The sequence below is a fragment of the Marinobacter sediminum genome, from assembly GCF_016820575.1.
Classification (GTDB): domain Bacteria; phylum Pseudomonadota; class Gammaproteobacteria; order Pseudomonadales; family Oleiphilaceae; genus Marinobacter; species Marinobacter sediminum.
On the sequence record NZ_JAEMQH010000001.1, the window covers coordinates 688,770 to 745,898 of the forward strand.

General features: G+C 59.5%; 49 protein-coding genes and 2 pseudogenes (2 of these 51 running past the window's edge). 28 read left to right on the forward strand and 23 right to left on the reverse strand.

Translation table 11 applies throughout. The features are described 5' to 3' along the window. The 3 genes and pseudogenes from FGO67_RS17330 to FGO67_RS17340 all read right to left on the reverse strand — a co-directional run. On the reverse strand, positions 1-930 hold the 5' portion of the coding sequence (locus tag FGO67_RS17330; protein WP_420844495.1) for an EAL domain-containing protein. Its footprint begins 147 nt before the window's first position; 930 of the gene's 1,077 nt are visible here — the first part of the coding sequence; the start codon lies at positions 928-930; the stop codon falls past the left edge of the window. A gap of 252 nt (positions 931-1,182) precedes the next feature. Next, a pseudogene (locus tag FGO67_RS17335) lies at positions 1,183-1,878 on the reverse strand (response regulator); the annotation flags it as partial. Positions 1,879-1,980: 102 nt separating this feature from the next. After that, positions 1,981-2,277 (reverse strand): annotated as a pseudogene (locus FGO67_RS17340) (Hpt domain-containing protein); the annotation flags it as partial. 299 nt (positions 2,278-2,576) lie between these two features. On the opposite strand from FGO67_RS17340, the gene FGO67_RS03055 reads away from it, so the two are divergent. Both FGO67_RS03055 and FGO67_RS03060 read left to right on the forward strand, forming a co-directional pair. Further along, positions 2,577-3,131 carry a YqhA family protein gene (locus tag FGO67_RS03055; protein WP_203299242.1) on the forward strand — a complete coding sequence of 185 codons (555 nt, stop codon included), beginning with the start codon at positions 2,577-2,579 and terminating at the stop codon, positions 3,129-3,131. Between the two features lie 41 nt (positions 3,132-3,172). After that, positions 3,173-4,261: a calcium/sodium antiporter gene (locus FGO67_RS03060; RefSeq protein WP_203299243.1), complete on the forward strand. Its 1,089-nt coding sequence runs from the start codon at positions 3,173-3,175 to the stop codon at positions 4,259-4,261. Between the two features lie 9 nt (positions 4,262-4,270). Here FGO67_RS03060 and FGO67_RS03065 read toward each other — a convergent pair whose 3' ends face one another. From FGO67_RS03065 to FGO67_RS03080, 4 genes are all read right to left on the reverse strand, one after another. Next, a complete protein-coding gene (locus tag FGO67_RS03065) occupies positions 4,271-6,373 on the reverse strand; it encodes a molybdopterin-dependent oxidoreductase (protein ID WP_203299244.1) in 2,103 nt (700 codons plus the stop codon). A gap of 323 nt (positions 6,374-6,696) precedes the next feature. After that, entirely contained in the window at positions 6,697-7,791 is a 1,095-nt protein-coding gene (locus FGO67_RS03070; RefSeq protein WP_203299245.1) for a DUF2855 family protein, read from the reverse strand. A 78-nt stretch (positions 7,792-7,869) separates the two neighbouring features. Beyond that, complete coding sequence (locus tag FGO67_RS03075; RefSeq protein ID WP_203299246.1) at positions 7,870-8,046, reverse strand: DUF2897 family protein; 177 nt, start codon at positions 8,044-8,046, stop codon at positions 7,870-7,872. Positions 8,047-8,189: 143 nt separating this feature from the next. Then, positions 8,190-9,305: a hypothetical protein gene (locus FGO67_RS03080; RefSeq protein WP_203299247.1), complete on the reverse strand. Its 1,116-nt coding sequence runs from the start codon at positions 9,303-9,305 to the stop codon at positions 8,190-8,192. 233 nt (positions 9,306-9,538) lie between these two features. Between FGO67_RS03080 and FGO67_RS03085 the strand changes: the two genes are divergently transcribed. From FGO67_RS03085 to FGO67_RS03100, 4 genes are all read left to right on the forward strand, one after another. After that, a complete protein-coding gene (locus FGO67_RS03085) occupies positions 9,539-10,672 on the forward strand; it encodes a GGDEF domain-containing protein (RefSeq protein ID WP_203299248.1) in 1,134 nt (377 codons plus the stop codon). Then, positions 10,669-10,923 (forward strand): hypothetical protein, encoded by a 255-nt coding sequence (locus FGO67_RS03090; RefSeq protein ID WP_203299249.1) that lies wholly within the window; start codon positions 10,669-10,671, stop codon positions 10,921-10,923. Before FGO67_RS03085 ends, FGO67_RS03090 begins: the two co-directional genes overlap by 4 nt. 70 nt (positions 10,924-10,993) lie before the next feature. Then, a complete protein-coding gene (locus FGO67_RS03095) occupies positions 10,994-12,094 on the forward strand; it encodes a mandelate racemase/muconate lactonizing enzyme family protein (protein WP_203299250.1) in 1,101 nt (366 codons plus the stop codon). 84 nt (positions 12,095-12,178) lie between these two features. Next, complete coding sequence (locus FGO67_RS03100) at positions 12,179-13,666, forward strand: helicase HerA-like domain-containing protein (protein ID WP_203299251.1); 1,488 nt, start codon at positions 12,179-12,181, stop codon at positions 13,664-13,666. An 8-nt stretch (positions 13,667-13,674) separates the two neighbouring features. On the opposite strand, the gene FGO67_RS03105 is transcribed toward FGO67_RS03100, so the two are convergent. Together FGO67_RS03105 and FGO67_RS03110 are read right to left on the reverse strand one after the other, a co-directional pair. Beyond that, the gene (locus FGO67_RS03105; RefSeq protein WP_203299252.1) at positions 13,675-14,367 is read right to left on the reverse strand and encodes a glutathione S-transferase family protein; all 693 of its coding nucleotides are present in this window, start codon (positions 14,365-14,367) and stop codon (positions 13,675-13,677) included. Positions 14,368-14,382: 15 nt separating this feature from the next. Beyond that, complete coding sequence (locus tag FGO67_RS03110; RefSeq protein WP_203299253.1) at positions 14,383-14,661, reverse strand: hypothetical protein; 279 nt, start codon at positions 14,659-14,661, stop codon at positions 14,383-14,385. 121 nt (positions 14,662-14,782) lie between these two features. Here FGO67_RS03110 and FGO67_RS03115 point away from each other — a divergent pair, with 121 nt between their 5' ends. Next, entirely contained in the window at positions 14,783-15,694 is a 912-nt protein-coding gene (locus tag FGO67_RS03115; protein ID WP_203299254.1) for a LysR family transcriptional regulator, read from the forward strand. Positions 15,695-15,740: 46 nt separating this feature from the next. Here FGO67_RS03115 and FGO67_RS03120 read toward each other — a convergent pair whose 3' ends face one another. Both FGO67_RS03120 and FGO67_RS03125 read right to left on the reverse strand, forming a co-directional pair. Next, positions 15,741-17,732 carry a TRAP transporter permease gene (locus FGO67_RS03120; RefSeq protein ID WP_203299255.1) on the reverse strand — a complete coding sequence of 664 codons (1,992 nt, stop codon included), beginning with the start codon at positions 17,730-17,732 and terminating at the stop codon, positions 15,741-15,743. A gap of 89 nt (positions 17,733-17,821) precedes the next feature. Beyond that, the gene (locus FGO67_RS03125; RefSeq protein ID WP_203299256.1) at positions 17,822-18,979 is read right to left on the reverse strand and encodes a TAXI family TRAP transporter solute-binding subunit; all 1,158 of its coding nucleotides are present in this window, start codon (positions 18,977-18,979) and stop codon (positions 17,822-17,824) included. Positions 18,980-19,354: 375 nt separating this feature from the next. Here FGO67_RS03125 and FGO67_RS03130 point away from each other — a divergent pair, with 375 nt between their 5' ends. Then, on the forward strand, positions 19,355-20,695 hold the full coding sequence (locus FGO67_RS03130; RefSeq protein ID WP_338039528.1) for a hypothetical protein: 1,341 nt from the start codon (positions 19,355-19,357) through the stop codon (positions 20,693-20,695). Between the two features lie 94 nt (positions 20,696-20,789). Further along, positions 20,790-22,676, forward strand: a complete 1,887-nt coding sequence (locus tag FGO67_RS03135; RefSeq protein ID WP_203299257.1) for a monovalent cation:proton antiporter-2 (CPA2) family protein — start codon at positions 20,790-20,792, stop codon at positions 22,674-22,676. Positions 22,677-22,682: 6 nt separating this feature from the next. On the opposite strand, the gene FGO67_RS03140 is transcribed toward FGO67_RS03135, so the two are convergent. Next, the gene (locus FGO67_RS03140; RefSeq protein ID WP_420844496.1) at positions 22,683-23,462 is read right to left on the reverse strand and encodes a substrate-binding periplasmic protein; all 780 of its coding nucleotides are present in this window, start codon (positions 23,460-23,462) and stop codon (positions 22,683-22,685) included. On the opposite strand from FGO67_RS03140, the gene FGO67_RS17015 reads away from it, so the two are divergent. The 3 genes from FGO67_RS17015 to FGO67_RS03150 all read left to right on the forward strand — a co-directional run bounded on the left by FGO67_RS17015 (position 23,374) and on the right by FGO67_RS03150 (position 25,462). Continuing rightward, positions 23,374-23,748: a hypothetical protein gene (locus FGO67_RS17015; protein WP_238942294.1), complete on the forward strand. Its 375-nt coding sequence runs from the start codon at positions 23,374-23,376 to the stop codon at positions 23,746-23,748. The two genes, FGO67_RS03140 and FGO67_RS17015, sit on opposite strands and share 89 nt — an antisense overlap. A 3-nt stretch (positions 23,749-23,751) precedes the next feature. Then, entirely contained in the window at positions 23,752-24,444 is a 693-nt protein-coding gene (locus FGO67_RS03145) for a hypothetical protein (RefSeq protein WP_203299259.1), read from the forward strand. A gap of 70 nt (positions 24,445-24,514) precedes the next feature. After that, positions 24,515-25,462: a surface lipoprotein assembly modifier gene (locus FGO67_RS03150; RefSeq protein ID WP_203299260.1), complete on the forward strand. Its 948-nt coding sequence runs from the start codon at positions 24,515-24,517 to the stop codon at positions 25,460-25,462. 6 nt (positions 25,463-25,468) lie between these two features. Here FGO67_RS03150 and FGO67_RS03155 read toward each other — a convergent pair whose 3' ends face one another. Next, entirely contained in the window at positions 25,469-26,815 is a 1,347-nt protein-coding gene (locus FGO67_RS03155; RefSeq protein ID WP_203299261.1) for a S8 family serine peptidase, read from the reverse strand. 96 nt (positions 26,816-26,911) lie between these two features. Between FGO67_RS03155 and FGO67_RS03160 the strand changes: the two genes are divergently transcribed. The 4 genes from FGO67_RS03160 to FGO67_RS03175 all read left to right on the forward strand — a co-directional run bounded on the left by FGO67_RS03160 (position 26,912) and on the right by FGO67_RS03175 (position 29,637). After that, entirely contained in the window at positions 26,912-27,433 is a 522-nt protein-coding gene (locus tag FGO67_RS03160) for an RNA polymerase sigma factor (RefSeq protein ID WP_203299262.1), read from the forward strand. Then, complete coding sequence (locus FGO67_RS03165; RefSeq protein ID WP_203299263.1) at positions 27,430-28,158, forward strand: anti-sigma factor; 729 nt, start codon at positions 27,430-27,432, stop codon at positions 28,156-28,158. Before FGO67_RS03160 ends, FGO67_RS03165 begins: the two co-directional genes overlap by 4 nt. Positions 28,159-28,278: 120 nt before the next feature. Beyond that, positions 28,279-29,388, forward strand: a complete 1,110-nt coding sequence (locus FGO67_RS03170) for a histone deacetylase family protein (protein ID WP_203299264.1) — start codon at positions 28,279-28,281, stop codon at positions 29,386-29,388. Positions 29,389-29,424: 36 nt separating this feature from the next. Next, entirely contained in the window at positions 29,425-29,637 is a 213-nt protein-coding gene (locus FGO67_RS03175) for an acetyltransferase (RefSeq protein WP_203299265.1), read from the forward strand. Here FGO67_RS03175 and FGO67_RS03180 read toward each other — a convergent pair. Together FGO67_RS03180 and FGO67_RS03185 are read right to left on the reverse strand one after the other, a co-directional pair. Further along, on the reverse strand, positions 29,619-32,387 hold the full coding sequence (locus FGO67_RS03180) for an EAL domain-containing protein (RefSeq protein WP_203299266.1): 2,769 nt from the start codon (positions 32,385-32,387) through the stop codon (positions 29,619-29,621). The two genes, FGO67_RS03175 and FGO67_RS03180, sit on opposite strands and share 19 nt — an antisense overlap. 73 nt (positions 32,388-32,460) lie before the next feature. Continuing rightward, entirely contained in the window at positions 32,461-33,522 is a 1,062-nt protein-coding gene (locus FGO67_RS03185; protein WP_203299267.1) for a FecR domain-containing protein, read from the reverse strand. 222 nt (positions 33,523-33,744) lie between these two features. On the opposite strand from FGO67_RS03185, the gene FGO67_RS03190 reads away from it, so the two are divergent. After that, entirely contained in the window at positions 33,745-35,241 is a 1,497-nt protein-coding gene (locus FGO67_RS03190; RefSeq protein WP_203299268.1) for a ShlB/FhaC/HecB family hemolysin secretion/activation protein, read from the forward strand. A 31-nt stretch (positions 35,242-35,272) separates the two neighbouring features. On the opposite strand, the gene FGO67_RS03195 is transcribed toward FGO67_RS03190, so the two are convergent. Next, entirely contained in the window at positions 35,273-35,521 is a 249-nt protein-coding gene (locus tag FGO67_RS03195; protein ID WP_203299269.1) for a hypothetical protein, read from the reverse strand. Between the two features lie 415 nt (positions 35,522-35,936). On the opposite strand from FGO67_RS03195, the gene FGO67_RS03200 reads away from it, so the two are divergent. The 5 genes from FGO67_RS03200 to FGO67_RS03220 all read left to right on the forward strand — a co-directional run bounded on the left by FGO67_RS03200 (position 35,937) and on the right by FGO67_RS03220 (position 41,726). After that, positions 35,937-36,236, forward strand: coding sequence for a hypothetical protein (locus FGO67_RS03200; RefSeq protein WP_203299270.1), 300 nt, complete (start codon positions 35,937-35,939; stop codon positions 36,234-36,236). Positions 36,237-36,460: 224 nt separating this feature from the next. Further along, the gene (gene betI, locus FGO67_RS03205) at positions 36,461-37,096 is read left to right on the forward strand and encodes a transcriptional regulator BetI (protein WP_203299271.1); all 636 of its coding nucleotides are present in this window, start codon (positions 36,461-36,463) and stop codon (positions 37,094-37,096) included. Further along, on the forward strand, positions 37,089-38,558 hold the full coding sequence (gene betB / locus FGO67_RS03210; protein ID WP_203299272.1) for a betaine-aldehyde dehydrogenase: 1,470 nt from the start codon (positions 37,089-37,091) through the stop codon (positions 38,556-38,558). Before betI ends, betB begins: the two co-directional genes overlap by 8 nt. A gap of 27 nt (positions 38,559-38,585) precedes the next feature. Continuing rightward, positions 38,586-40,271, forward strand: a complete 1,686-nt coding sequence (betA, locus tag FGO67_RS03215; RefSeq protein WP_203299273.1) for a choline dehydrogenase — start codon at positions 38,586-38,588, stop codon at positions 40,269-40,271. A 237-nt stretch (positions 40,272-40,508) separates the two neighbouring features. Beyond that, on the forward strand, positions 40,509-41,726 hold the full coding sequence (locus tag FGO67_RS03220; RefSeq protein ID WP_203299274.1) for a BCCT family transporter: 1,218 nt from the start codon (positions 40,509-40,511) through the stop codon (positions 41,724-41,726). 97 nt (positions 41,727-41,823) lie between these two features. On the opposite strand, the gene FGO67_RS03225 is transcribed toward FGO67_RS03220, so the two are convergent. Beyond that, on the reverse strand, positions 41,824-43,926 hold the full coding sequence (locus FGO67_RS03225; protein WP_203299275.1) for a PQQ-dependent sugar dehydrogenase: 2,103 nt from the start codon (positions 43,924-43,926) through the stop codon (positions 41,824-41,826). A 274-nt stretch (positions 43,927-44,200) separates the two neighbouring features. Between FGO67_RS03225 and ahpC the strand changes: the two genes are divergently transcribed. Further along, positions 44,201-44,764, forward strand: coding sequence for an alkyl hydroperoxide reductase subunit C (gene ahpC / locus FGO67_RS03230; protein WP_203299276.1), 564 nt, complete (start codon positions 44,201-44,203; stop codon positions 44,762-44,764). A gap of 128 nt (positions 44,765-44,892) precedes the next feature. On the opposite strand, the gene FGO67_RS03235 is transcribed toward ahpC, so the two are convergent. Together FGO67_RS03235 and FGO67_RS03240 are read right to left on the reverse strand one after the other, a co-directional pair. Continuing rightward, positions 44,893-45,369: a peroxiredoxin gene (locus tag FGO67_RS03235; RefSeq protein WP_203299277.1), complete on the reverse strand. Its 477-nt coding sequence runs from the start codon at positions 45,367-45,369 to the stop codon at positions 44,893-44,895. A gap of 65 nt (positions 45,370-45,434) precedes the next feature. Further along, positions 45,435-46,157 (reverse strand): DUF3581 domain-containing protein, encoded by a 723-nt coding sequence (locus FGO67_RS03240; protein WP_203299278.1) that lies wholly within the window; start codon positions 46,155-46,157, stop codon positions 45,435-45,437. Positions 46,158-46,289: 132 nt separating this feature from the next. On the opposite strand from FGO67_RS03240, the gene FGO67_RS03245 reads away from it, so the two are divergent. The 4 genes from FGO67_RS03245 (at position 46,290) to FGO67_RS03260 (ending at position 52,583) form a co-directional block, all read left to right on the forward strand. Next, a complete protein-coding gene (locus FGO67_RS03245; RefSeq protein ID WP_203299279.1) occupies positions 46,290-49,010 on the forward strand; it encodes a cation-transporting P-type ATPase in 2,721 nt (906 codons plus the stop codon). Between the two features lie 179 nt (positions 49,011-49,189). Beyond that, a complete protein-coding gene (gene ahpF / locus FGO67_RS03250; protein WP_203299280.1) occupies positions 49,190-50,776 on the forward strand; it encodes an alkyl hydroperoxide reductase subunit F in 1,587 nt (528 codons plus the stop codon). Positions 50,777-50,928: 152 nt separating this feature from the next. Then, the gene (locus FGO67_RS03255; RefSeq protein ID WP_203299281.1) at positions 50,929-51,993 is read left to right on the forward strand and encodes a fatty acid desaturase family protein; all 1,065 of its coding nucleotides are present in this window, start codon (positions 50,929-50,931) and stop codon (positions 51,991-51,993) included. Positions 51,994-52,304: 311 nt separating this feature from the next. Next, positions 52,305-52,583: a hypothetical protein gene (locus tag FGO67_RS03260; RefSeq protein WP_203299282.1), complete on the forward strand. Its 279-nt coding sequence runs from the start codon at positions 52,305-52,307 to the stop codon at positions 52,581-52,583. 17 nt (positions 52,584-52,600) lie between these two features. On the opposite strand, the gene FGO67_RS03265 is transcribed toward FGO67_RS03260, so the two are convergent. Both FGO67_RS03265 and FGO67_RS03270 read right to left on the reverse strand, forming a co-directional pair. Continuing rightward, positions 52,601-53,266: a transglutaminase-like domain-containing protein gene (locus FGO67_RS03265; protein ID WP_203299283.1), complete on the reverse strand. Its 666-nt coding sequence runs from the start codon at positions 53,264-53,266 to the stop codon at positions 52,601-52,603. Between the two features lie 116 nt (positions 53,267-53,382). Then, complete coding sequence (locus FGO67_RS03270; RefSeq protein WP_203299284.1) at positions 53,383-54,126, reverse strand: TrmH family RNA methyltransferase; 744 nt, start codon at positions 54,124-54,126, stop codon at positions 53,383-53,385. 158 nt (positions 54,127-54,284) lie between these two features. Here FGO67_RS03270 and rlmE point away from each other — a divergent pair, with 158 nt between their 5' ends. Further along, positions 54,285-54,905, forward strand: coding sequence for a 23S rRNA (uridine(2552)-2'-O)-methyltransferase RlmE (gene rlmE, locus FGO67_RS03275; protein WP_203299285.1), 621 nt, complete (start codon positions 54,285-54,287; stop codon positions 54,903-54,905). Positions 54,906-55,086: 181 nt separating this feature from the next. Here rlmE and FGO67_RS03280 read toward each other — a convergent pair whose 3' ends face one another. After that, on the reverse strand, positions 55,087-56,244 hold the full coding sequence (locus FGO67_RS03280; RefSeq protein WP_203299286.1) for an iron-containing alcohol dehydrogenase: 1,158 nt from the start codon (positions 56,242-56,244) through the stop codon (positions 55,087-55,089). A 69-nt stretch (positions 56,245-56,313) separates the two neighbouring features. Beyond that, positions 56,314-57,129, reverse strand: the 3' portion of a protein-coding gene (locus FGO67_RS03285) for a histone deacetylase family protein (protein ID WP_203299287.1). 219 nt of this gene lie beyond the right edge of the window; only the last 816 of its 1,035 coding nucleotides appear in the window; its start codon lies off the right edge, out of view; it ends in the stop codon at positions 56,314-56,316.

The window sequence follows — 57,129 nt, forward strand, 5'->3', positions numbered from 1 at the left end:
CAGTTGACGCAGTAAGTCTTCCAGTTCAGGTGTCTGCTCGGTGCTGCCGCCATATTTTGCGGCCAGCTTCACAAAATCCACCGAGCCCAGCTCTTTTAGCAGATCAACCGAGGCCGAGCCGGTTTCGATGTGCTCGATGATCAGTCCGCATTCCATGTCCTGCATCACTTTCAGCACCTGTCTGGCCGTGCCAACGTCTTTCATTACGATGGGGCTTGAGAGCGCCAAGTAGACCCGGCGTTTACCTTTGATGCGAGCGTCGCGTATGCCGCTACTGATGAACGGCACCATCCTCGCTACATCCGCCATCGGTGACGACAGTTTGATGGCCACGGAATGACTGGCGGCAGCTTTGCCCCCTAGCTTGGACAGCCCCTCCACCGCGTGTTCGATCACCCAGCGATCCAGATCATGAAAGGTTCCGTGGCTGCCTTCGGCCAGTTGAGTCAGGAACTGGCCGGGCAGGTATACGGCGTCGTCTTCATCCACCAGGCGCACCAGGGCCTCGAACAGGGTGTCCCCGGAATCCATGTTAACGATAGGCTGGTAATGCAGGCGGTAAGCACGGGCTTCGAGCAATTCCCGGATCCGTTCATCCAGCTGGCTGTGATCGGACCGTTCCGGGGCCTGATGCCACACCACGGAGCCGCCATCGCCCTGCATGGCCTCAGCACAGGCTTTTTCAACTTCGAGCAGGGCTTTGTCTTCGTTCATGGCCTCATTCAGCGGCAGAACGCCCATGCTGAGCGTGACCGGCTTCGGCGGCTCGCCCAGGGTCCAGTTGGGGCTGTTCAGGCGCTGATGGAAGCTATCCAGAAAGGCATCGGCATCTTCGGTTACCGGAGCGTTCACCTGAAAGAGAAAGCTCCCGCCGCCTAGTGCGCAGCCGGAGTCATTGGCCCCCAGCTGATTGACGAAGTGGTTTTCCATCTGCGATGTCAGGGTGGCGAGGGCTCGGGCGCCGTGCTGGGCGCGTAAGTACTCTTCCCGGTCGATTCCCACTTGAACAAGGTAACGGGATTGGTTGTCGGGGGCTGCCTCCACGTAGGCGAGCAAAGTCGCCAGTTCGGTCAGGAAGTAGTCGTGGTTCTGCAGGCTCCGGCTTTCTTTGCGTTGGCTCACCAGATTGATGCGGGCAGTGAGCAGTTGAGCCTGCACCAAGTGATGGTGCAGCGCGGTCAGAAACCGCTGGTTGTCCAGCGGCTTGGTGAAGATCGGGTTGCCGGCCATGCTTTGCTGCTCCAGCTGCTCCGCCACTTGCTGAGAGGCAGACACAAACAGGATGGGGATGGTCATGTACCGGGCATCCTGACGGAGTACCTGGGCCAGCTCCAACCCTTGTATACCGGGCATTTCATGGTCGAGAACAAGAGCGTCCGGCTGGAACTGTTCGATGCGCTCGAGAATGCGAACCGGCTGGGACAGGCCCTCTACCTCATAGCCTTCGTCGGTCAGCATGGTCTTGTAGTAAGTGAGCAATTCGGTGTCGTCGTCGACCCAGAGCACGCGCGGCCTTGCGGTGAGGGTGTGCTCCAACAACTGGCCGATACGGTTTTCCAGAACCCCAAGGTCCAGAGGTTTGGTGAGATAGGTATCGGCGCCGGCGCGCAGGGCCCGCATGCGTGCGACCATGTCGCTCCTGGCCGACATCATAATCACCGGGGTGTTGGCATCTACCTGACATTTCAGCCGTTCCAGCCAGGCAATGCCTTCCAGTGCGCCCTGGGGAAAACTGATGTCGAGCAGAATCAGGTGGTGAAGGTGGTCGTCAGTACGCCGGTTGTAGGCCTCGGGGGTTTCGAAGGTCTCGGCGGTAAAGCCGCGCTGGTCCAGCCAGGTTTTCAGGAACGCGGCCTGACTGAGGTCATCTTCGATCACGGCAACGCGGTATTGGTTTTTCGCAGCCGCCGGTGCCGCCGCAGGAGTTATTTGTGACGGGGCAGTGTTAACCGCCTGATCTACGGCTCGCTCCAGTTTGCCAAGCGATGCTTCGATTTGATTGCGTTCTGCCGGAGTGGCGTCGGACTTGTTCAGCAGTTGCTTGAGCTGGCCTTCCAGTACCCGGGCGGCTTCGCTAATCTCCGGGAATTGGAAGGTGGCGCCGCTGCCCGTAAGCTTGTGGGCGCACTGCTCCATGAAGGTGAGGGCCTTGGCATCCCAGCTGACGTGCTGAAGCCGGCTCCAGGACGACTGCAGCTCATCCAGGCGGCTGGGTAAACCGAGCACGTACTGTTGCTTGAGCGCTTCGTATTTGTGTCCCAAGTCGACGCCTGCCATTACCTAACCTCGTGTGCTGCACATGGATGATGGACGTGCGTTAGGGGCGATGAATGAAAATGTGTAATCGCGCGCCACTTCGAACGTGTGATACAGGTCTCAAATTTACAGGTTTGCGGTATAGATCACGAGAGTTCAACTGAAAAAGTTTCCGATAACCGTCTTCAAAAACTCCATCAAAGACAGTGCTTTCCCCTACACTGGCGTGATGGACAGCGGCCAAGAACAGAGTATTCTTGCCAGCCAGATAGGTGTCCCCGTGTTCCCGAGTGTAGCAGTGGTATCAGGAGTAGTCGGATATGGAAGATAACAAGAAGCCCGGGCAGGCCGCCCCCGTACCGGGCGAGCGGCAGTTCGAATCCCTGCTGTGGGGATCGCGGTTGTTGGTGATGCTGGCGGTTATCCCCAGTTTGTTGGGCGCGACAGTGCTGTTTTTGATTGGCACCGCCGACATCATCAAGGTGATGGCGGATACCTTCGTCTATTATCTGGCCGGCGGCACCCAGGACATCCACGACACGGTGGTGCCCAATATCATCATGGCGGTGGATATCTACCTGATAGCGGTAGTGCTGCTGATTTTTGGCTCCGGCATCTACCGGCTGTTTGTGTCGCCTATCGATCAGGCCGAGTCCCAGGCGCCCAATCACCCGTTCAACGTGCATTCCTTTGATCAACTCAAGGATAAGATCGCCCGGGTGGTGATCCTGGCGGTGATCATTGAATTCTTTCGCGCGGTGGTCGACATCCGGTTTCAGACACCTCTGGAAGCGATATACCTGGCGGTGTCGGTACTGGCGCTGGCGGCAAGTCTCTACCTGATGAGTCATGCCCATCGGACCAATGACCACTGAATGGCTGTGACTACTGGCAATAAACCAGCACTGAGGTTGGTATGGCGTTAATCCTGTTTACAAGCGGACTGGTTTTCCTGGTTGTCGGTGCGGAACTTCTGGTGCGGGGAGCATCTCGCCTCGCCGCCGTGCTGGGCATTTCGCCCATCGTCATCGGCTTGACCGTGGTGGCCTTTGGCACCAGTGCACCGGAATTGGCGGTCAGTGTTAAATCAGCCTGGGCCGATCAGGCCGGGATTGCCGTTGGCAACGTGGTCGGTAGCAACATTTTCAACGTGCTGTTTATTCTAGGTATTACCGCCTTGATTGTTCCGCTTACCGTGTCCCAGCGACTGGTGCGTCTTGAGGTTCCGATCATGATCGCGTTGTCGATTGTGGTGCTGTTGTTCGCTTTGGATGGACGCATCAGTCAGTTCGATGGCGGGTTGCTGGTGGCCGCTCTGGTGGTCTACGTCGGTTATGCCATTTACCAGAGTCGTCGGGAAAGTGCTGAGGTGCGGGAGGAATATGCTGGCGAGTTCCCGGACAACCGTGCGTCGTCGCCGAGCTGGTTGAGCAATGCCGCGCTGGTGATTGGCGGGCTGGTCCTGTTGGTTCTGGGCGCCGGTTGGCTGGTCGATGGTGCCATCAGCTTCGCCCGTCACCTGGGCATCAGCGAACTGGTGATCGGGTTGACCGTGGTGGCGGCCGGCACCTCGTTACCGGAAGTGGTCACATCGATAATGGCGGCCATCCGCGGCGAGCGTGACATCGCCGTGGGCAATGTTGTGGGCAGCAATCTGTTCAACATCATGGGCGTGCTCGGCATTTCCGGGTTGATCGCACCCCACGGCATCGAGATTTCCGCCGCCGCGCTGCACTTCGACATGCCGGTGATGATCGCCGTGGCGTTTGCCTGTCTGCCCATTTTGTTCACCGGCGGTGTGGTCAGCCGGTGGGAAGCGGTGTTGCTGCTGGGTTACTACGTCGCCTACACGCTGTATCTGGTACTGGCGGCCAGCCAGCACGATTCTCTGGCGCCGTTCAGCAACGTTATGTTGTATTTCGTGATTCCGCTGACCGCCATCACCCTCGTTACCATCGCCGTGCGCGAGATGCATAGCAACAATCGCAAGCGGTCAGCGGGTTAGCAAGGCGGGTCAGGCCGCCTGGATCGCCACCTGGGTACCATTGAATGCGGCGTTGCCGGTCAGTGCGTCAACGCGCTGAGCATCGGTAATGTCGTTGATGCTGACCCCCGGTTGTGACTCCGCGATGGTCATTGCGGTGTCTTTGCGGTTGTGGCCCCAGCCTTGGGGAATGCTGACCACACCCTCAAACATGTCGTCGTTGATTTCTACCGGCAGTTGAATGCTGCCGGTGGCCGAGGAAACCTGGGCCAGCTGCCCGTCGTTAAGGCCGAGTCTGGCGGCATCGGCTGAATGCATCTGCACCGTGCAGGGGTTCTTGCCTTTCACTAGCCGGAGGGAATTCTGGGTCCAGGTGTTGTGGCTGCGCGGCAGGCGGCGACTGATCATGGCGAACGGGTAGTCCGGGTTGCGGGCCTGATCCAGAAGCCCGGAGGCGTCCAGCCGTTTCAGGTCGTCCAGGTACAGCTGGGGTGCGATGTGGATAAGTCCGTCCTCAGTCTGCAGCCGTTGTTGCAGGCAAGGCTGCAGGGGCCCCAAATCCACTCCATGCGGGTTGGCCTTCAGCTTGGCCAGGCTCATGCCCTGTTCGCCGTAGGCTCCGTGTTTCAGGCCGCTGTCCAGCATCATCTCTGGGGTTACGCCGTCGTCCTCGCGCCCGGTCAGGTGCAGGGCCAGATCCCTGAGAATCTCCCAATCGTGTTTCTGGTCCGGTGTTTTCTCGAACATTGGCTCAGAGAACTTGGCGGTGTTGCGCACGGCAAAGGAATTGAAGAACACATCGAAATGCGGCACTTCCAGGCCAGTGGTGGCCGGTAGGATGATGTCGGCGTGGCGGGTGGTCTCGTTCAGGTAGATGTCCACCGACACCATGAAGTCGAGGTTGTCGAGCGCCTGCTCCAGGCGCGCACCACCGGGGCTGGACAGCACTGGGTTGCCGGCGATGGTGATCATGCCCCGGATCTGGCCCTCGCCCGGGGTGAGAATCTCGTCCGCCAGGGTCGCCACTGGAAACTCGCTGTTGAAGTAGGGCAGTTTCCGCACCCGCGATTCGAACCGGCCGTAGGAGCTGGGTTTGCCTTTCTTGTCGCGCACCAGATCGAACGCCGGCTGCGGGAACATGGCGCCGCCGCGACGATCAAAATTTCCAGTCAGCAAGTTCAGCACGTTGTTCAACCACTGGCACAAGCCGCCAAACGACTGCGTCGAGGCGCCCATGCGGCTGTAGCAAACCGCACTCTTGGCCGCAGCCATATCCCGCGCCAGATTGCGGATCGTGGTAGCGTCGATGCCACAGGCGTCGGCGACTGCTTCGGGGGAATAGGGTTTTACCGCCTCGGCCAGCCGGTCCAGGCCGTCGATGATGGATTCCAGATGACCCAGATCCACCCGCTGTTCTTCAAACAGGGTGTGCACCAGGGCCAGCATCAGCAGGGCGTCGGTTTCCGGGCGGACGAACAGGTGCTGGTCGGCTTTTTTCGCGGTTTCGGTCCGGCGCGGATCGACCACCACCACGTTGCCGCCTCGGTCCTGGATGGCTTTCAGGCGCTTGCCTACGCCCGGTGCTGTCATCAAGCTGCCGTTGGAGACAATCGGGTTGGCACCGATGATCAGCATAAAGTCGGTGTGGTCGATGTCTGGAATCGGGATCAGCATGCCGGCGCCGAGCATATAGTTGGAGGCTACGTGATGCGGCAGCTGGTCGGCGGAAGCGGAGCTGTACCGGTTGTTGCTACCCAGCGCCTTGAAAAAGCGCGGCAGCATGATGGCGTTGCCAAAGTTGTGGGCGTTGGGGTTACCCAGATAGACCCCTACCGCGTCCTGGCCGTGCTCGGCCTGGAGGCCGCGGAAGCGGGTGGCAATCTCGTCGTAGGCCTGCTCCCAGCTGAGTTCCTGCCAACCATCGGTGGTGCGTTTAAGCGGCGTTTTCAGGCGGTCCTTATCGTTGTAAAAATCCTGCAGGGCAACGGCCTTGGGGCAGATATGGCCCTGGCTGAACGGGTCCTCCTTATCGCCCTTGATCGACAGGATGTTCCCGTCCTGATGCTTTATTTCGAGGCCGCACATGGCTTCGCAAATGTTGCAGGTTCGATAATGGGTCTTGAGGTCGCTCATAAATCAGGGCTCGGTCGTGATGTTGTTATTGGGTAACCCGAGTGTGGCACAAGCCCTGATAAAAGCAGACGGCCATAAATGACATAAACTTGGTCATTTCCGACAAGCGGGTAGATTATTTGTTGACGGTTTCTGCCTGAAAAACGCCCTGTATAGCCTCAGGGTCTTCCATCGCGGCGGTCTCTGTCAGTTCGAGGGTCAGGCGCTGGGTATGCATCCGGTACTGACTCAGCACCGATTCGATGTGGCCTTTCAGGCTGCGCGATGACAGATCCCGCGCTCAATGGCCCAGCGGGTGTCGACGATTTTCGTTCAGCTGCGCGTCAGAGTTCAATAATCAGTCCCTCATCGGCGGGAACCCGCCCTTCACAGACCTCCGGATACACCCTGGCGAGGTCGTGCAGCCCCGACACCTTCCTGAGCGTCAGCCATTGCCGGCTCTTTATTGCCGTGTTCTGGATAAAGGCCGAGGTCTTGCGAGCGAATTCGTCCGGGCCCCAGTCTTTCATTCGCTTCTGGATGTGGCTTGGGGCAAAAAAGAACTCACTGCGGTCCCGGTTTACGCCTGCGCCTGGTTGGATTTCGCTCCAGTGGGTAAGGCCGACGTTGATGCAGTGCATCATGTTATCGCCCAGGTGATGGTGAAGTTGGCCCAGGATCTCGCCGCTGCCGGACATATCAACCACCACCGTGGGTTTAGTGGCGTCGATGTCCACGAGCTCCGGGTAACTGAGGCACTGGTCGTATAGCCCCAGATCGCGCACCAGATTCAGGTTGCGCTCGGAGGTGAGGGCAAGGACCGGCGGTGCCGAATCGTCACCCTGCAGAGCGTAGGCTAGCCCGATGCTGGTCTTGCTGGAGGCGCTGAGCACCACCACCTGGCTGGCGCCATACCAGTCATGGTCTTGCAGCTGGTCCCATAGACAGTACGAGGTGATGTACAGCGGCCACAGCAGCATGCGTTCGTCATCGGTGGCGCGATCATAGCCCGGTTCCGCGCCCACTCGGGTGTAGCTGTTGTAGGCGATGGGTAGCTTGGCGCGGTGATCGGCACCGTCCAGCAGGCGTTGATCGCTGATACTCGTCGGTGTGATGGTCAGGTAGCTGGCGGTTGGGAAGTAGCCAAACAGCCGGTCACCGACCGGCACCTCCTCGACGTTCGAGGCGACCACCTCGGCAAAGCCCCACACCGGGATAACGCCCCACTCGTCGTTGGGGTCTTCGATGGCCGGGAAGAACTGCCAGTACCCAAGCTGGTCCCCGGCCGCAGCGTAAGTGATGTTGTTGGCGGTGAAAGAGAACCGTTCGATTCTGACCACGATCTCGCCTTCACCGGGGCTTGGCATGTCGTCGGTCGCCTGGCTGGTGATCAGCCGGTGTTTGGAAAAGTGGTTCCTCAATACCTGGAACTCGGCCATCTCGACTCTCCTGGCTGCGGTTTTGTCTTTAGCTCGCACCGAATCTTGGCAATGGCGAAACGGTCTAATTCGCCGCGTTTACTTCCAGTCGTCGTCGGCTTTTTCCTGAGCTTCGAGTTCGGCTTTGCGCTTGCGGATCTTGGCCATTTTTTCGTCGGAGATTTTCATGCTGTGGGCCGAATCGCGCAGGATCATGAGGCCGCCGACAATCAGGGCGAGGGCAGCGATAACAAATACCCATCCAATGACTGGCATATGCGGGGCTCTCCTTGGAGCTTGTCCGTGGGGTGAGACTTTATAGTGAACCAGAGGCCAAGGTTGGGCAACCGGTACTGCAGGCGGGGCTTAGCAAAGAAAAACCGCAGACCTTGGGCCTGCGGTTTTGGGAGGGCTACGACTCAGTAGTTCTTGATTTCGAACTGGTCATCAATCGGGTCCGCGGTATAACGTCCTTCCACCTGGTCCCAGTGATGTTCATCGCCCATCATGGCCTGAATCCGGCTATCGGGTGTGCTGGCACTGGCGGCGTCCTGCCCGGTCGGGGTTCGTTTGCCGCGCCAGTTGATGGTGACTTCTTCCGGCGCCGCGGAGGCCATGGAGCGGAAGTACCAGGGCACCACGTGATTGTGCTTGTTCACGTAGTCGCCGGAAGCCAGGTACCAGAACCGGTTGTGGATAAACGTGACAATGCCTTCCAGCGGCGTGTTCTTGTCGCCGATCCAGACATCCTGAATACCCGAGGACTTGTACCAGGTGACCGGTGTGTTGTGGCGCTGGATCAACTCCTCGATAGACCAGCGGGTGCGCTCACCGACCCAGTCATTGGCGCCGTCGTTGTTGGCATCACCCAGATAGCCCTTGCCGTCCTGTGACCAGAATGGGTCCAGCAGCTCAAGGCGATCCACCATCACGTTGGTGCCCACGTCACCAGCGTAGATGGCGTCACTGATTTTGCTGGCGACGATGGTGGCTAACTGGTTACCCAGTGAGTGGCCAGACAAACGCACGTTGGAGGAGGTATTGCCGGCCAATGCAGCGGTCACCTGTTCGAAGGCGATTTGACCCACCGATTTTGCAGGTGCGTGCTGGGTGCTGTAGGAGCCATCACTGAGGCGATAGCGCATGCCCCGGGGACCATTGGCACTCCACATTTTGGCCTCGGCATCTTTCACTTCCGATTCGTCGGCGAACTGGTCCCAGTAAAAGTAAGCGATGTTCCAGCCCTTGTTTTTCCAGCCGGTGGAGGTGATGACGTCTTCATTACCCCAGACGAAACGGAAATCTTCCCGGTCGTATCCGCCATTGCGGGTTGCTGAGCCGGGTTGCCAGCCGTGGAAGTGGATAATGGTGGGTTTGGAGGGGTCGTAAAAGGCCAGGGGCACGGTGTTTACGGTGCCGTCCTGCTCCACGGCTTTCACCGAGTTGTTATTGCCATCGAACCAGTACAGGCCGTAATCGAGGGTGTCGGAAGCGCCGTGGACTGAGACGGAAAATAGCAGAAAAAGCGCGATCATCGCGCATCGGATAGGTCTTATCATTGTTTTGGTATCCATTTCTTTTGTATTGATCGGGCTAAACCTTTTGGACGCTAGCAAAAGGTTGTCGCGAAAACTGTGAACTAATGTCAAGTTCTCAGCTCAAGGCCGGGTTTGAAAAATGGAAATGCTACAATAATGCTAACTATTTCCCGTCTACTCGCTGAGTCGAGAGTCTTGTCCCCAAGGCTCATTAATGGAACAGACAGCCTATGCCGAACTTCTCGGTGCATCGCGTAAAACCATCGTTGAGCGATCTTGTTCGGCTTCGGTTATTTATCCTGACGGGTGGCGTGCTGATCGCGCTGTTCATGATAGGTGACTTGGAGCTGCTACCGGCGGAGCTGGAGCGCAGTTATCTCGGCAATCGGCTGTTTGTGCAACTCCCGATCATCTTTGCTCTGCTGGCGTTCAGTTTTCATCCCCGGTTCCTGCGATTCAAACAGCCGGCGTTCTTGATGGTCACCGTGGCCGTGACCTACGCCAACTACTACCTTATTTACCGTTGCTGGCAACTGTCGGGCTTCAGCTTCCCCTACGAAGGCACCTTGCTGTATGCCTTCTTCGGTTTCTTCGTGCTGGGCATGAGTTTTCGCTATGCGCTGGCGCTTATGTTGCTGAGTTCGATGGGCTTTGTGGCCCTGATGCTGGTCCATCCGGTGTATGACGATCGAACGATGGTTAACGCCGGTTTTGTGCTGGCGTCCCTGTTCATTGGGGTTATCGGACGGTATCGGCTGGATCAATTCCTGGGGCAGCTTCAGGATGCGAACCGCAAGCTGGTGCGTCTGAGCACCACCGACGACCTCACGGGGCTGTTCAATCGGCGGGCGCTGATGACGGAATCTGAAAAACTGTTTTCCCTGCTGCAACGGTCCGGGCAGACAGTGACAGTGTTCATGATGGATCTCGACTTTTTCAAGCAGTTCAATGACCACTATGGCCACCAGGAAGGGGATAAGGCCATACGGAGCCAGGCCGACATCATGCGGCAAGTGTTCCGGCGTCAGACCGACGTGCTTGGTCGTTACGGCGGTGAGGAGTTTCTGGTGGTTACATCGGGGCTAAGCGCCGCGGAGTGCCAGGTCAAGGCCAAAGAGGTGCTGCTTGGCTGGCAGCAGCGTGCCTTGCCCAATGCAGGTAGCCCCGATCATGGGCGCTTGAGCTGTTCGATTGGTATTTGCCACGGCTCCGCGGCGAATCTTTCATCGTTGAACGAGGCCATTCAGTTGGCAGACGAGGCTCTTTACCAAGCCAAGAACAATGGCCGGGCCACCTTCGCGGTGGCTGCGTCCCGCGTCTCGGCTGCGGGTGCACCAATCGGGACCGTGGAGCATCGGTTATGAGCCCGGAAGAATGGCAGACCGTGCTTGATACTATCCCGGATGTGCGGGACGGCCTGACCCGCACCGAGCGGCTGATTCTCTACGTTATCCACGAAACCCAGCGTGAACTGAATGGACGCAACGTACCGACCGCTATGCTCTACGGTCGAGTGCTTGAGTACGTCGACCTGAGCGTGGCAGAGTTGCACGTCTATCTCGACCGGCTGGGTGTCAAAGGCGACGGCTACTCCAACCCCGTGAATCGCCGATAAAAGCAGCAACAGTGGCCTGACCGGACTATGCTCAGAGGAGTTGGCAACGACCCGGAGCGAGAGGCCTGTCATGCGTATCGAGAGCATCGCGGTATACACCGCCGATCTACCCTATGCCGGTAAGGCTTACGCATTTGCCGGGGGGCGGTCCCACCAGACTTTTCTGAGCACCGTTGTCGTGCTGACGACCGACACCGGGTTGATGGGCTACGGCGAAGTCTGCCCCTGTGGCCCGAACTATATGCCGGCCTTCGCCGAGGGCCTGCCTTCGTGCCTGTCGGTGCTTGCCTCCGCTGTCCTGGGTGAGGACCCGTGCCACATCACCCGCATCCACGAACTGATGGAGCAGGCGCTCAACGGCCAGGCCGTCGCCAAGGCCGCCATCGATATTGCCTGTTGGGATTTGCTGGGCAAGTCAGCCGGCATGCCGGTTTACGTCCTGCTCGGCGGACTGCTGAACCCATCCATGCCGTTGCATAGAATTGTACCGCTGGCGGAACCCGCGGAGATGGAGGAGTCACTGGGCCGTTATCGCGCCGAGGGGTTTCGTCATATCCAGATAAAGTTGGGTCACAGTGTCGAGGAAGACATTGAGCTGATGCTGACCCTGGGCCGAAAGAAACAGCCAGACGAAATCTGGGTTGGCGACATCAATTGCGGCTGGCGTCGGGACCAGGCCCTGAGGTTCTCCCGGGCGGTGGAAGGATTGGATCTGTACCTGGAACAACCGTGCCGCAGTTACGAGGAATGCTTGTCGATCCGGCGCCGGGCTCGGCATCCGCTTAAACTGGATGAAAGTCTCAATTCCCTGGCCGACGTTCGGCGCGCCATTCAGGACGACGCAATGGATGCCATGGCGCTAAAGGTCAGCAAGTTCGGTGGCCTGACCCCATCCCGGGTGATTCGTGACCTCTGTGTCGACGCCGGTATTGCCCTGACCATTGAGGATGCCTGGGGCAGTGGTATTGCCACCGCGGCCTTCGCCCATTTGGCCGCCAGTACACCGGCCCGGACTTTGCTGAACACCACCGATCTGCACAACTACAACACGGTTCAGCTGGCGGACGGGGCACCAGAGGTGTCCTCCGGCCGGATGACCCTGAGTGATCGGCCGGGGTTGGGAGTTACCCCGGACTTCAAGGCACTCACGCTGCATGACGTGTACGAGTAATCTGGCCGTTCTTTGCAAGCGTCTACCGCCAACTATACTTCTGGAACATGCTGCCTGCGCAGCGTATTCAGGGAGGACGGTCCAATGCACCAGATTCTGATCGGTAAGGGCGAACAGCCGGTGCATCTGCAAGGCCGGTATGGCAATCGTCACGGTTTGATAGCTGGCGCCACGGGGACGGGCAAAACCATCACCATGATGGTTTTGGCGGAGGGCTTCTCCCGCATGGGGGTGCCGGTATTTATCGCGGATGTGAAGGGTGATGTAGCGGGCCTCTCGCAGGCCGGGGAGCCCGGCGAAAAGCTCAAAACCCGTGCCGCTGAAATTGGCGTGGAGGGCTATGCGGGCGAAGCGAGCCCCGTCGTGTTCTGGGATTTGTACGGCAAGCTCGGGCACCCGGTTCGGACAACCATCAGTGAAATGGGGCCGAATCTGCTCGCGCGGGTGCTGGAGCTGAACGATACCCAAACGGGGGTGCTTGAGGTGGCATTCCGGGTGGCCGATGATCAGGGCCTTCTGCTGCTGGATCTGGAAGACCTCAGGGCCTTGCTGGGCCTGGTCACGGAGACTCGTAAAGAAATATCAAAAGTGTATGGCCTGGTAAGCCCGCAATCGGTTTCGGCGATCCAGCGAAGCCTGCTGGCACTGGAACGTGACGGCGGCGATTTGATGTTCGGCGAGCCGGCGTTGGATTTGAACGATTTTATGGGCGTTACGTTGAGTGGCCGGGGCGTGGTCAATATTTTTGGCGCTGACCAACTGGTGCTCAAGCCCCGCCTCTACTCCAGTTTTCTGCTCTGGCTGCTCTCCGAGTTGTTCGAAAATTTGCCCGAGGTCGGAGATCCCGAAAAGCCTCGTCTGGTGTTTTTCTTCGACGAAGCGCACCTGTTATTCGAGGATGCCCCTCGGGTTCTACAGAAACGGGTGGAACAAGTCGTGCGTCTTATTCGTTCAAAAGGGGTTGGTATCTATTTCTGTTCCCAGTTTCCGGACGATCTACCGGGCGAAGTGTTGGGTCAGCTGGGCAACCGGGTCCAGCATGCCCTCAGAGCATTCACCCCCCGTGATCAGAAAGCGGTGAAGACCGCCGCAGAAACCTTCGTGGCAAATCCCGGATTGGATGTTACTCGGGTGATCTCCGAGCTGGGGGTTGGGGAGGCACTGGTCTCCACCCTGCAGGATAAAGGCGTGCCCATGCCGGTGGAACGCACCCGCATTGCGCCACCGCGCTGTCGCATGGGGCCAATCACCGACGAGGAACGAGCTCTGGTGCGCAGTCGGAGTCCGGTGGGTGGGCGGTACGACACGGCGATCAATCGGGAGTCGGCCCACGAAATCCTGACCCGGCGTGCCGAGCAGGCGGTCAAGGCGGCGGAGGCTGAGGGCATTCCGGTCAAACCATCGGCGCCGGCTAGCAACCCGTTGAGCGAGGTACTCTGGGGCAAAGGCCGGCGACAGGGCGTGGTTGAGGCCATGGCGAAATCGGCAGCACGCTCGGTGGGCAGCCAGCTGGGGCGACAGATTCTGCGGGGCTTATTGGGAGGTATACTGGGCGGCTCCCGTCGCCGGTAAGCATCTCATCACTCCGGTTTGAGTCGACGGACATCCTCGATTACATCGCCAATTTGCACACAGTCCGCTTCGTGTCCCGGATCTACCCAAGGTTCCTCCAGCGCTTGGCTTGCCCAGGCCTGCATGCCCGATTGCGCCAGCATGTGCTGGATGTACTCCGCCATGGCTGGGCTGCGGTCCAGGCCATAGGTTTCAAAGCGGAACACCACCGGGGCGAAGAGGGCGTCTGCGGCGGTGAAACGGTCTCCGGCCAGAAACGGTCCGCCAAACCGGCTCAGGCCTTCCAGCCAGATGGCGGCAATGCGTTCGACATCTCGGGCCAGTTCTGCCGGCACGCTGTTCAGGCGTACTTTGACGCCGATATTCATGGAGCAAAGCTCCCGCAGGGCCGGAAAGCCGGAGTGCATTTCGGCACAGACACTGCGGGCCCAGGCCCGGGCGACTGGATCGGCGGGCCAGACTTCCGGGTGGCGCTCCGCCAGATGGTCAATAATGGCAAGGGAATCCCAGACGTGCAGGCTTCCATCCTGTAGCGCTGGCACCTTGCCGCTGCCACCCTCGGCTCGGAAGGCATTCCATGCCGCCGAGTCGCCGAACGGAATCAGCTTTTCCTCGAACGGCAGTCCCAACTCGGTCATCAACAACCAGGCCCGCAGGGACCATGAGGAATAGTTTTTGTTGGCGATGTAGAGGGTGGTCATAAACGGTCTCCGTAGTCAGTGTTTCCAGAAAGGTTTGTAGGCTTCCTCACCGAGAGTGCCTGCCGGCACGCCGATGTCCTTTTCGATCAGTGCAACGTCCATTTCCATCAGTTGCCGGCGCAGTGCCGCCCGTTGGCGAGCCCGCTTCCACCATTGACGCATTATAGCGACTAAGGCCCTCTGCATTTTCATCTGCCGTTCGATCTGCCGGTTCTGGCGCGCTCGCAAAGCATCGCAGGCGGCGTTCAATTGGCTGTCGGTAAGGCTGGTATTGAAGCTGCTGTGAGTGTTCATCTCATGCTTCCTCTCTTTGAATGCGTTGCGTTATGCTGAACGCCTACCCTATGGAAAACACTCTAGGTGGTATTGATTTATGGGGTCTATCAGTATTCTTTTGACGGAGCGTTCGTAAAATATGAATGCCATGAACCTGAAGCTGGATCGCCTGAAATCCTTTGTTCTGGTGGCGGAAGAGAGCAACCTCACCCGAGCGGCCCAGCGTCGCCACAGCACGCCCTCGGCCGTCAGTGAGCATCTGAAGCAGCTTGAATCGGCGCTCAGTGTTCGGCTGTTCGATCGCAACAGCCAGGGCATGGTGCTGACCCGAGAAGGTGAACTGCTATTGGGCCCGGCCCGCAAGGCCCTCGGTGGCGTTGAGGAAATGGCGGACCTGGCCCGTCAGCTTGGCCAGCACCAGTCAGTGTCCATTACTGTGGGCATCAATGCGCCGCCTGAGCATTTGCGGGTTGATCGTCTGATTCAGCTTTGTGCCCGGATGTTGCCGTCGGTGTCACTGGAGCTGCGCACCATTTCTTCCAGTGTCATTGTCGATAAGGTGGCCAGCGGCGAGCTCAACTGCGGCTTTGTATACGGCGAATGGCGCAGCCATCAGCTGGATTTCCAGTACCTGATGGACGTGCCGGTGTCGGTAGTCGGGCCGGCAGACACGCTGCTGCAGGCATTGCCAAGCGATCCGGATGAGGTCATGGCGTTACCCTGGATATGGCCCACCAGCGGCTGCCCGTTTTACGGCATGCTGCAGCAGCTGATGGGGCCGGAGTGGCAGCGTTCGAGGCGCGTTGCCACGTCCGAGGACGAGTACACCGCACTGGCCATGGTGTCGGCTGGACTGGGGTATGGTCTGGTGGAGCACTCGCTGGCCACCGAATGGGCCAGTCGTAACAAGGTGGTTGAATTCAAGGAGCCGGCTCTCAGTACCAGCTTGAGCTTTTGCAGCCATCGCCATCCCGAACGCAATGGCTCCATGGTGCGGGAGTTGGTGGCACTGGTGGTTGACCAGCTGTTCGCCGATGAGCTGGGCAGCTAGCGCTGGCCGTAGGCGACCAGCACTCGCTGCCCAGGATCCCCTGTCTTTATAAGTAAGCTGGCGCCCGGGGCTTTCGGGCCGCCAGCCAGGCTATGGCCACTGCCGGAACAATCAGCAGGGCGCTGATCAGCGACAGCTCCAGATTGCTCAGTGGCACCGGGCCGCCGCCGGGAATGGCCAGCAGCAGGCCACCGGTCAACAGCGCCAACCTCACCGGCCACTGCAGGTGTTTGCTGAGTGTCAGATTGCCCACGCCCAATAGGTAGCCCTGAATTGAGCCTGCAATCAGCAGCACACCCGCCATCGCCTGAGTAATCACTACCAGAATCTCATCCCAGCTGCCCTGGAAAATCAGCGCAGGGTTCAGCACGAACAGGAACGGAATAAAGTAGATCACACTGCCCAGGCGCATCGCCTGAACGCCGGTTTCCATCGGGCGCGAGCCGGCGACCGTGGCTGCGGCAAAGGCACCGAGGGCCACCGGTGGGGTAATGAAACTGAGCATGCCCCAGTACAGGATGAACAGATGCACCGCCAGCGGATCCATGCCGCCGCCGTTGATCAGGGCCGGCGCCAGTGCCACCGCAAGGAAGATATAGGCGGCGGTTACCGTCATGCCGATGCCGAGGATAAAACTGGTCAACGCGCCCATCATCAGCAGCACCAGGGTATTGCCGCCGGCGAGGAAGATCAGGTCGTTGGCGATGGTGCCGGACAGGCCGGTGACGGATAGGGCGCCGACAAGCAGACCGACCCCGGCCAGAATGGCGATGAGCTCGGCAAACAGCTTGCCAGAGCTGGAGAAGAAGTCTTTCACCTGCTGCCAGCCCCAGCGCTGGTAGGGCAGGATCTGGTTGATCACCAGTAGCAGCGCGGTGGCGTAGAAGGGCGCGGTGGCCTCCTGGCGCAGGAAGAACAGCAGCCAGATCAGCAGCGCGAACACGAAGATAAAATACCAGCCTTCCTTCAGCGTCTGTTTGATCGACGGAAGCTCTTCCGCAGGAAGGCCTTTCAGGTCATGGCGGGCCGCATAGGCATCAATCTGGATGAACAGACCGAGGAAATAAAGCACCGAGGGTACGGCCGCCGCCAGAGCGATGGTGCCGTAGGGAATGTTTAAGAACGCTGCCATGATAAAGGCGGTGGCGCCCATTACTGGCGGCATCAGCACCCCTCCGGTGGAGGCGCATGCCTCCACACCGGCGGCGTAGGATTTACTGAAGCCCACCTTGCGCATGGCCGGAATGGACAGCACCCCGGTGGTCAGCACGTTGGTGATCACGCTGCCGCTCATGGAGCCCATCAGGCCGCTGGAGAACACCGCGACCTTGGCGGGGCCGCCGCGAACGTGGCCGAGCAGGGCAAAGGCGAGGTTGATAAAGAACTTGCCGCCGCCGGTCTGTTGCAGCGCCACCCCGAACAGCAGAAAGCCAATCACCAGGTTGGCAAAGGCCTGCAGCGGAATGCCCATCACGCTCTCACGGCTCATGGCGTGGTAAATGGCGGTTTGTTCGGGCGAGGACGGAAAGCCCTGAATCGGGCCGGGCACCAGGTCGGCAAAGATCGGATAGATACTGGCGATCGCCACGATGGTGGCAATGGGCAGGCCGCCGGCGCGGCGCACGGCTTCAACGATCACACCCCAGAGCAGGAAACTCATCACCATGGCGTAATCCGGAGCGGCGTATTCCCAGCCCCGATCGAGAATCTGTTCGGCGTTAAACACGAAGAATCCGCAGATACCCGTGGTCGCCAGAAACAGCAGCACGTCGTACCAGGGCACCCGAGTGCGGGAAGAATGTCGGTTCATCGGCCAGAGCACGTAGACCAGGGGCAGCATCAGTGTTACCACGGTGTAGAAAAACTGGCTTTCAACTTGAGTAACAAAATTGATGAGCTGAAGGTTGAAGAGGTAGTCCAGGGTCAGCAGCGTCAGGATGACGGTGGCCAGCCGGGGAATCCAGAGCCAGAAGCCCGTAAGCTGGCGGATGCCGGATATGTTCTCCGGGGGTGACGGTTGTTCAGTTTCAGGATGCATGACGGGTAACTCCGAACACGTAATAGGCAGCCGGGCAGGCAATCAGGTGTTGGCCGAAGCAAACGGGTGGTTTGCCCCGGCCTTGGGGATTAGCGGAAAACCGGGTTCATGCCCGCCGCTTCCAGCGCCTTGGCGCGGGCGGCCATCCAGCCTTTACCGAAGGCGTCCTCATCGGAGGGAGGATTGCTGGCTGTGAAGTTGTCCCAGGTCTCCTTCAGGATCCGCTGGCGCTCTACCAGCATGTCCTGATGTGCCTGCATCTCATCGGTCCAGTGGCCGATCTCCTTGTAGTGGTCCACCACGGCATCGTGGAATGGAATAACCCACTGCATGTTCTGATTGTCCAGGCTGTAACCGGCGTTGCCCGGTGCGGCATCCTTGTACTTGTCGTAGTCCTCGATAAAGACGCGGATCAGGCTTTTCGCCAGTTCGTCATCGGTGGAGGCGTTCGCCACCAGGATCGGGTACGGGTAGCTGGCGCCAACCCAGGGCTTATCCTTGCCGTAATCACCGGCGGCCGAGGTGACCGTGTGCGGCTGGAAGTAGGGCGCCACTTTCTGCAGTCGGGCCCAGCCTTCTTTATCGGCCGGATCCAGCTTTGGCCAGACAATGCCTCGGGGGCTGGCCGCCAACTGCTGGGGAGGTGGTGCGACGCTCACGGTGAAGCCGGTGTCGGTCTGGTCGGCAATGATGCCCTCGAAAGAGCGGCCATAGCCCGGGAATTCCACCTTCTCGACATCGTCCCAAGTCAGTCCGCCGAAGGCCAGATAGGCCTCGGTGCCCAGGTTCAGGGCGTCGTCACCGCGAATCCAGGACACCCGCTTGCCGCGCAGATCTTCAGGTGATTCCACACCGATATCCCCCGCAACCGCAATACCCAGGCCGAAGCTGGCAATCGAGGTGGTGATGACCCGGATTGGCTGGGGGCCCCAGTTCTCGTCAGCGAACATCAGCACGCCTTCTGAGCCGTAGTAGCTTGCGATGCCGCAGGCGCACAGGGGTACCCGGCCCATTTTTAGCGGTGTCATTCTGGATACGTCGTTTTCGCCCGGCAGAATCCGCACCGAGGTGCCATATTCGTTTTGCAGCAGGTTGCCGATGGACACCATCTGGCTGTAGCCGGCAGAACCGGTGCCGTAGGCCGTCATCGCTAAGGTGTTCGGGAGTTTCACGTTGTCTGCGCTGAAAGCCAGCGCTGGCAGGGTGCTGAGGGTGAGGCCCATCAAGCCCCGGGTTAGGCGTGACATAAAAAATCCTCTTATCGTCGTTGTTGTGGTGTTTAGAGGTTTTGCACAGCGAAATATCATTTTGTTATTGATAACTCAACATAGTCGCTGGAATTATGGTTTGTCAATACAACTAATTCGACTGTTTATGACTAAAAGAGGGTCTTCAATCGGGCAAAGAGCCTAAAATGATGATTTCAAAATTGATGTTTTTCGACGCAGGGCAGAATATAGTTTTGTTTATGGTTGAAAGTTTGCTGGAAAGAGAGTTTTTAGACGCGGTTTTTAAGTGACGAGAACAGATGGGCGACATCAAATGAGCAACCTTCTTTCCCCGACTGAGCATTGTTTGGTCGCACGTATGCCTGTCATTGATACAACCAATGAGGACTCACTGTGAGTCGCATTTCGATGCTTAGCACCCGGTCGGGGCTCGCTTACGGCGCGCTCGGAGCCGGCATTCTGTCGTTCCTGCCGGGTGTGGGCGAGCTTGGCGCGGTGCTGGTGTTTGCCGCGATCCTGCTGGGTTGGCGGGACTTGCGCCTGGTGTCGCGGATGTTATTGGGTCTGGTGCTATTGACCCTGGCGCTGGCGGCCGTTGCCGAACCGTCGGCGCTGCCAGCGGCGGCCGCCAGCATGACCCGGCTGACCGCGCTGATTCTGACCGTCATGTTGCTGTCCTCCATGCTCGGCAAGTCTGCTGACCTCGGGGTCATCTCGCGGCAACTGTTCGCCGGTTCGCCAATAGTGCGTTACTACAGTGTCGCCTTTGGCACCGGTTTCCTGTCCATGCCCTTGAATTTTGGTTCGGTCGGCGTGATGGCCACGATGATTCGCGGCCAAATGGATGACCGGGGCGACAGCGCCACCACTCGGAACGCGTCCCGTGGCGTATTGCGGGGCTTTGGCGCGTCGCCCATTTTCTCGCCCCTGTCGATTTCCATCGTTCTGACCATCACCTTTGTTCCGGCCCTGAAAAGTTGGGAGCTGATTGCGGTAAGTCTGCCCCTGGCGGTGGTGTACTTGTTGGTTGGCGGGGTGTTTCGTGAACCGGAACCGCCGGAGCCAGCCAACAGCGTGGTGGCCGAACCCGCCTCCGGGCTGCAGCGGTTTGCACCCTGGTTGCGGTTTGCCGGCATCATTGGCGCCATCTGTATGGCCACCTTCAGCCTCAGCGGGCTCTTTGGCCTGAGTTATTCCCGCTCGGTCACCTTGAGCTGCTTTGGCGCCGTGTTGGTGGGGCTGGGGTATCGCAAGCTCAAAGGGGTTGAGGTTCAACTGCCATCCATGGCTCCGGTGAGCAATGAACTGGTGATTGTTGGCGGTTCGGCGTTCCTCGGCACTCTGATCAGCACCTTTGCCGCCCAGTGGCTGGGCACTGGCTTCAACCTGCCTGGCTGGGCCTACCCGGTGGCGGCGTTTAGTGTGCCCTGGGTGTTTTTCCTGGGCGGTATGATTGGCTTCAACCCCATCGTCACCGGCACCCTGACCGGCGGCATTCTGGGGCCTATCTGGCCAGTCGGAGCTGTGCTTGGATTAGGCACCGCCATGGTAGCTGGCTGGGGTCTAACCACCGCCGGAACACCCTACTCCGCCAATTCACTGCTGCTGGAGCGCCTGACCGGGTACAGCGCCCAGGAAGCTGCACTGCGCTGGAACATGTTGATGTCGGTGTGCTGCCTTCTGGTCTCCGGAGCCCTCGCGGGGACCATCACCTTGCTATTGTCGGATAACTGAGCAAAAGCTCCGTTCCTGTTTCAGGCCGGTTCGGGCTGAGCCCGATAACCGTTACGCTATACTCCCACCCCAACAGCATAGGGAGAGCCCCGCAATGACCGAGTATTTTGTCCAGGCGTTTATCTATCTTGTGGCCGCGGTGATTGCGGTGCCGCTGGCCAAGCGCCTGGGGCTGGGCTCAGTGCTGGGTTATCTGGTTGCCGGTGTGGTGATTGGGCCGGTGACGGGCCTGGTTGGTCAGGAAGCCACCACCATCCAGCATTTTGCCGAATTTGGCGTGGTCATGATGCTGTTCCTGGTGGGTATGGAGCTGGATCCCAAGGCGCTCTGGGCCATGCGGGTACGCCTGGTGGGCCTGGGTGGGCTGCAGGTGGTGCTGAGTATCGCCGCCGGCACGGCCGTGGCTTGGTGGCTGGGGTTGGTTTGGCAGACAGCCCTGACGGTCGGGCTCATTTTCGCCCTGTCCTCCACCGCCATTGTCCTGCAGACCCTGAATGAAAAGGGTCTGGCGAAGACTGAGGGTGGGCGCAGCGCGTTTTCGGTGTTGCTGTTTCAGGACATCGCCGTGATTCCCATGCTCGCACTGATTCCCCTGTTGGCGTTGCCCGAACTGATGGCAGAGTCCGGCACCGGGGCCGGCCATGACAGCGGTTTGAGTCTGGTTGCCGATCTGCCGGGCTGGGCCCACGCCCTGACCGTGGTTGCCGCCGTGGCTGCGGTCATTGTCGGTGGTTATTATCTGAGCCGGCCGCTGTTCCAGTACGTGGTCCAATCCGGCCTGCGTGAGGTGTTCACTGCCACCGCCCTGATGCTGGTGATCGGCATTGCCGCGCTGATGAGCCTGGTCAATCTGTCACCGGCTCTGGGTGCATTTCTGGCCGGGGTGGTGCTGGCCAACAGTGAATTTCGCCATGAGCTGGAAGCCAACATCGAGCCGTTCAAGGGGCTGCTGCTGGGTCTGTTCTTCATCACCGTGGGTGCCGGCATCAATTTTGAGGTGCTGGTCGCGGAGTGGGACACCATCCTGGCTCTGGCCTTTGCAGTGATCACAGTCAAGGCGCTGATCTTGCTGGGTTTGGCCGTGCTGTTTCGCATCCACGGCAGTAACGGCTGGCTGTTTACCCTGGGCCTGGCGCAGGCCGGTGAATTTGGCTTTGTGCTGCTCACCTACAGTGTCCAGAACTCGGTCATTCCAATCGAACTCTCCCAGGTATTGTCGCTGGTGGTGGCGTTGTCGATGTTCCTCACCCCGCTGCTGTTTATAGCCTACGATCGCGTGGTGCTGCCTCGCTACCGGCGCGCCAAGAACGACGAGCGTGAGGCTGACACCATCGATGACCGCGCCCCGGTGATTGTTGCTGGTGTCGGCCGGTTCGGACAGATCGTGTGCCGGCTGCTGCGTGCCAACGACATTCCCATCGTGGTGCTGGATCATGAGATCGAGCAGATCGAGAACGTCCGCCGGATCAACATCCAGAGCTACTTCGGCGACGCCAGTCGGCCGGAACTGCTGGAAACTGCGGGCATCGAGGATGCCCGGTTATTAGTAGTGGCGATCGATGACCGCGATCGCTCGGTCCGCATCGTCGAGCACGTGAAACAGTTCTATCCTGGGGTCTGGGTGCTGGCGCGGGCGTTCGACCGGGGCCACAGCTATCAGTTGCGCAAGGCCGGTGCCGACGACGTGGTGAGTGAAACCTACCATTCGGCGCTGGAACTGGGTGGTCACGCATTGACCGCTATGGGTGTGCACCCGCTGCGGGCCAAGCAGATGACCTGGACTTTTGTGGACAACGAAAAAGCCCACGAAGACGAGTTGTTCGAGGCCTGGCAGGAAATAGAAGAGGGCATCAGTTTCAGTCCCCGCTACGGTGAGCTGTTCATGAAACTCGAGGAAGCCCTGAGCAGTGCCATGGACAAGGACTGGGAAGAGCCCACTCGGGAAGACGTGCCGATCTGGACGCCACCGGATCAACGGTGACCCGTTCTATTGCTCGGCAATATAAAGAGCGGTGTATTGATCCAGCAGCTCATCGACCCGGCCCTGGGTCACCAGGGTGTAAAGCCGGTCAGCGATCTGTTCCCGCAGTGCAAAGGTGTTGCAAGTAGATTTCTTAGGGAAGGTAAAAAACAGTCCTTCGGTACTGATTGTTTTCTCAAGAGGCTCGAACTCGTCGCTCCGGCCCTCTCGTGCCAGCTTCACCTGGCCCTGCAATAACTCGTAGAGTACGTAATCAACCCGCCCGGCCTCCGCCATCAGAAACGATTGATCGATTGAACGCACCGGCTCGATGGTCAGGTTCTGTTGGGCGTAACGGTCGAAATTCTGGCCAAAACTGTTGCCGATCAGTGTGCTGCCGGTTTTGCCCTGCAGGTCCGGCCAGTGCCGATAGAGAAATGCCTGGCCTTTGGGGACCCAGATGGCCGTTGGCAGCTGGATGATAGGCGGTAGGATGTAATCCATGTACCCGAAACGTTCACGGGTCATGAAGGCTCCGGCCACCATGTCTATGTCGCCATCACGGGCCAGGCGCTGCACTCGGGCCCAGGAGCCGATGTCACGGATGTCGGCACTGAGCCCCAGTGGCTGCAGTATTTCTTGCAGCAACGCGGGAACCACTCCCGTTAATTGCTCAGGATTGTTCGGGTCTCGCCACAGCAGGGGCGGATATTCTGAGTTGCCGCTGACCGTGAGCTTGGTGCAGGGCGGAGTACTGGCTTGCGCTTGCGAACTCCCTACAAGCAATAAAACCAGAGAAACCAGCAAGGGCCTGAAGGCCAACGAAGACGTCCCTGTCCCGAGAAAGCGCGAAGGAAATGACAGCATTAATGCTTCCCAAGGTTTCGAAAGGACACAACTAGCAGAAATGTATCACCGTTACCTGCAAGGTGGTATTCGCTTGGGCAATAAATGTGAGCTGGGTTCTTCGGCGGCTCCCAGAGCTTCATTAAATATCCCTAATGGAACTTCTGGAAAAAAATGTCCGTGGGATGGAATAGATCCCATGCTGATTCGTTATCGGGGTGAATCCAACGGAAACACTGGAGGATAAACCATGATGAAACGGACACTGACTTTGGCAATCTGTTCAGTAATGGCGGTATCAGCTTTCGCCGCAGAGACCCAGGGCTCGGCCAGCGTGAATGCGAACGCCGAGATGCGCAGCAGCTCCGAGGCTTCCGGCCGCAGTGATGGTCGCGATGCCGGTGCCAGCGGGGCCACGCGCAACAGCGTACAAACCTCCGGCGGTGCCTCGGTCAGCGCCAATGGCCGCGAAGCCAATGCCAGCATGGCGTCTTCCCGGGAAGCCAATTCGGGCGCAGCCATGAGCACGGAAACTGCCAAGGCGACCGGTGCGGAGGCGGCCGCGAAGGCGCGCGCTACCGGTGACAGCGCCCGTAATGCCGCGGTTCGCACCGGTGAACAGGCCCGGGAGACCGGGCGCCAGGCGGTTGAGGCCGGGGTATCAGCTGGCCAGGGTGCCAAGGGCGAGGCCACTGCTAAGGCCCAGGCCACCGGTGACAAGGCCGGGCAGATGCGAGAGCAAACCAGCGGCAGCGTGCAGGGTAGCGTTGATGCTGCAACCAGGAAGCAAGTAGACGGCTCGGTCTCTGGCAGCGTTGACTCCAGCGTTCGCAACAGTGTCAGTGGCTCGGTGAAGAACTCCGTGTCAGACAGTGTGAAGTCGAATGTTCGGAGCAGCGTGCACCAATCCGTCAAGAACTCCACCCAGCAAGGCCTGTTGTAAGCCTTGAATAACGGGAACCTGATTAACCGGGCCGTCTAGCGGCCCGGTTTTTTTGTGAAGGAGCAGCCCTATGCAACGATTTTTCCGAGTCCTGCCTCCGGTTTTGTTGACCGCTGGCCTGTCGATGACCACTCAGGCGGCCACCGTTGGCGGCCACGTTCTCACCGGTTATGAGTACGACAGCAACCTGAACGTTGACGAATTGAACCAATCGTCCGGGGAGAGTGGTAATGCGTGGGTTCTGGGCGCCGGTGCGGAGGCCGAGGGCCAGCCGCTGCAGAACCTGACGATTACCGGAACCTATGACTTCACATCGCGCGATTACCGGGACAGCGAGGACTTTGACCGAGCCCTGCACCTGGCGTCACTGGACCTCAGCTACGATTTCGACGCCGTAACCGTTGGCGCCAGCCATCACTATTCCCATGCCACCCTGGCCTCCGACCCCTTCCTGGATTACAACCGTAGCAGCGTGTATGTCGGCAAACTCGTGGGCGATGACGTCTATCTTCGGGCCAGCCTGCTGGACAAGCGCAAGGACTTCGAAGACAACGAGGCCCGGGACGCCCGCACCCGGGGCGTGAGTCTCGACAGCTTCTTTTTCTTTAACCAAACCCGGACGGTTTTCATCCTGGGTGCCGATGGTGACGACGAGAACGCCGAGTCCGATGCCTACGATTACCGGATGCTGGCGGTGAAAACCCGGCTTAAGCATCGGTTCCCGGTAGCCGGCCATGACCACGAGCTGAAGCTGGGCTGGCGCTACGAGGCCCGGGACTACGACGAGCCGGTGTCATCGGTGGAAAACCCGCTGACGTCGCCCTTGCTGGGGTCTGGCGCGATCAGCTCGGAGCCCCGGGACGACCGCATTGCGACCGTTGACGCCAGTTATGGCATTGGACTGACCGAATGGCTGATGACCGAGGCCCGGATTGAGTACATTGATTATCGCTCGAGCCTCGATTCCGCCGCGTACGATGAAACGGTGGCGTCGCTGAACCTGCGGGCTGAATTCTGATTGGTGTCAGTGGATGTCGGGCAGCAGACCGTGGCCGAACACCGGGTCACGGCCCTCGTCGCCGAGATCGTCGGCGCGGCGGGTGAGTTGCGCCAAGGCGTTGTCGAGAGAAGTGCTCGCCAGCGCACAGGCCAGGTGTGCGCTGACTATCGGCGCGGCGAGCGACGTTCCACTCTGGCTGCCGTAGCGGCCATCGGTCAGCGCCACGGCAACGTCCACACCCGGCGCGGCATAATCAACCTGCTCGCCCCGGTTCGCCCAGCGGTAAACCTGTCGGTCCTGATCCACCGCGGTTACCCCAATCACCCCGGGGTAGCCGGCCGGGTAGAGTGCCGGCGCGGCCGGACCTTCGTTGCCAACGGCGGCCACCACGGGCGTGCCGCGGTCGATCAGCCGCTTAATGACGGTGGCCAGTACCCGGTTGTCCGGACCGGCCATGCTGACATTAATCAGCGCCACGTCATTGGATTCCAGCCAGGCCAGTCCTTCCACCAGATGCAGCAGAGTGGCGCCGGACACCGAGGCCGGCCGGCCATAAAAAACCGAGGCACTGAACAGGGTTGCCGAGGGCAGGCGGGTGGCAGCGTTGGCGCTGGTTTTCCCGGTCAACCGGCTGGCGACCGCAGTGCCGTGGTCGGTCGGGGCGTGGTAGGAATCGGCCAGTTGGAGATCCTGCAGGAAATCCCGCTGCACGACGGCGGTTCCGGCAAAGGCCGGATGGTCGGTTTCGACCGCGGTATCCACCATGCCAATGCTGATCGGCACCGGGCAAGACGGCGGCTCATCGATATTGGAGGGGCCTTGATGTTTGCTGGCACCGGTCTGAGACCGGTAGATGTGGTTGCGATCAAGGCGCTGGACGAGGGCTTCCGGCAGTAATTTCTGCAACTGGTCGCGTGAGTCCAGGCCTGGGTCGACCCGGAACCGCAGCACGGTTAGCCCCAGCCCGGCCATCTGGGTCTGGTCGATAACGGTGATGCCAGGCTGATTGAAGTGGTGGATGTCGCTAACGTCGACGGTGATCAGCCATTGCCGTTCCACCGCCCGCCAGCCGTCCTCCACCTCGACATCGGTAAAGAGCTCACGTCCGGTGTCCGATTGGATGACAAGCCGGGCTGGGAGTTCGGCCAGGGGAGCCGGCGCATCAGGCCGAACCAGTGCCGGCAGGCGTTCGGTCGCGGCCTCCAGTTGGCGTTCGATCTGGCGGTCGACTGCGCGTTCCACCTGCTGATCGATGCGCTTGAGAGCAGCACCGGTCAGGTTCTCAGCGCCTAATGCCGGCAACGAGACGGTCAGCCCAACGCCGAACAGGCAAGTGAGTGTGCGTTGGGAGAAAAAGCAGTTGGTTTTCATACCCAGCTAACGTTTCCAGACGAAAAAAATTCCCGGAGCGGTGGAATAGATTCGATTCCCATCCGTTTACCCGGTATGACATCGAGGCATGGCGCCATGAAAGATGAATTGAGACAACTGGTCCCGGGGCTTCGACGCTTCGCCTACTCCCTGACCGGCTCGATACCGGAGGCCGATGATCTGTTGCAGGGTACCCTTGAGCGGGTATTGCGGCAATCACCGCCGGCGGGGGTTGCCATCGAGCCCTGGGCGTTTCGGATCTGCCGGAATCTGTGGGTCGATGAGTGTCGGGCCCGGCAGGTCCGTGATCGGGCTGCGCAGCAACCGGAACTCACCGATGGCCAGGTGGTGGATGGTGAGCGGGCCACCACCAGCCAGATCGAGCTGGACCAGGTGAATGCTGCCATGGCCGGGCTGCGCGACAGCCAGCGCGAGATTATTTCTCTGGTGGCCATTCAGGGCATGTCGTACCGGGAAGTCTCCGACACTCTGGATATTCCCAAGGGCACGGTCATGAGTCGGCTGGCCCGCGCCCGGGCCGCGCTGAGCGCAGCACTTGGCAGTACACCTCAGGATACGACAACCCCGGACTCGGAGTCCGGGAGGAGACCGACATGAACCTGACTGACGAACAACTGTCCGCTTTTCTGGATGCGGAATTGCCCGAGGCTGAGATGCAGGTCATTCGCGATCAACTGGCGAACGACCCGGCACTGGCCGAGCGTCTGGCCGCGCTGGCGGCGGTCGATCACACCCTGGCCGGGCATTACTCCGCCATTGACCAGCAGCCTCTGCCAGCGGCGGTGACCGAGCTTCTGGACCCGGAGCCGGCAGCGTCGGCCAAGGTTGTTGATTTGCCGCGCTGGCGTCGGGCCCGTGCCTTTGTGCAGCAGCGGGTCGGAACGGCCGTCGCTGCGGCCCTGGTGCTGGGCTTTGGACTGGCGCAACTGGGCAAAGATGTCCCAGTCAGTGGAGAGCAGGGCTGGCACCAGGTCGCTCAGGCCCTGGAAGTCCTTCCCAGTGGCGAAACCCAAATCCTGGCGACCGGCGAGCGGCTGACCCCACGGCTGACCTTCGCCAATCCGGCCGGCGAGTTCTGCCGCCAGTTTCAGCTCCAGGGGCCGGATCGCGCGACTGAAAATATTGCCTGCCGAAGCGGTGAGCCGGGGATGAACTGGACCCAGGTCGCGACGGTCAAGGTTCCGAAGCGGGACGCCAATCGTTACCAGACTGCCAGCGGTGGCTCGGTGCTGGATGCCGTGCTGGACCGGATGATTGAGGGTGAAGTAATGAACCCAACGCGCGAGCAGGAGCTTTTGTCTGAAGGTTGGCGCCACCGGTAATCAGGCTCGGGCCTGAAGGCCCGCGGATCGGGTGTCGGTGCCCGGTTCTTTGACTATGCTTTCGGTAGGGTCGGCAAGACCGGATACGGTCGCCGGCAACACACCATTCCGGAGCGCACTGTGGAAGACCCAAGCAAAGTCACCGTTTTTTACGACGAGCGAGTTCTCAATCATTCTCCCGATGTGAATGCCGCATTCCTGCCCGGCCGGCTGGACAAGCGGGTTCGTACCATCCTGTCGGGACTGAACGTGCAGTGGAAGTACCCGGAACACCCGGGACGCATTCAGGCCATTCTTGATCTGTTGCATCGGGAACCGATCGCGGGCGTGGAATTTGCCGGTGGCCAGGTGGCAACCCGGGAGCAGCTCGGCCGGGTGCATACCACCTCTTACCTGGACGATGTCTTTTCCCTGCGTAACAAGCACGCCTGGCTCGATGTTGATACCACCGCGGTGTCACCGGGCAGCGTGGAGGCGGCGGAAGTTGCCGCCGGGACCGCCATTGCCGCGGTCGAGGCGGTGGTTTCGGGCCGCACCCGAAGTGCGTTTGCCCTGGTTCGTCCGCCCGGCCATCACGCCGAGCCGGTGCGCGCCCGCGGCTTCTGTCTGTTCAACAACGTGGCCGTGGCCGCCGCCCACGCCCACGCCGAGCTTGGTTGTGAGCGGATCCTGATCCTCGACTGGGACGCGCACCATGGCAACGGCACCCAGGATATCTTCTGGGCCGATCCCGATGTCATGTTCTTTGATATTCACCGGGCAGCGCCCTTTTACCCGGGCAGTGGTGGCCTGCATGAGGTGGGTGCGGGCCTGGGTGAGGGCACCACAGTGAATGTTCCGATGCCCGGCGGCTCTGGCGACGTGGCCTATATCAAGGCTTTGAATGAGATCCTGGTGCCGGCCGCCGAGTACTTCAAACCGGACCTGATTCTGGTATCGGCGGGGTTTGATGCGCACTGGTACGATCTGGCCCTGAACGTCTCTTACGAGGGCTTTGCGGCCATGACCGGCATTGTTCAGTCCCTGGCTGACCGGCTGTGCGACGGTCGTCTCGCCTTCGTTCTGGAGGGCGGTTATAACACCGAGTCGTTGTCCCACGGAGTGCGGTCCGTGCTCGACGTGCTTGCCGGAGGCGCTGTGCCGCAACCGAGGGTGTGCGGCATGGAAGAAGTGGATTTGGCGGCGGCCTTTCACCTCAGTGCGTTTGCCGACGAGCCACCCGAGGGCTGACGCACTCGCCTATCTTAACCCGACAAGGAGGACGGTATGTTCATGGCAGAAAAATCCACCGGTCATCTGATTGAGATCATGGACACCCACGCCCTGTTCGATCCCCATGTCAGTCGCGTGAAAGGGTGCATGCATTACGGTGAAGAAGCCCAGGATCCTGAGTTCTTTGACAAGTCGGCGCTGGCGTTTGCATCCGGCGAGGTGCTGCCCCGGTGCTGGACCGATCCGTACTACCGTCGAAAGGGCTGAAGATCGGACAGCTGCCTGGACTCCTGGCCCCGCGACTCGTACTCGGCCAGCCATTGCACCAGTTCGTCCACCGGCAGTGGCTTGGCGTAATGGTAACCCTGGCCAAAGTCGCAGCCCAGCGACTGCAAAAAACGCTCGTCGGCGGCTGTTTCGATACCTTCGGCCACCACCTGCATGCCCAGCTCATGGGCCATCTTGATGGTTGAGCGCACGATCGTCTGGTTATCCCGGCTGTCGTCGATATTGGTCACGAAGGATTTGTCGATCTTCAAAATCGAGGCGTTCAGGTCTTTCAGGTAGGCCAGTGACGAATAGCCGGTGCCATAATCATCGATAGCAAGGGTGCTGCCGGTCTGGGACAGGCTGCTTGCCAGTTCGGTGGCCAGGTCCCGCGAACTCATCAGTGCGGTTTCGGTGATCTCGAATTCGAACTGGAAGTAACCCGTGGACGAGGCCAGCAATTCCTGCAGCTCAGAGATAAAGTGTCGATCTTGTATCAGCCGGGCCGAGATGTTGACCGCTATGTGGCGGGGGAGGCCCCGGGCTTGCCAGTCTCGTTCCTGGGCCAGTAGGGCCTGAACCACCCAGCGAGTCAGCGGCGCGATCTGTCGTGAGTTTTCCGCCACCTCAATGAGTGTCATCACCGGTACCATCGGGCCTCGATCGCTCGGCCAGCGCAGCAGGGCCTCGCAGCCGAACGGCTGCATGGTGGCCAGATCGATTTTGGGCTGGTAGAGCAGGTTAAAGGCATCGCAGGCGATGTTCTCACGTATCGCCGGCACCAGTTTCAGGCGCTGGCCCGCCGCCCGGCTGTCGGCACTGCTGTAGCGATGGATTTCGATACCGTCGGCTTTGGCCAGCCTGAGCGCGTCGGCGGCTTTCCGAAGCAGGGCTTCGGCACCGGCATCGTCTTGGCCAGACTCGTTCGCAGGGATCGACAGCTTGTTCGTGGTTTCGGCGGCTCCAATGGTACAGAACACCCGGAGATCGGCGTCGCCATCCATATCCAAAGGCAGTCGCTCTTCTACCTGAGCGAGCAGATGGCGGCAGAAGGACTGGCCACCCTCGGCGAAGGTGACTCCCGGGAGCCAGAGTGCAAAGCCATCCCCGCCAACCCGGGCGACACAGCCCTTCGGGTGTTCATGATCCAGGGCCTGAACCAGGCGATGGGCAATTGACTGAAGCAGCTGATCACCGATGTCATGGCCATAGGTGTCATTCACTTCATGGAAATAATCGAGGTTCAGGAACAGCACAGTGCCCTGCAACTCCTGGCTCAGGTCACGGTTGATTCGCCGGAATAGGGCGGTTCGGTTTAGCAGCCCGGTTAGCAGGTCATGGTTGGCCTGGTACTCCAGCTCCTTTTCCCGTGCCACCCGTTCAGTAAGATCCCGCAGCACCACGGTGAAAAGAGGATCGTTCGATAGCTCAACGGTGCTGATCGTGGCCTCGACCGGAATCGGCCGCTGCTCACTGTCCAGGAGCACGGTATCAAAGGGTTTGCCCGTCAGGTTCGTCAGTTCAGGTTCTATCTCGGGCAACCAACGCAGAATCGGATTATGCACCAGGGCCGTTGCCGGAGTTTGAGTCAGGCTCTGCATGGCCGGGTTGGCGCGGGTAATCTGGCCGGATGAATTGACGCATAGGATGCAGTCGTTGGCAGTTGCCAGAATTCGGTTGTGCAGGGTTTCGCTGTCGCGCAGGGTGATCTGCAACCACAGGTGTTCAAGAGTGACGGCGTTCAGCCGGGCGAGGTTGCTGGTTACATACACCAGGGCTGCCGCCACCAGTGGTGCGATGAAATCCACGATCAAGCTCAGGTTTTGGTAAACCATGATGGCAGCCAGCGGCAGGCAGACTGCTATGACTGTCAGCCATTTCAGACCCTGCAGCCACGATAATCTGGGGAAAAGCAGCGTAGCCAGTAGCCAGATGAAGCCGATCAGCAAAGCGGAAATCGATGGGCTGAGTGAGTATAAGCCGCCACGGTTCAGTGTTTCGGTACCCAGGGCGTGGATAACGACCCCCGGCAGACTTCGATGAATCGGCACCGCCAGGGTATCCCCGAGTTCGATGGCGGTGGCACCAATAAGAACATCTTTGCCCTTCAATTTCTGGGGATCGATGCCTCCGTTAACCAAATCGATGAAACTGATGTACTGGAAAGACTGCGGAGACAGGCTGAAATCGATCCAGCTTTTACGATCCTCAGTGGGTGACAGCGCGTTCCAGGCACCAGGGAAAAAACGGCCTTGCCAGACGAAACCAGCGCTGAGCTTGCGTACAAGCCCGTCGGCTTCCGGGTGCATGTTGACTGATACGATGCTGGCACCTTCGGCAAGTTCAGGCAGCGGTTCTCTCAGCATTAACTCAGTGCCGGTCGCAGACTGCCGTTGAACGAAGGCGGGTAAGTAAACCGGTGTTTGTCGTGAGAAGGACTTGAGCGCCTGAGCGAGCGCCGCGTCATTGCTGATGGAAGAGCGGGCACTGAGGTCAATGTCGATCATCAACGAGTTGATGCCCGCGGCGTCAAGTTCAGCAATGGCTTCGGCGTACAGTGTTCTGGGCCAGGGCCAACGGCCGACCTCGGCAATGCTGGCGGAATCGATTTCGACCACAACCAGGTTGCTGGCCACTGGCTTCGTCAGAAACTCAACGTAAAGATCCCGGGCCTGGTTCTCGATATTCTCAAACGTACCGAAGCCCCAGAGGGAGAGGGTCAGTAGGCCGGCTACCAGTGCTGCCAGCATACTCCTCCGTGGGCTTTCTGAGGCCGGTGTTGAGATCATAGATCGTCCGAATAGAACATCGAGTTAAGGAAGGCTAGATGCCTAGTCCGATTCCTTCATCACCACCGAGTCCAAGGTCGACGCCCAGTCCATCACCAAGGTCAATACCGATGTCGACGCCGATATCATCACCGACATCCGCGCCAAGATCTATGCCCAAGTCGCCACCCAAATCCGCGCCTATGTCTGCGCCCAGGTCGTCGCCGAGATCCGCCACCAGATCGACGCCAAGATCATCACCCAGGTCGATACCGATATCCAGACCGAGATCATCGCCCAAATCCGCTCCGACATCGATGCTAACCTCGCTTCCCAGATCGGCAATGATGTCCACACCCACATCCGCACCCACTTCGGCTCCGACATCCACGCCGATGTCACTGCCGAGCTCGGCACCGACCTCTGCCCCGATACTGTCGCCCAAGTCGGCCTCCAGGTTCAGAGCAATGTTGGCCGAGAGATCATTGCCCAGCATGCTACGTACGGCGTCCGTGGGATAGTCTTCCAGATTGAAGGTGGTATCGGCAGTAGCAAGGTCCAGAGCCAGTTTCTGTTCGGCAGGGCTGAGAGCGTCCGGCGTCTGCTGTAGCGAATCGATCCCGGCCTGTTCGGTGGTCACTCCGGCAATGTCACCGGGTTTCAGCAGACGGGTGTCGCCGGTGTCGAGATCCACCACCTCAAGACTGCCTTCCTTTAACGTGACAAAGGAAGAAGTGTCGGTGGTGACGATGGTGAACTGAGTCCCTTTCACCGTCGCAACCAGGTATGGGGTCTGAACCTTAAATGTGTCCGGCTGGCGTTCGACATCATAAAACACGGTGCCTAACCATTGTTTTACCCGTGTCACCATGCCATCAGATTTTTCGCCGTCGCCGGCCAGCGCGAGCCGGCTATTGGCGCTGATATCGAACGAGGTGCCAGACTCGGAAACACGAGCGCTCGTGCCGGGCCCGGTCTGGAATTCCACGGGAATGGTCAATGTTGCTCCCGGTTCGGCGCTTTGCCAACTTTCAGTGCTGTCGTATCGGAACTGAAGGTTGCCTGTGACGGCCTCCACCGTGGCGTTTTCAGCCGCGGCTTGAGATATAAAAGTCATTGTAAATGCTACATATAAGAGCGCTCTACCCGATACTTTTACAAGTTTACGAATGAAAACCATCATTATGTTTGCTCCCTCAAAACCCAGCCATAGAGGAGGCTGAGTATTGTGTCCGTCCTGGCACAATTTGTTACAACAAGTCGTGTCAAATGCACTAGCCTACGTTACTAACATAGACAACAAATGGGCGTTGGTGTGCGATTATATGTTCTCGTTTGTATGCTTTTTGTACATGTCTTTTTTGATACCGGCGTAACCGCAGCCACCAAGATCGAACCCGTGATCGGAGCGGTCGTTTTTCAAGGTGTTACCGTGTTCAATCCGGACCAGCTCTGGCCGGTTTATCAGCCGGTTATTGGTCGCACGCTTGCGCCCGCCACGACATCCGATTTGGTAGCCAGAACTCGCGCTCTGTATGTAGATAGCGGTTTTTTGGCGCCTGCAGTGACGGTTCGGCCTCATGCTTCCTCACCCAGTATCATTCGAGTAGTCGTGCAGGAACCCAGGATCAGTCGCATAGAGGTCATCAACAGCACCGGTCGGCAAAGTCGAACCGTGCAACGTTCGCTTGCACCGCTGGAGCAGCGACAGCCGATGTCCCACGTTCTTATTGATAGCACGGTTCGGGCCCTAGAAAGGTTGCAAAATGTCGATCTTGATACTGAGCTCAGACCGATTCCGGGTGGCAATGCTGAGTACCTTGTCGCCGTGACGGTCCGCCCGAAACTGGGTGGCGCGTTGACCTACACCTCCGAGGGTGATCGTCGTCTGGACAGACACCTTGTGCTGGCACAGCTGTCCGTTGCCAATCCCATATCGAACGTTAGAAAACTCGGCGTTAACGGTCTTCATTCCCTGGAATCCGATGCTTACCGTGTCGCCGGTGCCAACCTCGAGCTCGGCGTTAGTCGCCGCAACAGCCTGTCTTTTGCCACCAAGGTTGGCCGGGCCATCCTCGATCTGGAGAACGGCAGTCCGGATACGGTTTACCGGTTCCGGCAGAGCGAGTCGGAATGGGCTTACGCCCTGACGCCCGACGCCAAGCAGGATGCCGAGCTCTATACCGGCCTGGTGTTACGTGATTTCACTCGGACTCAAGCAGGCGTCCGCGAACTGGACGAGCAGCTGCGGATGGCGGATATTGGGGTGCGGACGTTAGTACCCGGGACCAGCCAGGCGCACCGAGCTGATCTGAGTAGCCGTTTTGGCTTCAACGACTGGGGAGCTCGCCGTTTAGGCAGTCAGGCAGGTGATACGATCGAGCCAAGTTTCTATATTGCTCGTGTGGACTATACCCTTTGGCAGGGTCTTCCCGCCGGGTTTTCTATGCGGGTCGATTTGGAAGGCCAGTATTCGCCGGATGAACTGCCGTCATCCCAGCGGTTTACCATCGGTGGCAGCCGCTTTGCCCGCGCTTACGAGCCCGGTGAATTCTCCGGTGACAGTGGTTATGGGGGAAACCTCGAATTCCGGCGCGGATTTTCCGGGTTCCGCTGGTTTCCGGGCCGACTGACGCCATTCGTCTATTACGGCATCGCGGTGATTCATCGCAACGATGCCAGCGACCGCGACTCAGCGGCCGCCGCAGGGCTGGGGCTGAGGGTCGCAGGTGACGGCTTTGCAGGCCTTGTTGAGTATGGCAAACCGCTGACAGTCGGCTCCCGCTATCGGGACGACGAGGCCCGGTTGAACGGGCGATTGACCCTGTATTTCTGAAACTTATCGGGCGCTAACTGTCGTCACCACCTTAGTTGTCAATCCCAAGGTCGTCATCATCCTCAAGGTCGTCGTCCTGATCAAAGTCTTCGTCCTGATCAAAGTCTTCGTCACTACCACCCGGGCCCTGGTCCCCACCCAGGTCCTGATCAGGGCCCGGGCTGTCGCCGCGACCGGGTGCCTGATTCGAAGCAGTTTCATTGTCTATGTCGGCAACCACATCATTGCCGGCGACCGCCTCGTCGAGCAGGGTCTCGGCTTCCACATCGCTTGCTGGCAATGCGAGATTCAGGGCCTCGGTTTGTGCTTCGGGACTGATCGCATTCGGGGCTTGCTGCAGCGACCGAATACCGGATTGGCTTGAAGTGACGCCGGCAATATCACCGGGTTTGAGCAGGCGCAGCCACCGTGGTTACCGATACCACGATCAGGAGCGTCGCCAAGAGGCAGGCGTATGCGTTAAGGGAGTAGCCTATCCCGGTGTGTGTGCCTACCATCATTCAGACTCCTTTCAACCTGCGAGCGTTCAACCCACGAGCGTTTTTTTGCATTTGATTACCGCCCATTTCACCAGCGCTCATTAGAAGCTCGCTTCGACGTATCGAAAAGTCCCACGGCTTGGTGTTTGAAGTTGAGCTGAAACCGGAGCCGGATAGTGAAGGGCGTTATCAACTGACGCTCGTGTCCAGCTCGCAGTGGCGCGGGGCCCTGACCTTGAGGCTGTTGTCTCGGAAAACAACAGCCTGTCCCTGGCGGCAACCGTTGGCCGAGGTCTTCTCAAGGATCAGGCCAGTGGCTCGGAGACTGTCTATCGCTTTCAACAATATGAAGGCGAGTGGGAGTATGCCTTGGCGCGGACTCAGAGCACTGATTCAGAAGTGTTCGCTGGCCTGGAGGCAAGGGATTTTACCCGCACCGAACGATATGATCGGGAGCTGGATGAGCAGCTTCGAATGGTCGAGCTCGGATATCGACGTCTGGCTACCTGGAATTAGGCCAGCCGCTCACCACTGACTCTGCCATTACCGACGAAGATAGCCGCTTCACTGGCCGTCTCACTCTTGGTTTCTGAACCCTTACCTCGGAACCCTGGCCTCTGAACCTGCCCAGTTTGAAACCCCGTCGGTTTTTCTGTAGCCTTTATTTTAATTGAACGTTCAATTAATAAAAAATTGAGCGGACGGATGACCATTGACTGGATGGAAGTAGCGAAGTCGCCATGCCGAAAGTCGGAATGAAAGACACCCGCAAGCAACAGCTGATCGAAGCCACCATGCATTCGATTGCCGAGCTGGGTCTGCAGAACACCACCATCGTCAGCATCAGCAAACGGGCTGGCATGTCCTCGGGCATCATCAGCCATTACTTCGGTGGTAAGCAGGGCCTGATTGAAGCGGCACTGCGTTATTTACTGGATCAGCTCGGTAAGGAGCTGCGTGAGCGGATGGCAAAAACCGATGGATCGCCGGAGCAGCGTCTGGCTTGCATCATCGAGTCGAATTTTTCCGATTTTCAGCGTTCTGCGCTGGCGGCCAAAACCTGGCTCAGTTTCTGGGCAAGATCCATGCACGAGCCGGGTCTTAAACGGCTGCAACAGATTAACAACGCCCGTCTGTACAGCAACCTGCGCTATTCCTTTGCTCAGGTGTTAACGCCCGAGGCGGCGACGGCGGCGGCCCGGCAAACGGCCGCCTTGATTGATGGTTTCTGGCTACGCAGTGCGATGAGCCTGGAGCCGGAAGAGAGTTTTCGGGCTGGCGAGAAGCTGTGTAAGCGTTTTGTTCAGGACGCCCTATCGCAAGCCAACACAATGAATTCAACACCTGCACCTGGAGGTTTTAAGTCTTATGGCTAACTCGGTCCCCCGTTTTCAGAATTTTGTCCACGGACGTTTTCTCGCCAACAGCAGCGGTGAAACCTTCCCGGTGGTTAACCCGGCCACTGGTGAGGTCATCTACGAAGTAGAGGTGGCCGATGAGTCCGTGCAGCAGGCGGCCATTGAGAGTGCCCGGGCCGGTTTTGCCGAGTGGTCGGCAATGACCGCTATGGAACGCAGCCGCATCCTGCTCAAGGCGGTGGCGCTGTTGCGCGAGCGCAATGACGAACTGGCGGCCTGTGAAGTGCGGGACACCGGCAAGCCCTGGCAGGAAGCAGAAGCCGTGGACGTGGTCACCGGTACCGACGCTATTGAGTTTTTTGCCGGCCTGGCGCCCTCCATTGAAGGCAACCAGCAGGATCTGGGCGGTGATTTCTACTACACCCGCCGGGAGCCGCTGGGCATCTGCGCGGGTATTGGCGCCTGGAACTACCCGATCCAGATTGCCTGCTGGAAATCGGCACCGGCCCTGGCCTGTGGTAACGCGATGATTTTCAAGCCGTCGGAAGAGACGCCGATGGGTGCGATCAAGCTGGCGGAAATCTACATTGAAGCGGGCGTACCGGCGGGCGTGTTCAACGTGGTGCAGGGCGCAGCCGAGGTGGGCGCCTGGCTGACCCACGATCCGGCCATCGCCAAGGTTTCGTTCACGGGCGAAGTGGGCACCGGCAAGAAGGTCATGGAAGCGGCGTCCTCCACCTTAAAGGACGTTACCATGGAGCTGGGCGGCAAGTCGCCGCTGATTATCTTTGACGACGCCGATCTCGAGAACGCCATCTCCGCCGCCATGGTGGGCAACTTCTACACCCAGGGTGAAATCTGCACCAACGGCACCCGGGTGTTTGTCCACGAGAATGTCTATGAGCGGTTCATGGATCGTCTGCTGGAGCGCACCCGCAAGAACATCAAGCCGGGTGACCCGATGAATCCGGACACCAACTTTGGTGCCCTGATCTCCGAAAAACATCGGGACCTGGTGCTGGACTACATCGCCAAGGGCTTGTCCGAGGGCGCCACCCTGACCCACGGCGGCCGTGCTTTTGCACCGGACGATTCCAAGGGTGGCTACTTTGTTGAGCCCACCATTTTCACCGACTGCACCGACGACATGACCATCGTGCGGGAAGAAATCTTCGGCCCGGTGATGTCGGTTCTGACCTTCTCCGACGAGGACGAGGTGATCGCCCGCGCCAACGGTACCGACACCGGTCTGGCAGCTGGCGTGTTTACCAGTGATATCCGCCGTGCCCACCGGGTGATTCACCAGATCCAGGCCGGTATCTGCTGGATCAACAGCTACGGCGAGTCCCCGGCGGAAATGCCGGTCGGCGGCTACAAACTCTCCGGCATTGGCCGTGAGAACGGCAAGGTCACTCTTGACCACTACACCCAGATCAAGTCGGTGTACGTGGGCATGAAAGACCTGGACGCGCCGTTCTAAGCCAGTGACTCAACCGGGAGCTATTGCATGACAGAAAACCGATACGACTACATCATTGTGGGGGCCGGTTCGGCCGGTTGCGTACTGGCGAACCGACTCACCGAGGACGCCCGGCACAAGGTGCTGCTGCTTGAAACCGGCGGCAGCGACAAGAGCATCTTTATCCAGATGCCGACCGCGTTGTCGATTCCGATGAACACCAAGAAGTTCGCCTGGCAGTTCGAGACTGAGCCTGAGCCGTTTCTGGATAACCGCCGCATGCACTGCCCCCGGGGCAAGGTGCTGGGTGGATCGTCCTCGATCAACGGCATGGTCTATGTCCGCGGTCACGCCCGCGACTTCGACGAGTGGGAGTCGGAAGGCGCTGAGGGTTGGAACTACCGGCAGGTGCTGCCTTACTTCAAGAAAGCCGAAACCTGGGCCTTTGGTGCCGACGACTACCGTGGCGGCACGGGTCCGCTCGGGGTCAATAACGGCAACAATATGCAGAATCCGCTGTATCAGGCGTTTGTGGATGCCGGTGTCGATGCCGGTTATTTCCCGACCAAGGATTACAACGGCGCCCAGCAGGAAGGTTTCGGGGCCATGCACATGACGGTGAAAAACGGCCGTCGCTGGTCGACCGCCAACGCCTATCTGCGTCCGGCCATGGAGCGCCCGAACCTGACCGTGGTCACCCACGCTCTGGTGCACCAGGTGCTGCTCGACGGCAAAACTGCCACCGGCGTGCGCTACGAACAGGGCGGTAAGGTGCATGAGGCGAAAGCGGTGGAGGAAGTGATTCTGTCTGCCGGCTCCATCGGCTCGCCCCACCTGCTGCAGCTGTCCGGCATTGGCCAGCGCGAGGTGCTGGAGCAGGCCGGGATTGAGGTCAAACACGAACTGCCGGGCGTGGGTGAGAACCTGCAGGACCATCTGGAATTCTACTTCCAGTTCCGCTGCAACAAGCCCGTGTCGCTTAATGGCAAGCTGGACTGGTGGAACAAGCTGAAAATTGGCCTGCGCTGGATCCTGAAGAAAGACGGTCTGGGCGCCACCAACCACTTCGAGTCCTGTGGCTTTATTCGCTCTAAGGCCGGCGTGGAGTGGCCGGACCTGCAATACCATTTCCTGCCGGCAGCCATGCGCTACGACGGCAAGGAAGCGTTTTCCGGGGATGGCTTCCAGCTGCACATCGGCCACAACAAGCCGAAGAGCCGTGGTTTTGTGCACGTGCAGTCGGCGGATCCGAAGCAGGCCCCGCGTATCCGGTTCAATTACCTGGAACACGAGGCCGACCGGGAAGGCTTCCGGGATTGCGTGCGTCTGACCCGTGAGATCATCAACCAGCCGGCCATGGACGAATATCGCGGCCCGGAGATTCAGCCCGGTGCCGAGGTACAGAGCGACGAAGAAATCGATGCCTTTGTCCGTCAGGCGGTGGAGAGCGCCTATCACCCTTCTTGCACCTGCAAGATGGGCACGGACGAGCGTGCGGTGGTCGATCCGGACACCCGGGTACGCGGCATCAAGAATCTGCGGGTGGTGGATTCGTCCATCTTCCCGACCATACCCAACGGCAACCTGAACGGCCCCACCATCATGGTGGCCGAGCGGGCAGCCGATCTGATTCGGGGCAGGGAGCCCCTGCAACCGTCTGACGCGCCTGTCGTTATGGATGACCAGTGGCAGGACCGGCAGCGCCCGGGAGCCGCAAAGCGGGCTTTAAGCTAGCGCGGCCCGCGCGCTCCCACCCGGAGGTGCAATGCCTCCGGGGTTTTGCAAACCATCAGGATTTCCCTATCAGCGCGACGACTGTGCCAGTCGTTTTCTGGGCGCCAGATAGGCAAGTCCTGGCCCGTCAAAAGTAACGCGGGGGTTTGTGTCCGATTCGAATGAGCAACAGCTTCAAAGTAGAGGAGGAACACCCATGCTGTTCACAATTAACAACAACCGAAAACGGAGGCCGTTATGACACTCTGGTTATCAACCGGTCTAATCTTTACCTTCGCAGCCATCGCGCTGATTCTGTACAAGTGGTGGGATGTGCAGTGCATCGGTGTGACGCCGGTTCGCACGCTTACCTTCATTGCGATCCTGTTCACCTCCGGTCTGGATGTGGGCCTGATCATGTTCCCGCTGACCGAGTTCGGCGGCTACGGCAACGTTTCGGAGAACCCGGAATACGGCTTTGCCAATCCGCTGGCTATTGAATTTGGTTTTTGGGCCTTCCTGATCTGGGGCTTCTATTTCCTGACCTGCTTCTACTTCGCGATCATCGAGCCGCGGGTGAAGTTCTTTGAGATCCCAGTGGTGAAAGTGGTCAACAACGTAGTGATTATCGGCACCTGTGCCTTTACCGCCTACCTGCTGCTGGTGAACCTGCCCTGGTACCTGCCGCAGATCGGCGACGGCGAATCGGTGGTGCCCACGTTCTACGCCATCGTGTTTGCCTCGATCGGGCTGGCGGTATACTCCAGCTCGAAGATCAAATACGTCCGGATCCTGAGCCTGAGTTCCAGTGTGCTGTTTATTGCCCTGATCGCCGGGATGTGGGTGCGGGCGTTTGCCCTCGGTGATGGTTCTCCGGGCGACTTTTTCGGCACCGTTGGCCTGTTGGGTGAGTACTTCACCAACATTCACCAGTTCGTGCTGCCGATCAACGATTACCACGAGTTCTACCTGTTCTGGTGGTTCGCCTGGAGCATCATGATTGGCCAGTTCACCGCTCGCTTTGTCAGTGGCATCAAGACCTGGCAGTTGCTGATTGCCATGCTGGTGGTGCCGTCCATCGCCATCGGCGTGTGGTTCTCGGTGCTGTTCCATTACCATGACGAAGGCCTGCAGGTGGCGGCGATTACCAATCTCGCCATGATCACCGTGGGTGTGCTGATGGTGGTGAACTCGCTGGATTCCCTGATCCGGCTGTACACCGATAACCTGAACCTGACGGCCGAGCGCCTGGGTCGGTTTAACTACGTGCTGTTCAATCTGGTGGCGATGATTGGCCTGACCATGCTGTTCCAGCTCGACTTCCTGCGGATTCAGTGGGTCGGCGCGCTGGTGATCGCCCTGTACTTCGGCTGTTTCGCTTACATCTTGGCGACAAAACGCAGCGAAGTGGCGGCCATCAAGGGCTCGCCGGAAGAGAACATACTGGACTACCAGAAGGTCGAACTCGCCAACTGATCCGTCAGGCGTTGTTCATGATGTTAAGAAAGCAGGCCGGTCCATGGGACCGGCCTGCTTTTTTTATGCCCGAGAATTACCTGAGCTCGGGGCGGTTTCAGTCACAGCCGGGCAACTGGTTGATCCAGTCCGCCACCAGCTCGGCGCCCCGGGTATCCACTTGCAGGGTACTGAAAGGAGGCATGCGATTGCTGTCTGTGACCACCATTCTCAGGTGCAGCAGCGAGTTGTCTGCATCTCCGGGCTGCACCAGCTGAGCGCCGGTGCGGCCCAGATCACCATTGGCAGGCTCCACACCGCAGGTTCCGGTGGCGTTCAGTGGCGTGGTGGCCCGTAAATCCATGGTGCTCTGGCTGGTGCCGCCCGGCCGGTGGCAATGGCTGCAATTGCTGTGCAGGTAGCTACGGGCCCGATCCTCGAGTGTGGCGCTGGTGTCGGAGCTTTGGCTCAGGCGCCGGCTGCGCTCGGCCGATGTGGGCGGCACCTCGAAGGCACCAATGGCGGCCAGGGTGTCGAGCTGGTTGGCACTGATGCCGGTCTGTGGATAAGTCAGGTTGCTGTTGAGTTGGTCGGTTTCCAGCCCAAGGCTGGAGCCAGCTGCCGTGGTGTGGCACTGGTTGCATTCGCCGGCCGAGGGGTAGTGCCAGAGCTGGCCTCCCACATCCACGTCCTGGCCGCCGCTGACCAACTGGGCGTCGGTGCCGGCGTCGTTCCATTGGTAACTGTAACCAGACCAGCTGCCGTCGGCCCTGTGCAGGTACAGGCGGGTTTCAACCGGCCCCTGGTCTAGGGCGAAGTGCTTGACCAGGACCGAGCCCCGCGGCAACTGAAAGTCGCCCTGGGCGTCGATGGTGATGCGGGTGTTGTCTGGCAAGGCCAGATAGCGGGTTTTCTCGGCGCCGTCAGACCAGAAGGCTTCTATCGGGCGATAGGGGATCAGCCCGTCGGCAGGTTGCCAGGGCGCGTTGGCCTGCACGCAGCCGGTGGCTGACAGCTGTTGCGGCAACTCGGTGTCCACCGTTACCGGATCAATCCGGAACAGCCCGGTAGTGGTGACCAGGTACAGCTCGCCCTGGTTGTCCTGGCCAAAGGAGGCGACATTGCGGCCAGTCTCCAGCAGGGTTCGGCGCTGGTAACTGCCATTGGATTGGCGCTCCAGCGCCCAGAGCGTGCCCGAGCCATAATCCGAGAACAGGTAGTCGCCTTGCAGTGCCGGAATGTTACTGCCCCGGTAGACGAACCCGCCGGTGACGGAGATGCCGTCTGAGCGGCCATAGGCGTGCACCGGGTCGATGAGCTGGCCTGGCGCACTGCAACTGTTGCTGGTGCGCTCGAAGCCTTCGTAGCAGCGCCAGCCGTAGTTGCCGCCCCGGGTAATGATATCGATTTCTTCAAAAGCACTCTGGCCAACATCACCGGCCCAGAGGGCACCGGTGTCGCGATCAAAACTCCAGCGCCAGGGGTTGCGCAGGCCGTAGGCGTAGATCTCAGGCACAGAGCCTGAGACACCGTTGTTGGCCGGGCTGCCATCGGCGTTGTAGCGGAGCATCTTGCCCAGCCTTATCGATAGATCCTGGGCCCGGTTGCCCGGGTCGTTGCTGGAACCGCCATCGCCCAGGCCCACGTACAGCAGACCGTCCGGGCCGAAGGCGATGTGGCCGCCATTGTGGTTGCTGAAAGGTTGCGGCTGTTCCATCAGGTTGGCCCGGACCAGGCTGCCGGCTCCGTCGCCACGCAGACTCAGGCCGTCATCGATGGATTCAAAGCGGGCGACGTAGGAGGTGACGCCGGGGCCCTGGGTAAATGACAGGTACAGGTAGCCATTGGTTGCAAAGTCTGGATCGAACGCCATGCCCAACAGGCCGCATTCCGAACAGTCGCTGAGGGAATAGAAATCGGTCAGGTCCACCAGTTCCGTGCGGGTGTCGTTGGCGAGATTGACCCGATACACGGTGCCACCCTGCTCAATAACGTAGAAAATACCGGCAAGGTCAGGGTGGGGCAGCATCAATAGCGGGGCCGTAAACGTCAGGGACGGTGCGAGGGCGGTTAGCTGTACCTCGCCTGAGCCCTCAAAGGCCAGGCAGGTGCTATTGCTGGGCCGCTCCCGCAGGCCAACAACGGTATTATCAGAGCTACCGCCTGAACCGCCGCAGGCGGTGAGTGTCAGGCAGAGGAGTAGTAGAAGGCCTGGTCGCATAGCCCGGTTCCTCCCGGCAGAGTGTTAAGTTTAGCCCATCGTTATTCCGTCACATGTTGAAGTTAGTATTTCCGTCTCCATAAACAGGGTGGCAGCCGCCTGAATTCCCGGCTTGGCCGCTTGTTGTCCGGAGGCTCTGTTGTTCCTCCACTGAAAATAGGCAATGCCTATCTTTGGGTTGGGAATTATCAATTTTATCCTGGTGCCCTCGTCTCGTACTCTGGGCGCCGTTATCCAATAGATCCTTGAATCCACTAATGAGGAGTGTTCTTTAATGGGCATTATCAACAGCGAAATTAAGCCGTTTAACGCAACTGCCTTTAAACAGGGCGAGTTTGTCGAGATCAGCGAAGCCGACGTGAAGGGCAAGTGGGCGATCTTCTTCTTCTACCCAGCCGACTTCACCTTCGTATGCCCGACCGAGCTGGGCGACGTTGCCGACAAGTACGAAGAACTGCAGAAGCTGGGCGTTGAAGTGTTCTCCGTGTCTACTGACACCCACTTCACCCACAAAGCGTGGCACAGCAGCTCCGACACCATCGGCAAGATCAACTACTACATGGTTGGCGACCAGAACGGTTCCATCACCAACAACTTCGGCGTAATGCGCGAAGGTCAGGGCCTGGCCGACCGTGCCACTTTCCTGATCGATCCGGATGGCGTCATCCAGGCGATGGAAATCACTGCTGAAGGCATCGGCCGTGACGCTGACGACCTGATGCGTAAAGTGAAGGCCGCCCAGTACGTGCGTAACCACCCGGGTGAAGTTTGCCCTGCGAAGTGGAAAGAAGGCGAAGAGACGCTGACTCCGTCACTGGACCTGGTCGGCAAGATCTAAGTTTCCCACTCAGGTGAAACCATAGATCAGGGCCTGCGTTGCAGGCCCACGATTGAAAAACCCCGGTTCTGCCGGGGTTTTTTGCATCTGAAAGGAAGGAAATGCCGACGGAAAAGCCGGAGGCAGCGTTACAGTGCGGCCAGAATGGCTTCCGAGCTGGTGGTTTCCAGGCCCTTTTCATCGATGTTCAGCACTTCAACCACGCCATCGTTCACGATCATGGCGTAGCGTTGGCTGCGAATGCCCATCTGGCTGGCGGTTCGATCCTGGGTCAGACCAACGGCCTTGGCGAACTCAGCCAGACCATCGGCGAGCATGATGATCTGCTCGGCGTTATGGGCCTTGCCCCAGGCATCCATCACGAAGGTGTCGTTGACCGAGGTGCAGATAATGCTGTCGACGCCCTTGGCCTTCAGTTTATCGGCATCGACTACGAAGCCGGGTAGGTGCGCGGCGGAGCAGGTTGGGGTAAAGGCTCCGGGCACCGCGAACAGCACCACTTTCTTGCCGGCAAACAGGTCGCCGGTCTGTACTTTCTCCGGGCCGTTGCTGCCCATCACCTGCAGTTCAATGTTGGGTAACAGCTCGCCTACCTGAATCGTCATGTACCTACTCCGCTGGGGGATATTATTGAATGGTTCACTCTCATTACTCGCAGCAGTGGTATGGATTACAGGTTGCTGCCGTAATCCACGCCCCGGGCCTTGAGCCGATAAAACTCTTCCAGTACGCCGGCCATGGCGTCCGGGCAGTAGGGCCGCAAGCCGCCCAGTACCAGGCGTTTGGCAACCTGGCCGACTGGTTGGTGATCGGACAGCAGCCGGTACTCCAGGGTGACATTGCCACGCTTGCCGTTGGCAGCCAGTTGGGCTTCGTGCAGTTCCAGTTCCGGGTCGCTGGCATCCAGGCGATCCAGCGCCAGGCTCATGCTTTCGTACATCACCATGGGACGATCAGGGTTGAACATGACCCCGTTCGATTCCATCAGTGGCTGCAGGGTATGCGGGAAATTCTTGCCGGAAGCTGAGACGTAGCAGCGGGTGAAGTTCTCGATCGTGGTTTCATCGCGGGTGGTCGGGCCGCTGCGAGTGACCTCCAGATACACCTTACCGTTGGCGTCGCACAGCTCGATGCGGCCTTCCTCCGGTTCCCGGAATTCCAGCGCCACACCGTCGCCCAGCAGGCTCTTGAACTGGAAGGTCATGTTGGCAGAGAGACCGAAATGCGAAACCACCACCGCAAACAGCAGGTCACCGGGCACGCAGAACCGGCGTGCGTCGGGGTCATGAATGGGATTGAAATCACCGGCAATCTCCTTGGCAAAACGGCTGGCCTGAAGCGCGGTAATGTGGATACGTCCTTGCTGTATCGAATGAAAACGGTCTAGAAACATGTGCTGCCTATTCTGTTCGCGGAGTGGGATGTGTCAAAGGAGCCCGCTGTCTACCTGTAATGATAGTTGAGTCCCATCAATACCAATATGCGCTATTCGTCCTAAAGTGAAGGCTGGACAGTAAGCGCAAGCATGGAGGCGAGAGTGTGCCCTTCCGGTTCCTGGCACGAATTACCACAGCAACAGGTCCTGGCCGAGTTTGATGTTAGCCCGGCTGGCTTGACCGCCGCCGAGGCCGACCAGCGCCTGCAGCAGTTTGGGCTGAATAGCCTGCCGGAACCGCAGCGGCCCGGGCGGATCGCCCGGTTTCTGCGCCAGTTCAATAACGTGCTGATCTACGTGCTGCTATGCGCGGCAGTAATTACCGCAACCCTTGGACATCTGCTCGATACCGGCGTCATTCTCGCGGTGGTGTTGGCCAACGCCGTGATCGGTGGGCTTCAGGAGGGCAAGGCGGAGAAGGCCATCCAGGCCATTCGGAGCATGCTGGCCCTGCGCGCCACCGTGGTGCGCGACGGTCATCGCCTGACCATTGCCGGCGAACGGCTGGTGCCCGGTGACATCGTGCTGCTGGAGGCGGGTGATAAGGTCCCTGCGGATCTTCGCTTGTTGAAAGCCCACAATCTGTTTGTGCAGGAAGCGCTGCTCACCGGCGAGTCGATGCCTGTGGAAAAACAGACCGAGCCGGTACCGGTCGGCCAGGCCCTCGGCGACCGCAGCTGCATGGCGTTCAGTGGCACGGCTGTTACCGCGGGCCAGGCCTCGGGCCTGGTGGTGGCTACCGGATTGCACACGGAACTTGGCCGGATTCAGGGCCTGCTGGCGGACGTTGAGCAGCTGACGACCCCGCTGGTAGCGCAAATGCGCCAATTCGCCCGCTGGCTGACGCTGTTCATCCTGGTCATGGCGGCCGCTCTGCTGGCGTATGGCCACTGGCGCCTGGCCTACGATTTCGGTGATCTGTTGATGGCGGTGGTTGGTCTGTCGGTGGCGGCCATTCCCGAGGGGCTGCCGGCGGTGCTGACCATCACCCTGGCGGTGGGCGTCCAGACCATGGCCAGCCGCAATGCCATTGTCCGCCGCTTGCCGGCGATCGAAACCCTGGGTGCGGTCTCGGTGATTTGCTCCGACAAGACCGGCACCCTGACTCGTAATGAGATGAGTGTGGTGACGGTGATCACCGCAGATCGATCATTAACCATCGACGGCGAGGGTTATGGCCCGGATGGGGCGGTTTTGGACCGGGATCAGGTTATCGAGACGGGCAGTTGTAAGGTCCTGACCGAAATGGCGCAGGTTGCGGGTCTGTGCAACGACGCGGAACTCAAGCGCGAGGATGGCTGCTGGCGGGTGGAAGGGGACCCGATGGAGGGCGCGCTGTTGTCGTTCTCGGCCCGGGCTGGGCTGGATGCCGGCGACTTGCAGGGACATTGGCCCAGAACCGACGCCATTCCGTTTGATACCAGCTATCGCTTCATGGCAACCCTGCACCACGATCATCAGAACCGGGCTTTCATCTTCGTGAAGGGCGCGCCCGAGGTGCTTTTGGAGCTGTGTGCGGTTCAGCGCTCTGAAACCCAGGCCCAAAACCAGGGCCAGGTGCCATTGAATCAGCGCTGGTGGCAGGAACAGATTGTCGCGATTGCGGCTTCCGGTCAGCGGGTGCTGGCGCTTGCGGCCCGTTCGGTGCCCGCCAGTCAGGTGGTGCTGGAGCGGGACGACCTTGTTGAAGGGCTGGTTTTTCTCGGGCTGGTTGGGCTGATTGACCCGCCAAGGCGCGAGGCTATTGAGGCCGTGGCCGAGTGTCAGAGTGCCGGTATTCGGGTCAAGATGATTACCGGTGACCATGCCGATACCGCCCGGGCCATAGCCGGTGAGGTGGGCCTGAAAAACCCGGACCGGGTCCTGACCGGCGCCGATCTGGACCAGCTCACGGACCAGCAGTTGGCACGAGCGGCAATCGAAACCGATGTCTTCGCTCGCACCAGCCCGGAGCACAAGCTACGCCTGGTGATCGCGTTGCAGGCCCAGCAGCAGACCGTGGCGATGACCGGTGATGGCGTGAACGATGCGCCAGCCCTGAAACGGGCAGACATCGGCGTGGCCATGGGTTGCAAGGGCAGTGAGGCGGCCAAGGAAGCCTCCGAGTTGGTGTTGGCGGATGACAACTTTGCCTCAATTGCGGTGGCCGTGCGGGAAGGGCGTACCATCCACGACAACATTCGCAAGGTCATCAGTTGGACCCTGCCGACGAACGCCGGTGAAGCCTCGGTGATTGTTTGGGCATTGCTGGCGGGTCTGACGCTGCCCATCACCCCCATCCAGATCCTCTGGGTGAACATGGTCACGGCCGTCACTCTGGGCATTGCCCTGGCGTTTGAGGCCAGTGAAGCCGATACCATGCAGCGACCGCCGCGCAAGCGCTCTGAGCCGTTACTGACTCGAAGCCTGGTTTGGCACATTGTCCTGGTGGCCGTCCTGATCCTGCTGGGTGTTTTCGGCATCTTCCGTTTTGCCATCAATCAGGGGCACTCGGTTGAGACAGCCCAGACCATGGCGATGAATACGCTGGTGGCAATGCAGGCTTTTTATCTGCTGTTTATTCGTAACAAGGACACCGTCACGCTCACCTGGAAAAAACTGAGGGCGACCCGGCTGGTGTGGCTGGCCATTGCCGCGGTGCTGGTTGGTCAGCTTGGCCTCACCTATCTGCCACTGCCTCAGCGAGTTTTCGCCACCGCCGCGGTACCGGGCCCGGAGATGCTGTTCAGCCTGGTGATCGGCGCAGCGCTGTTCATCGTGATCGAGCTGGAAAAGCAACTCCGGTTGCGGCTGACCAAAGGCCGTGAATGATTGCTGGCAGGGGAAATCTTAATGATGCTTTCGCTTCGTATAGCATGGCTCTATCAGACAGTTTAGGGCAATCAATTTGAGCGTGCGCCGGGCAAGCCTTATTGTTGCCCCACGTTGATTTTTAACCCGTATTGAATTCAGTGACTTGGTGTCACGCTGACCTAGAGAGGAAAGAGTACATGTTGGATGCCGGTATCAAGGAGCAACTGAAAGCCTATATGGACAAGCTGCAGCAGCCGATCGAGCTGGTTGCGGCCTACGACGATGGTGATAAGTCCCAGGAACTGAAGCAGTTGCTGGAAGAGCTTGAACCTATGTCGGATAAGATCAGTTTGCGGACTGAGGAAGCCACCGACGTGCGTCGGCCATCGTTTGCCATCAACCGGATCGGCACCGACATCGGTGTTCGGTTTGCTGGTATTCCCATGGGCCACGAGTTCACGTCGCTGGTGTTGGCATTGCTCCAGGTAGGCGGCCATCCCTCCAAAGCGGCTCAGGAAGTGATCGAGCAAGTGCAGGAGCTGGACGGTTCATTCGAGTTCGAAACCTACTTCTCGCTGTCGTGCCAGAACTGCCCGGATGTGGTGCAGGCCCTGAACCTGATGAGTGTGTTGAACCCGAACATCAAGCACACCGCCATCGACGGCGCACTGTTCCAGGACGAAGTGGAGCAGCGGGAAGTCATGGCCGTGCCTAGCGTATACCTGAACGGCGAGTCCTGGGGGCAGGGGCGCATGACCCTGGAAGAGATCGTGGCCCGTCTGGACACCAAATCCGACGAGAAAGAAGCCGAGAAGATCAACCAGAAAGACACCTTTGAAGTGCTGGTGGTTGGCGGCGGCCCCGCCGGTGCTTCGGCGGCGATCTACGCTTCCCGGAAGGGTATCTCCACCGGCATCGCAGCAGAGCGCTTTGGCGGTCAGGTGGCGGATACCATGGGTATCGAAAACCTGATCTCGGTGCCCTACACCGAAGGCCCCAAGCTGGTCGGTGCCATGGAGCAGCACGTCAAGGAATACGATGTCGACATCATGAACATGCAGCGCGCCGAGAAGCTGATTCCGGCTGCCAAACCGGGTATGCCCCACGAAATCCGTCTGGCGAATGGCGGTTCCCTGAAGGCCCGTACGCTGGTGCTGTCCACCGGGGCCCGCTGGCGCCAGATTGGTGTTCCGGGTGAGGAAGAGTACCGGAACAAGGGTGTGGCCTACTGCCCGCACTGCGATGGACCGCTGTTCAAGGGCAAGCGTGTGTCGGTGATCGGTGGCGGTAACTCCGGTGTCGAGGCGGCCATCGATTTGGCGGGTATCGTCGGGCACGTGACGCTGATTGAGTTTGGTGCGGAAATGCGCGCTGATGACGTGCTGCAGAAGAAGCTGCGCAGCCTGAAAAACGTGGAGATCATCACCTCGGGCCAGACCACCGAAATCACCGGGGAAAATGGCAAGGTGAGCGGTCTGAACTATAAGGATCGAAACACCGGTGAAGAGCACCACGTGGCCCTGGAAGGGGTGTTTATCCAGATCGGTCTGGTGCCGAACACCGAGTGGTTGAAGGGCGATATTGAGCTCAGCCAGCACGGTGAAATCGTGGTCAACGACCGTAACGAGACCTCCATCCCGGGTGTCTTCGCGGCCGGCGATGCCACCACCGTGCCCTACAAGCAGATCGTCATCTCCATGGGCGAAGGCTCGAAAGCGGCATTGAGCGCCTTCGACTTCCTGATCCGGAATTCGGTGGAAGACGACGAGGAGCAGGCTGCGTAACGTGAGTCGCTAAAACCTCCGTAATAGCTCCGAAGGCACCGGACTCGTCCGGTGCCTTTTTTTTGAGCATGGAAAATCTCCACGGCCGGGTCTAAATTTCTCATAGGGGAACACCCCGCCGTGACGACGGGGCAGCAAACAGGAGGTGCGGGATGCACACAGCATCGCGCCTGAATAATGGAACTGAGTCCGTCACTGCCGACGCAAGTTTGCCCGAACACAGCGCCGGCATCCGCCTGGGCCGGGAACTGCTGGCGGCGACCAAACCATTTGCCGAAGAGTCGGTGGCAAGAAGCTGGTGGTGTGTTGGCTCGACGCTCACGTTGATGGTGGCTGCGCTGACCGCCGCCGGAGTGATGAATTGGTGGCCGCTAAAACTGTTGTTTTCGGTGGCTGGGGCGCTGCTGATGGTTCGCGCTTTTATCACTTACCATGATTATCTGCACGGGGCGATTCTCAAGCAGTCCCGGATCGCCCGTTGGCTGTTTTATGTCTATGGGGCTTTTGTCCTTACCCCTCCTCGCTCATGGCGTGAAAGTCATAACTATCACCATGGCCATGTTGGCAAGGTGAGCGCCGCGAGTGTAGGCGCTTTCCCGATGATCACCACGCGAATGTGGCACGAATCCACCCGCTGGCAGCGCCTGGTGTATCGGGCTCAGCGCCACCCCCTCGTCGTGTTGTTCAGCTACCCCATTGTGTTTGGGCTCAATATCACACTGCTGCCGTTGCTGAATAACCCGGCACGGCACTGGGATTCGGCGGTTGCGTTGGTCGCTCATGTCGGCATAGTTGCCATGCTTTGGGCGGCCGGCGGCGCCAGCCTGGCCTTTTTCGTGATTTTGCTGCCCATGGCGATCGCCTCGGCGCTGGGTTGTTACCTGTTTTTTGCCCAACACAGCTTCCGGCTGATGCAGGTGGTGTCACCTGAGGCCTGGACGTACTACCGAGCCGCACTGGAGTCATCCAGCTACATGCGGATGAATCGGGTAATGCAATGGATTACCGGTAATATCGGTTATCACCACATTCACCATCTTAACGTCCGGATTCCCTTCTACCGTTTACCGGAAGCGATGGCGGCAATTCCGGAGCTGCAGTCTCCCTTGACCACGACTCTGAGCCCGAGGGATATTGTGGCCTGCTTCCGATCTGCGCTCTGGGATGAACAGCAGCAAAGAATGGTGTCCTACCGGGAGGCCCGAAATTCGCTGTGATTGTATTGCCTTTCTGAATTTGTTCCCGTTAATCTGAATGGTTTTCTGGGGGCCATGGTTTTGGCTTTGGGTAGGTTGCGTTGCGGGGTCGCAAGCGATGGTGCGGGTGTTGTGTCTAGCGATCTGTCTGACGGTTTTGCCATTCAACGCCGCAGTAGCTGCTCGAGAGGTGTTCCTGTCGCCGGATGATTCGCGGTTCTGGGGATTGGTCTCGGGTTTTATGCAGGCCGTTGCTAACGACCTGAGTATGGACCTGGAGGTCGTGACGGATCACGAGCGTCATCGTTTCAGTTATCTGCAGTTATCTGCAGTTGGCGCAGAAGGTCCTGAGTCGCCCGCAAAAGCCCGACTACCTGGTGTTCATGTGCAAGGAGAAGGTTACCGAGCGCATGCTGACGTTGGCCAATGAGGCCGGAGTCAAAGTGTTTACCTTCAATACCGACGTGCCCGAAGAGGCAAGGGCTGTCTTCAGCCTTGCTCTTAACCCGGAACCGGCAGACCGGTGGCAGGGCGCTAACCAGCTTGCGGACGCCGTTGTTTCGGCATTGGACGCCGTCGGGAGAGCAGACAACCCGGTGAGTCGGCACTGATGCCGCAATGGGGCGAATTATTCTTCGATGTCCGCCTGCAGGCTGCCGTTCATCGAGCCCACCGTGCTTTTATCCCCGAATAGGTGCGGATAGGCCGCTTGTACGCCCGAGACAATAAATTCGTGGGGTACGTCGTCGAACATCCCATGGTCGTTTACGTATTCCATGTGTGCCTCCCCGGATTCGGTGTATTCCTGGAACACTGAGTCGTGCACACCGTCGAACTCCAGCGGTTCGACATTCATCATTTCGCACAGTTGCCGGTTGAACGCCGGAGTCGCTTTCACCCAGCGGCCGTTCAGGTACAGCTCGATAAAGCCGTGCATGCGGAAAATATCCGACTGCAGCCACTCGATCAGCTTTGGGCTGGACAGGTGATTGCGGACGTCGGCCAACCCCAGCCGGCTGGGAATGCCCAGTGAACGAGCCGCCGCGCCCAGCAGAACCGCTTTCGGAATACAGTAGGACTCGCCGCTGCTCAGGGCGTGGCTGGCACTGAAGGTGTTCGGATCAGTCTGGAATACGTACGGGTTGTAGCTGACCTGGTCCCGAACCGCGAGGTAGAGCGCTTTGACCTGTTCCACCGGATCATCGGACACGCCTTGCAACTGCTCGGCTATCCAGCTCTTGAGTTCCGGGTTTTCGTAGTCGAAGAACTCGGTGGGCTGTAGATACTGGTCCATGGGCGGGCATCCGGGGGTTAGGGCATTAATCCATCATCTTCGCCAATTAGCTTGCTACAGGCAATGACGAAATCCACCACAATGGTTGCCGGATTAGCTCAGGTCGCGGCTGGCTTTCAGGAGGCTCCACGCTTCAGTTCGTATGCGCAGATGTTCACCGAGGTGGCCAGGTTCAGCGATTCTATCGCCCCCTGACCGGCAATGGTGTAGGGCACGGCGCCGAGCTCTTCCAGTGCGCTCCGGGGCACGCCCCGGGCCTCGTTGCCGAACAGGTAGCAGTCGTGATGGGGGAACTCGGCTGAGGTCAATGCCGCACCGTTGAGGTCGAGGCAGGCAATGCGCTGGTAGCGGCCGGCGAGCTGCTCGAGGCTTACGTCGGTTTCTAATGGCAGGTGGAAGAGCGCGCCCATGCTGGCGCGCACCACCTTGGGATTGTAGGGGTCGACACTGCCGGGGCTGAGCAGGCAGCGAAAACCGCCGAACCAGGCCAGGGTGCGCAAAATAGTCCCGAGGTTGCCAGGATCCTGAACCTCGTGCAGGTACACCGCCCGTTCGCCGGCATTAGCCGGTGCCGCAGCGCCTTGGTTTGCTTCCGGCATGGCCACTACCGCAAGGATGCCCTGGGGCGTGCGGGTGTCGGCCAATTGTGCCATCTGGCGATCACTGACCAGATGCGTGGTGAACGGGCTCTGCCAATGTTCGTACGCCGCGGTTACGTACAGCTCTGTGCTCACCAGCGCCGGCTGCTGGGCGACGGCTTTCTGCAGTTCCAGCACCAGGTGTTCGCCCTCGACCAGGTAATGCCTGAATTCCTGGCGGTACTTTTTCTGGTGCAGTTTTCGAATGTCGTTCAGTTTCACATTGGTCGCCCGTGGCTGCGCCCGAGCCGCGCAGGCGGTCGAGGTGGGAGCTGGAATGAGCCGATTGTACGTGCGCCGGCATCGGTTGTCAGGATTTTGCCGGGACGGCGCCCGGCACGTACAATAACAGACCGTTTCCCCCGCTATTGATGAGTCCTATGGCCCGATCCAAAAGCAGTAACCGCTGGCTTGAAGAGCATGTCAACGACCCCTTCGTGAAACAGGCGCAGGTGGACGGCTATCGCTCCCGGGCCAGCTACAAGCTCCTGGAAATCAACAAGAAGGACCGTTTGATCCACCCCAACATGGTGGTCATGGACCTGGGCTCGGCACCCGGGGGCTGGTCGCAGGTGGCCGCCAACCTCGTTGGCCACAAGGGCCGGGTCATTGCCTCGGACATCCTGGAGATGGACGCCATTGCCGGGGTCGAGTTCATCCAGGGCGACTTCACCGAGAACGATGTGTTCGATGCCATCATGACCACCCTGGGCGACGCCCCGGTGGATGTGGTGATTTCCGATATGGCCCCGAACATCAGTGGCGTGACTGTGGCCGACCAGGCGTCCTCTATGTATTTGGTGGAACTGGCACTGGACATGGCCTGCCAGGTGCTCAAACCGAAAGGCAACTTCGTCGCCAAAGTGTTTCAGGGGGAAGGCTACGACGAGTACCTGAAATCGGTACGGGCGGTGTTCGACAAGGTGGTGGTGCGCAAGCCGGATTCTTCCCGGGCTCGCTCCCGAGAGGTCTATGTCCTGGGCAAGGGCTTCAAGGGCTGAGCCGTCCTCGGCTGAAAAACAGGCATAAAAAACGGGCCTAAAAACGGCCCTAAAAAAAGGGCACCTGAAAACCAGAGCCCCAAAAAGGAAGACATTGCACGTGTCGCTCGTGCTGGCGGGCGGATGCGGGCGGGTGAAGGAACACTCATCCGCCGCTAAAGTATCTGCTAATCCGTAGCGGTTACAGGCTGGCCTGTAGGACGCGGCGGCACACCTCAGGCGTGACATCGCCGTGCTCACCCAATTTCACCATGCCGTGGCTTTCCAGACTCGCGATCAGCGGTTCAATGTGCTGCTCGCCAAGGTCGTAATCGCTCAGGCGCGTTTTCACCCCCAGTGATTCGAAGAAGGCCTCGGTCTTGGCGATGGCGGCTTCGGCTTTGTCCTCGGCACTGCCATCGCGAATGTTCCATACCCGCTCACCGTACTGGACCAGCTTGTCGAGCTTGGCTGACTTGCGCTCACGCAGCATGGACGGCAGCACGATAGCCAGGGTCTGGGCGTGATCCAGGTTGTGCAGGGCGGTCAGCTCGTGGCCGAGCATGTGGGTGGCCCAATCCTGGGGGACACCGCTGCCAATCAGGCCGTTCAGGGCCAGTGTAGCGGTCCACATCATGCTTGCCCGAACCTGATAGTTTTCCGGCTCGGCCAGGGTCTGGGGACCAATTTCGACCAGGGTCTGCAGCAGGCCTTCGGCAAAGCGGTCCTGGACCGGGGCCTGGGCCGGGTAGGTCAGGTACTGCTCGACCACGTGCACGAAGGCGTCAACCACGCCGTTGCCAACCTGGCGCAGGGGCAGGGTGTAGGTCTTGGTCGGGTCCAGTATCGAGAAGGCCGGGAACACGTGATTGCTGTGGAACGGCAGCTTGGCTTTCAGGGACTTGCGGGTAACCACGGCACCCTTGTTCATTTCCGAGCCGGTTGCCGGCAGGGTCAGCACCGAGCCGAACGGCAGCGCCCGCTCAATGTTGCGGCCACCCTGGGTCAGGATCTCCCACTCATCGCCTTCGAACACAGAGGCGGCGGCCACAAACTTGGTGCCGTCGATGACTGAGCCGCCGCCGACGGCCAACAGGTAATCCGCGCCCTGCTCACGCACCTGCGCCACGGCTTCCATCAGGGTTTCGAAGCTCGGGTTCGGCTCGATGCCGCCAAACAGCGTCACCTGGCGCTCGCCCAGGGCTGCCGTGACTTCATCCAGGGTGCCGGTCCGACGCGCGCTTTCACCGCCAAACAACACCAGTACCCGTGCTTCGGCAGGTACCAGTTTGTTCAGATCGGCGATCTTGCCTTCACCGAATGCGATGTGCGTCGGATTGTAGAAATCGAAACTGTTCATCGGCTGCTGCCCCAGTGTTGTTTCAAAGAAGGCCGCATCCTAGTTTCAATTAGACCGGTCGTCTAGTAGTCATTCCTGCGTATGTTCAAAGCCTTGCAAGACATTGACTGCGTTGACGCCAATGGCCTCGACATCGTAACCGCCCTCCATGGTGAACACCGTCGGCAGGCCCAGCTGGGCGATGCGCTGACCGAGGGTGAGGTAATCGGAGGATTTCAGCTTGAAGAAGGAGATTGGGTCGTCCTCAAAGGTATCCACGCCCAGGGCGACCACCAGCGCGTCTGGCTGGTACTCGCCGATCCGCTGACACGCGGTTTCCAGGCCCTGGCTCCAGACACTGTACGGGGTACCCGGCGAGTAGACGAGGTTGAGGTTGTAACCTTCACCGGCACCCTCCCCGGTTTCATCTTCAAAACCCAGGAAATGCGGGAAGACCAGATCCGGATCGCCGTGCAGGCTTAAGGTCAGAACGTCCTGGCGCTGGTAGAAAATGGCCTGGGTACCGTTGCCGTGATGGAAGTCGACATCAAGAACCGCAATCCGTTTGGCGCCCTGGTCCCGGAAGGCTTGGGCCACAATGGCAGCGTTGTTGAAGAAACAGTATCCGCCAAACAGATCGGCGTGGGCATGGTGTCCGGGGGGCCGGCACAGGGCAAACGCGGCCCGCTCACCACCGGCGACCAGCTTCTGCGCAGTCAGGGCGACGTTGGCCGAGGTGCAGGCAGCCTCCCAGGTGCCATCGGAGATCGAGGTTTCGGCGGCAAAACTGTAGTACCCGAGACGGCCATCGATGTCTTTGGGCACCCGGGCCCGCATTCCGCGACCGCACCAGACTGCAGGAATGGCCTCGCCCGGCTTGTCGGCGTCCAGCCAGTCTTGCCAACA

Excerpts from the sequence above, each read along its gene's own strand:
- FGO67_RS03055 (WP_203299242.1), top strand. The coding sequence starts at position 2,577 with ATGGAAGATAACAAGAAGCCCGGGCAGGCCGCCCCCGTACCGGGCGAG.
- FGO67_RS03060 (WP_203299243.1), top strand. The coding sequence starts at position 3,173 with ATGGCGTTAATCCTGTTTACAAGCGGACTGGTTTTCCTGGTTGTCGGT.
- FGO67_RS03065 (WP_203299244.1), bottom strand. The coding sequence starts at position 6,373 with ATGAGCGACCTCAAGACCCATTATCGAACCTGCAACATTTGCGAAGCC.
- FGO67_RS03070 (WP_203299245.1), bottom strand. The coding sequence starts at position 7,791 with ATGGCCGAGTTCCAGGTATTGAGGAACCACTTTTCCAAACACCGGCTG.
- FGO67_RS03075 (WP_203299246.1), bottom strand. The coding sequence starts at position 8,046 with ATGCCAGTCATTGGATGGGTATTTGTTATCGCTGCCCTCGCCCTGATT.
- FGO67_RS03080 (WP_203299247.1), bottom strand. The coding sequence starts at position 9,305 with ATGATCGCGCTTTTTCTGCTATTTTCCGTCTCAGTCCACGGCGCTTCC.
- FGO67_RS03085 (WP_203299248.1), top strand. The coding sequence starts at position 9,539 with ATGCCGAACTTCTCGGTGCATCGCGTAAAACCATCGTTGAGCGATCTT.
- FGO67_RS03090 (WP_203299249.1), top strand. The coding sequence starts at position 10,669 with ATGAGCCCGGAAGAATGGCAGACCGTGCTTGATACTATCCCGGATGTG.
- FGO67_RS03095 (WP_203299250.1), top strand. The coding sequence starts at position 10,994 with ATGCGTATCGAGAGCATCGCGGTATACACCGCCGATCTACCCTATGCC.
- FGO67_RS03100 (WP_203299251.1), top strand. The coding sequence starts at position 12,179 with ATGCACCAGATTCTGATCGGTAAGGGCGAACAGCCGGTGCATCTGCAA.
- FGO67_RS03105 (WP_203299252.1), bottom strand. The coding sequence starts at position 14,367 with ATGACCACCCTCTACATCGCCAACAAAAACTATTCCTCATGGTCCCTG.
- FGO67_RS03110 (WP_203299253.1), bottom strand. The coding sequence starts at position 14,661 with ATGAACACTCACAGCAGCTTCAATACCAGCCTTACCGACAGCCAATTG.
- FGO67_RS03115 (WP_203299254.1), top strand. The coding sequence starts at position 14,783 with ATGAATGCCATGAACCTGAAGCTGGATCGCCTGAAATCCTTTGTTCTG.
- FGO67_RS03120 (WP_203299255.1), bottom strand. The coding sequence starts at position 17,732 with ATGCATCCTGAAACTGAACAACCGTCACCCCCGGAGAACATATCCGGC.
- FGO67_RS03125 (WP_203299256.1), bottom strand. The coding sequence starts at position 18,979 with ATGTCACGCCTAACCCGGGGCTTGATGGGCCTCACCCTCAGCACCCTG.
- FGO67_RS03135 (WP_203299257.1), top strand. The coding sequence starts at position 20,790 with ATGACCGAGTATTTTGTCCAGGCGTTTATCTATCTTGTGGCCGCGGTG.
- FGO67_RS03145 (WP_203299259.1), top strand. The coding sequence starts at position 23,752 with ATGATGAAACGGACACTGACTTTGGCAATCTGTTCAGTAATGGCGGTA.
- FGO67_RS03150 (WP_203299260.1), top strand. The coding sequence starts at position 24,515 with ATGCAACGATTTTTCCGAGTCCTGCCTCCGGTTTTGTTGACCGCTGGC.
- FGO67_RS03155 (WP_203299261.1), bottom strand. The coding sequence starts at position 26,815 with ATGAAAACCAACTGCTTTTTCTCCCAACGCACACTCACTTGCCTGTTC.
- FGO67_RS03160 (WP_203299262.1), top strand. The coding sequence starts at position 26,912 with ATGAAAGATGAATTGAGACAACTGGTCCCGGGGCTTCGACGCTTCGCC.
- FGO67_RS03165 (WP_203299263.1), top strand. The coding sequence starts at position 27,430 with ATGAACCTGACTGACGAACAACTGTCCGCTTTTCTGGATGCGGAATTG.
- FGO67_RS03175 (WP_203299265.1), top strand. The coding sequence starts at position 29,425 with ATGTTCATGGCAGAAAAATCCACCGGTCATCTGATTGAGATCATGGAC.
- FGO67_RS03180 (WP_203299266.1), bottom strand. The coding sequence starts at position 32,387 with ATGCTGGCAGCACTGGTAGCCGGCCTACTGACCCTCTCCCTCTGGGGC.
- FGO67_RS03185 (WP_203299267.1), bottom strand. The coding sequence starts at position 33,522 with ATGACTTTTATATCTCAAGCCGCGGCTGAAAACGCCACGGTGGAGGCC.
- FGO67_RS03190 (WP_203299268.1), top strand. The coding sequence starts at position 33,745 with ATGCTTTTTGTACATGTCTTTTTTGATACCGGCGTAACCGCAGCCACC.
- betI (WP_203299271.1), top strand. The coding sequence starts at position 36,461 with ATGCCGAAAGTCGGAATGAAAGACACCCGCAAGCAACAGCTGATCGAA.
- betB (WP_203299272.1), top strand. The coding sequence starts at position 37,089 with ATGGCTAACTCGGTCCCCCGTTTTCAGAATTTTGTCCACGGACGTTTT.
- betA (WP_203299273.1), top strand. The coding sequence starts at position 38,586 with ATGACAGAAAACCGATACGACTACATCATTGTGGGGGCCGGTTCGGCC.
- FGO67_RS03220 (WP_203299274.1), top strand. The coding sequence starts at position 40,509 with ATGACACTCTGGTTATCAACCGGTCTAATCTTTACCTTCGCAGCCATC.
- FGO67_RS03225 (WP_203299275.1), bottom strand. The coding sequence starts at position 43,926 with ATGCGACCAGGCCTTCTACTACTCCTCTGCCTGACACTCACCGCCTGC.
- ahpC (WP_203299276.1), top strand. The coding sequence starts at position 44,201 with ATGGGCATTATCAACAGCGAAATTAAGCCGTTTAACGCAACTGCCTTT.
- FGO67_RS03235 (WP_203299277.1), bottom strand. The coding sequence starts at position 45,369 with ATGACGATTCAGGTAGGCGAGCTGTTACCCAACATTGAACTGCAGGTG.
- FGO67_RS03240 (WP_203299278.1), bottom strand. The coding sequence starts at position 46,157 with ATGTTTCTAGACCGTTTTCATTCGATACAGCAAGGACGTATCCACATT.
- FGO67_RS03245 (WP_203299279.1), top strand. The coding sequence starts at position 46,290 with ATGGAGGCGAGAGTGTGCCCTTCCGGTTCCTGGCACGAATTACCACAG.
- ahpF (WP_203299280.1), top strand. The coding sequence starts at position 49,190 with ATGTTGGATGCCGGTATCAAGGAGCAACTGAAAGCCTATATGGACAAG.
- FGO67_RS03255 (WP_203299281.1), top strand. The coding sequence starts at position 50,929 with ATGCACACAGCATCGCGCCTGAATAATGGAACTGAGTCCGTCACTGCC.
- FGO67_RS03265 (WP_203299283.1), bottom strand. The coding sequence starts at position 53,266 with ATGGACCAGTATCTACAGCCCACCGAGTTCTTCGACTACGAAAACCCG.
- rlmE (WP_203299285.1), top strand. The coding sequence starts at position 54,285 with ATGGCCCGATCCAAAAGCAGTAACCGCTGGCTTGAAGAGCATGTCAAC.
- FGO67_RS03280 (WP_203299286.1), bottom strand. The coding sequence starts at position 56,244 with ATGAACAGTTTCGATTTCTACAATCCGACGCACATCGCATTCGGTGAA.